Here is a 56,986-nt window from a genome sequence, read left to right as displayed (position 1 = left end):
AGTCCGGCGAGCCCTTCCACGTCCAGCAGCGCAAGCAGATCGAGATCTTCCACGAGGCGTGGCGCGAAGCTGGCCACGAGCGCACCCCGCGCGTCTCGGTCAGCCGCTCGATCATGCCGATCGTCGACGAGATCGACGACATGTACTTCGGCCGCGAGGGTGAGAGCCGCGACCAGGTCGGCCAGCTCGAGGACTTCCGCGCGATCTTCGGTCGTACGTACGCCGCCGCGCCCGACGTCCTCGTCAAGCAGCTCGCCGAGGACGAGGCCATCGCTGCCGCGGACACCCTGCTGCTCACCGTGCCCAACCAGCTCGGTGTCGACTACAACGCCAAGCTGCTCAGCAACATCCTCGAGCACGTAGCCCCGGCGCTCGGCTGGCGCTGACCCCTAGTCTGGCGCGATGGTGACGATCAGCGCGCTGCAGCCGGAGGACCGCGCAGAGTGGGAGCCGCTGTGGGCCGGCTACCTCACGTACTACAAGACCGACCTGGCGCCGGAGATCAGCGAGGCGACGCACAAGCGCCTCGTCACCGAGGGGTCGGGGCTGCACGGCGCGATCGCGCGCGACGAGAGCGGGAAGGCCGTCGGCATCGTGCACTGGCTGACACACCTGTCGACGTGGGCGACGACGGACTACACCTACCTCGAGGACCTCTTCGTCCACCCTGACGCGAGGTCAGGTGGCGTGGGCCGGGCGCTGATCGAGCACGTCCGCACGTGGGCGATTGAGCACGGATCGACGAAGGTGTACTGGCTGACGGAGTACGAGAACCACACCGCGCAGGCGCTCTATAACCAGCTCGCCCGCACCGAGTTCATCCAGTACGAGATGGACCTCTGAGAGGCGCTTTCGGCAGGAGTCAGCCGCCCTGGTGCCACAGGGTGGCGACGCCAAGGTTGATCACGGTGAGCCCGATCAGCCCGAAGTAGAGACCCTGGGGGATCGAGGGCTTGCGGAGGTTGGCCATCACGAGACCGAGGATCACGAGCCCGACGATCAGCTTCACCGAGAGCCAGCCGTGGAACTCGCCGCCGGGGTGGTACTTCCCCTCGACGATCCCGGTGAGCACCAGGCCGGCGACGACGGCGGTGCCGATGCCGTCGCGCATCGCGCCGTTGACCTTCTTCACCGGCTCCTTCACCTGCACCAAGAGGCCGCCGAACAGGGCGCCATAACCGAGCAGGTGGATCAGGAGGAAGAGATGCAGCAGGAAGGTCATGGGCTCACCCTAGGACGTCACAGCAGCCGGCGGTCGGTGGCCCAGCGGGTCAGCTCGTGCCGACTGGAGAGCTGGAGCTTCCGGAGGACCGAGGACATGTGGGTCTCGACGGTCTTGATGGAGATGAAGAGCTCCTTGGCCACCTCCTTGTAGGCGTAGCCACGGGCGATCAGTCGCATCACCTCGCGCTCGCGCTCGGAGAGCCGGTCGAGGTCCTCGTCGACGTCCGCGACAGCGATCGTGCCCGCGAAGGCGTCGAGCACGAAGCCCGCCAGTCGCGGCGAGAAGACGGCATCGCCGGTCGCCACCCGCTCGATCGCGTCGACCAGCTCCGGCCCGGTGATCGTCTTGGTGACGTAGCCACGCGCCCCTCCACGGATCGTGCCGATGACGTCCTCGGCGGCATCCGACACGGACAGCGCCAGATACAGGGGCCGCCCGTCGATGCTCGGCGCCCGCCGCATCACCTCGACGCCTCCCCCGCCGGGCAGGTGCACGTCCAGCAGTACGACGACAGGGCCGGTCTCCTTGATGACACGGACCGCCTCGTCGACGTCGGCCGCCTCACCGACCACCTCGACCCGACCCACGCCGACGCCGACGAGCTCGGCGTGGACGCCGCGGCGGAACATGGCGTGGTCGTCGACGATGACGACGCGGACGGCCCCGGCCCCGGACGAGACGGACGCAACGGGCTCAGCGGACTCAGCGGACTCAGCAGACTCAGTCATGGGTGGTCTCCTTCAGTGGCATGGCCAGATGGACGTTGGTGCCCTCGCCGGGGGTCGAGGTGACGCTGGCGCTCCCGCCGTGACGCCGCATCCGGTCGATGATCGAGCCGGCCACGCCGTGGCGATCCTCAGCGACGCCGTCGACGTCGAAGCCGACGCCGCGGTCGCGCACGAAGACCTCCGCCTGACCGGGCGTGACCTCGGCGTAGACCGAGACCTGCGCGACACCGGCATGCTTCGCAGCGTTCGTCAGTGCCTCGCGGGTGGCCGCCACCAAGGGGCGGACCTCCTCGGAGAACGGCCCGTCACCGACGGCCACGACATCGACGGCGATGCCGTGGGCGTCCTCGATCTCTGCCGCGGCACCGCGCAACGCACCGGCCAGGGTGTCGGGGACGACCGACTCGTCGGCGTACAGCCAGGACCGCAGGTCGCGCTCCTGGGCGCGCGCGAGACGCGAGACGGCGGCTGGGTCGGCGGAGTTCTTCTGGATGAGCGCGAGCGTCTGGAGGACGGAGTCGTGCAGATGCGCGGCCACGTCCGCGCGTTCCTGGGTGCGGATGCGCTCGTCGCGTTCGGCCGAGAGGTCGCGGGCGAGGCGGGCGAGCAACGGCCCGACGACGATCGCGATCGCGGCCAGCACCAACCCTGAGGTGATGAGCAGGCCGACGAGGGTGGCGTTGAGGGCGGCGACGTACGCCGCTGCCAGGAGGAGGAGAAGCAGGCCGGCGCCGACGCGGAGCCACGACTGCCAGCCCTGCCCGAAGAGGGCGCGGAGCGGATCGATCCGTCCGGCGCTGTTGAGCCAGCGCTCGCGCTGGGCCTCATCGGCCTGCCGCCAGATCAGCGCGATACCGCCGCCCGCGAGGAGGAGCGGCCAGAAGACCTGGCTGATCCCGAAGGTCACCTCGACGACGAAGATGACGCCGATACCCAACGCAGCAAGGGCAAACGCGGGACCGGCATCGGTGAGACGGCGGATCGGGCCCGGGCGGCGTCCGCCGCGGGAGGCACTCTCCGCCCCCGGCGTCGAGACCTCGAACCGATCCCGCGAGGGCAGGCTCGCCCAGAGCGCCGCATAGAGCGCGACCCCGAGGCCGCCGAGAGCGGTCAGCACCACGAAGCCGGCCCGCACCCACAACACCGGCGCTGCCAGGTGCTCCGCCAGGCCGGCCGCCACGCCCCCGAGGATCGACGCCGACGTGTCGCGCGTGGCGCGTCGGATCTGCCGCGGCGTGCTCGTCTCGCTCATGATGCGTCCATCGTGGCAGGGGACGCGGGACCGCGGTATCGGGGTTGACCCGGGGGCGTCCCCGATGGCTCTCGACCCGGGAAGCCGCCACTGTTGAGGCCATGAGCACCACCGACACGGAAACACCTGAGGGACCACGGGTCACACGCGACGAGGCGCGTGACCTGAGCCGGCTCGTCCGCACCTCCTCCGCCAGACCGGAGAACCGCTACCTGGCCGGCGTCGCAGGCGGCATCGCCCGCCACCTCGACATCGATCCGATCATCGTGCGGATCGTCCTCATCGTCACCGTCTTCTTCGGCGGCGCAGGCGTCCTCGTGTACGCCGCCGGCTGGCTCTTCATGCCCGACGAGCGTGACGGCAGGGCGGTCATCACGCTCGACGCGCGCAACCGTGCCATCGCCCTGTGGATCGCCCTGGCGCTCGCCGCGAGCGCGTTGATCAGCGACGTCGCCGGCGGCTTCCACTTCCCCTGGTGGATCATCCCGGTGCTCGTCATCGTCGCCCTCGCCACGAAGTCATGGCAGTACGGACGCGGCGGCGCCCCCGAGGAGAACGAGGCGGTCGTCGTCGAGGTGCTCGAGAAGGCCCGAGCGAAGACCGAGGCCGCCCTGGCCCAGGCCCGCAACAGGTCCGACACCGCCGCGGCCGTCGCGCTGGAGAAGGCGAAGATCAAGACCGACGCCGCGCTCGAGCGCGCCCAGCAACGGGCCGAACGCGCCCAGCAGCGCTGGGAGACCAAGCGTGGCCCGCTCTTCTTCGGTTTCGCGCTGGCGCTGATCGTCCTCGCCGAGGGTGTGCTCGGCGTCATCGACGGTGCCGGCGCCTCCATCGCGGGACCGGCCTACCCGGCGCTCGCACTCGGCATCATCGGCCTGTTCCTCGTGCTCGGTGCCTTCTGGGGTCGTGCCGGCGGGCTGATCCTGCTCGGCCTCATCACCGCCGTCATCCTCGGCCTCACCACCGCTGCCGACCAGTGGGACGTGGACGGAGGCCGCTTCCGCGACCTCAACAACGTCCCGTCGACGGGCTCCGCGGTCGAGGACGACTACACGTTCCGCAACGGCGACTTCCTGCTCGACCTGACCCAGGTCGACGACGCCAGCTCGCTGGCCGGACGCAGCATCCACATCGACGGCCGTGCCGGACGGATCCGGGTGAAGCTGCCCGCCGGCCTCAACACGCAGGCGAGTGCCCACATCAGCGGGCCGGGGTACGTCCAGGCGCTCGGTGAGGAGGGCGCCGGATTCAGCCAGACCATCACCGGCCAGGACGGCAACGGTCAGGGCGCGACCGTGCACATCGACGCCGACCTCCGGTTCGGCGCCATCGAGATCGACGAGGAGTGAGGACCATGACCGAGACACCCAACCCCGATGAGGAAACGGTCGCCATCACGCCGGCACACCCGGACCTGACGAAGCAGGACCCGACGGTTGCGGCCACAGCTGAGCCCCGCTCCGGCTGGCATCCGGTCAACATCGGCCAGCTCGTGATGGGCCTGGGGTTCCTCTGCATCGTCGGCGCCTGGGCGCTCGTCCAGGCCGACGTCGTCCAGGGAAGCGACATCCGCTGGCTGCTGCCGATCCCGTGGCTGGTCGCCGGAGCCGTCGGCCTCGCCGCCGCCGCGTTCTCGTCAGCCCGCCGCCACGGCGTCCGCCGCTGACCGGCACCAAAAGGTCACCGTGACCCTTCGCGCTGTGAGTGACCGTTCGGAACCGTCACCCACAGCGCAAGAGGTCACGGTGACCTTTTGGTGCGGCGGCGCGTCAGGCGGGGGTGAGGAGGTCGCGGGCCGCGAGCGCCACGGCGGCGTCGTCACTGAAGACCCCGTCGACACCGGCGTCGAGGAAGCGGCGCGCCTGGCGGGCGTCACCGCGCAGCGTCCAGACGAAGACGACGAGGCCCGCGCGGTGCGCCTCAGCCACCAGGCCGGTCTCGAACCGGTCGCTGCTGAGCACCAGCTGACGGTCGGGACCGATCGCGTCGGCGTACGACGCCACCGACGCGCACGTGAACGGCTGGTCGGTCTCGAGCAGCTGGACGAGCGGCAGTTCCGTCATCGGCGAGAGCGCCCGGAGGAACTGCTCGTCGAACGACTGGATCCAGACCCGCTTGCCGCGGCGGTCCAAGCCGTGGTCGCGCAGGGTCTCGAGCACGGGCCGGGCCATCGGCAGGCCGGCGGCGGCGAAGTAGGAGGGGTGCTTGACCTCGGCGTGGAGCCCGATCCGACGGCCGGCACGCTGGGACTCCTCGGCGAGGAGCAGGAGGAGCTCGTCGAAGGTCGGGATCCGGGTGTCGGCCGTGTTGAGCGTCCGCAGCTCAGCGAGCGTGAAGTCGTCCACGAACCAGCCCTCGACAAGCTCGCGGTCGATCACACGCGAGCTGCGGCGCGAGGCGAACTCCCCGTGCAGGGCGATGTCGGTCGTACGTGAGAGCTCGGTGTCGTGGATCAGCACGAGCACGCCGTCACGGCTCATCTGCAGGTCGGTCTCCAGGGAGTCCGCCCCGAGCCGGCACGCCCGACGGAAGGAGGGAAGGGTGTTCTCCGGCAGGTGGGAGGGAGCACCGCGATGTCCGATGACGAGGCCCAGGCCGCGCGAGGTCATGCCTCCACGATCGGCGGAGGAGGTGTCGACTTCACTCCTTCGACATGAACGGCGTCCGACAGGACAGCGTGCGTTGCCACACACCCCCTAGGGACGGTCGTCCTCGCTCCACGTGACGCCCTCACGGATCACCCTCGCCGGGACGCCGGCCACAGCCACCTGGTCACCGACCTTCTGGTTGCGCACCATCGCCCGCGCGCCCACGACCGAACCGGAGCCGATCTCGACGTCACCGGAGACGATGACGTCACGGCAGAGCCACACGTGTCGGCCGAGACGGATGCGGCCGCCGTAGGGATTGAGTCGCGCGCCCGTCGCCACGTCCTCGAGGCGGTGCATGTCGTCGGTGGCGATGTAGACGTCGGCCGCCCAGAGCTGGTCGGCGTCGCAGAAGATCGAGCCGCCGTTGCGGGCGTCGAGGATCGCGCAGCGCGTCGCGATGACGTCGCCGATCAGCACGATCGACGACCCGGGACCGCAGTAGATGTCGGTCGCCGTGAGCCGGCAGTCCGAGCCGAGGAAGATCAGCGCGTCGTCTCCGCCGACGAGGAGGGAGACGACGTTCGGGATGTCGCTCGCGATCACGATCACGACGTTCTGGAACGGGTACGGCGTCAAGGTCTCGATGAGGCCCTCGGGAAGGAGGACGCCGGGACGCAGATAGATGGACGAGCCGCTCCCCTCCCACCACGACGGCAGGTCGGAGGAGGGGATCTCGATGAGGTCCAGCGTGTCGATCAGCTCGGCCGGCACCTCGGCGTCGATCAGGCGCGAGCGATGGGCCGGATCGAGCATGGGAGCTAACTTAGCGTCGTGAAGATCTCGATGGCCCTGCAATACGCCGGCAATCCTCGTGAAGCCGCGGACCAGCTCACCGAGCTCGAGGCCGCCGGCCTCGACCAGGTCTGGGTCGCCGAGGCCTACGGCTTCGACGCGGTCTCCCTGATGGGCTACATCGCCGCCAGGACCGAGCGCCTGGAGATCGCCGCCGGGATCCTGAACGTCTTCTCCCGTACGCCGGGCGCACTCCTCCAGACGGCAGCCGGCCTGGACAACGTCAGCGGCGGACGCGCCGTCCTCGGCCTCGGCGCCAGCGGTCCGCAGGTCATCGAGGGCTTCCACGGCATGCCCTACGACCGTCCACTCGGCCGCACCCGCGAGGTCGTCGAGATCCTCCGGATGGGCCTACGGCGCGAGCCGCTCGTCTACGAGGGCAAGCACTTCACCCTTCCGCTCCCGGCCGACCAGGGTGTCGGGCTGGGCAAGCCGCTCAAGCTCCTCACCAGGCCCGAGCGGGCGGACCTGCCGATCTGGATCGCCGCCCTCGGCGACGCCAACGTGGCGCTCACCGCCGAGATCGCCGACGGCTGGTTGCCGATCTTCTTCTCCCCCGAGAAGGCTCGGTCCGTCTGGGGCGAGACGCTGGCGAAGGGCGCGGCCAAGCGCTCCCCCGACCTGGGCACACTCGAGATCAGCGCCGGTGGGCTCGTCGCGATCGGTGAGGACGTCAAGGGGATGCTCGACTTCGTCCGCCCGTACGCCGCCCTCTACATCGGTGGGATGGGGGCGAAGGGCCGCAACTTCTACAACCAGCTCTTCACCCACTACGGCTATGAGAAGGAGGCTCATGCGATCCAGGAGCTCTACCTGGCAGGCAAGAAGAAGGAGGCCGAGGCGCTCGTCCCGGTCGAATTCCTCGAGGAGATCAGCCTCGTCGGGCCGGCGTCCTACGTGAAGGAGCGGATCGAGGCCTTCCGCGCCGCAGGGGTGACGAGCCTGCAGGTCGTCCCCGGCAGCGACGACCCGGTCGGACTGATCGGCCAGCTGAAGGAATGGACCTCCGCTTAACTTCAGGGAGTGATCGCTGACGGCGGGCGTCCCGGCAACGCGGCCACGTTTGTCGTCATAGCTTGACGACAAACGTGGCGCACCACACAGTGTCCCTTGTGTCGCACTCGCGCCGGCGTTCGCACGCCCCGGGATCGCACGCGTCGCTGCGCAATGCGAACCAGCGGCGCGTGCTCGACGTCCTGCGCGCAGGCAAGGCCGACTACACCCAGGCCGAGCTGGCCCGGCTGACTGGCCTCGCGCCGGCGACGATCTCCAACATCGTGCGCGACCTGACCGCCCTGCGGCTCGTGCAGGCGGACGCCGGCAGTGGCAGGCGAGGCTCGTCAGTCCGCCTCTCGCACGAATCGGGCCTGGTCGCCGGCGTCGACTTCGGCCACTCCCACCTCGGCGTCGCGATCGGCACCCTGACCGGTGAGATCGTCGCCGAGGAGCGCCACCTCCTCCGTCCTGCCCACGCGTACGACGGCTCCCTGGCGCTCGCCGCCTCGCTCATCGCGGAGCTCGCGCCCGATCACGCCCCGGTCATGCGGGTGGCCATGGGCCTGCCCGCCCCGATCGCGGGCGGCGTGGTGCGCGGTCCGCACATCCTGCCCGGCTGGCACGGAACCGAGGCCCGTGATCGCGCCGCGGAGATCTTCGGGATCCCTGTGGAGCTCGAGAACGACGCGAACCTGGGCGCCCTCGCCGAGCACCGGCGGGGCGCGGCCCAAGGGCGCCGCAGCTCGTTCTTCATCAAGATCTCCTCCGGCGTCGGTGCCGGGATCGTGCACGACGACCAGCTCTTCCACGGTGCCATCGGGACGGCCGGCGAGCTCGGGCACATCACGCTCAACGAGACGGGGCCGCTGTGCCGCTGCGGCGGCCGTGGCTGCCTGGAGGCCTACACCTCGATCAACTCGATCATGGCCCGGACGGAGGGGCGCGTCAGCGCTACCACCTTCGACGAGCTCATCGCCGCGGCACGCGCGGGTGAGGTGGTGCCGCGCGGCGCCATCGAGGACGCTGGCCTCCACCTCGGTTGGGGCCTGGCCGGCGTCGTGAACCTGATCAACCCGGAGGTGCTCGTGATCGGCGGCGACATCGCCCGCGCCGGCGACCTGCTCCTCGAGTCCGTCGCGATGGGCGTACGCCGACATGCCCTCGACGTGGTTGCGCAGACCCCGGTCGTGATCGGAGCACTGGCCGATCGGGCCAGCCTCGTCGGCGCCGTACTGCTGGCCGCGGAGCGCACCGAGCTCAGCCTCGACCCGCCCGTCTGAGTCGGCGGCCCGAGGGCGATGACACATTTCTGTAACAACGCTGAGATTCCCGGCGCCATTCACTGGACGTGACCCAGTTCACTTTATATGTTGTGCCGAACAACAAACACGGCCCCGCAGCTGTCCCCCCGAATGACAGTTCGCATGGGCCACGGCACCGCAAGGAGGCGGTTCGCTTGAAGCGAAAGCACAGTTTGGTCCTCGCCGGAATCCTGGGTGCCTCGCTGGCGCTCACCGCGTGTGGGAGTAGCGACGACAGCAACGCGTCGGACAGCAAGGACTCCAAGGGCAAGATCGGCGTCATCCTCCCCGACACGAAGTCCTCGGTCCGCTGGGAGACGGCCGACCGGCCGGCCCTCGAGTCGGCCTTCAAGACCGCCGGCGTCGACTACGACATCCAGAACGCCGAGGGCGACGCGGACAACATGACGAAGATCGCCGACAGCATGATCGCCTCCGGCGTCACCGTGCTCGCGATCGTCAACCTCGATTCCGACTCCGGTGCCGCGATCGAGGAGAAGGCGGCCTCGCAGGGCGTCAAGACCATCGACTACGACCGCCTCACCCTCGGCGGCTCGGCCGACTACTACGTCTCGTTCGACAACACCAAGGTCGGCGAGCTCCAGGGCCAGGGTCTGGCCACCTGCCTCGGCGACAAGCCGGCGAACATCGTCTACCTCAACGGCTCGCCCACCGACAACAACGCGACGCTCTTCTCCGCAGGCGCCCACAGCGTCCTGGACAAGATGAGCAACTACAAGGTCGTCGGCGAGCAGGCAGTCCCGGACTGGGACAACGACCAGGCCGTCACGATCTTCGAGCAGCTCTACACCGCTGCGCACGGCAAGGTTGACGGCGTCCTCGCCGCCAACGACGGTCTCGGCGGCGCCGCGATCTCGATCCTCGAGAAGAACGGTGTCGCGGGCAAGGTCCCGGTCACCGGCCAGGACGCCACGGTCGAGGGCCTGCAGAACGTTCTCGTGGGCAAGCAGTGCATGACCATCTACAAGTCCGCCAAGCTCGAGGCCGGCGCCCTCGCCGACGCGGCCATCGCGCTGGTCAAGGGCGACAAGGCCGAGACCACGGGCACGACCAAGGACGCCACCGGCAACCGCGACGTCCCGTCCATCCTGCTGAGCCCGCAGGCCGTCACGAAGGACACCGTCAAGGACGTCATCACCGACGGCGGCCAGAAGGCCTCCGACGTGTGCACCGGCGCCTTCGCCGACGCCTGCAAGGCAGCCGGCATCAGCTGAGCACGAGCTCATCAGGTCCGGGCCGTGTGGGCACCCCACACGGCCCGGACCCCCTGGCGCGCGGGTCTCATCCGGCCTTCAGCGTTGTCTCGAACAACAAATTCCTGACCTCCAGCGAAAGAGGGATCACCATGACGCAGCCGCTACTCGAGCTCCGCGGCGTCAACAAGAGCTTCGGCAACGTCCACGTCCTGCACGATGTGGACTTCGCCGTCTATCCCGGCCAGGTGACCGCCCTGGTCGGCGACAACGGCGCCGGAAAGTCGACGCTGGTCAAGGTCATCGCCGGCATCTACGGTCGTGACACCGGCGACTACCTCTTCGACGGCAAGCAGGTCAACGTGCACAGCCCTCGTGACGTCGCGGGCCTCGGCGTCGAGGTCGTCTACCAGGACCTCGCGCTCTGCGACAACCTCGACATCGTCCAGAACATGTTCCTCGGCCGGGAGGAGCGCACCGGGCCCCTCGGCCTCGCCCTCGACGAGGTCGACATGGAGTCCCGCGCCCGCGAGACCCTCGCGTCCCTCTCGGTCCGCACCGTGAAGTCGGTCCGCCAGAGCGTGGCCAGCCTCTCCGGCGGTCAGCGCCAGACCGTCGCCATCGCGAAGGCGGTCCTCTGGAACTCCAAGATCGTGCTCCTCGACGAGCCCACCGCCGCCCTCGGTGTGGCCCAGACCCGCCAGGTCCTCGACCTCGTCCGCCGACTGGCCGACCGTGGCCTCGGCGTCGTGCTGATCTCGCACAACATGACCGACGTCTTCGAGGTGGCCGACCGGATCGTGCCGCTGTACCTCGGCCAGGTCGCGGCTGACGTCGCCACCAAGGACGTCACTCACTCCCAGGTCGTCGAGCTGATCACGGCCGGCCGCTCCGGACACCTTGGCATCGCCGAGACCGCGACCATCTGACCTCGGACAAGGACTCCTCCCCATGACCACTGCACCCTCCAGCGCCCCCAAGAGCGGGGCCCCCAGCGACTTCGCGATCGACTCGCACCAGGCCGGCAGTCTCCGCGACGCCGTCCGCGACTACCTCGGCCGCGTACGTGGCGGGGACATGGGCTCGCTGCCCGCCATCTTCGGCCTCGTCATCCTCTTCATCGTCTTCGCCCTGGCCAACGACACGTTCCTGTCGACGCTCAACCTGGCCAACCTCATCACCCAGTCGGGCTCGATCTGCGTGCTGGCGATGGGCCTCGTCTTCGTCCTGCTTCTCGGCGAGATCGACCTCTCGGCCGGTGTGACCGGCGGCACTGCAGCAGCAGCGACCGGCCTGATGATGGTCAACCACGGCCAGTCCTGGTGGATCGGTGTCCTCGTCGGCCTCGCGGTCGGCGCGGTCATCGGCCTCCTGATCGGCCTGCTCGTCTCCGAGCTGGGCATCCCCTCCTTCGTCGTGACGCTGGCCTTCTTCCTCGCCCTCCAGGGCGTGATCCTCAAGATGATCGGCGCCGGCGGTTCAATCCGTATCGACGACGACGTCATCCGTGGGCTCACGATCAAGAACGTCCCGGTCACCGCAGGTTGGATCGCTGCCGTCGTGATCGTCGTCGGCTTCGCCGTCCTCTCGGTGCTCCGGCACCGCACGCAGGTCGCCAAGCAGCTCGCGCACGCGCCGTTCTCTGTCCTGATCGTCCGAATCGTCGCTTTCGCCGCGGTCGTCCTCGGCGTCACGGCCCTGCTCAACACGAACCGCAGCCTGAACCCGGTCTTCCCGATCCATGGCATCCCGTGGGTGTTGCCCGTGGTGGTCGCCCTGCTCGGCTTCTGGACCTTCGTGCTGATGCGCACCCCGTTCGGCCGCCACCTGTACGCCGTCGGAGGCAACGCCGAGGCGGCTCGCCGCGCGGGCATCAACGTGCGTCGGATCAAGATCATGGCCTTCATGATCAGCTCGTCGATGGCGGCCGTCAGCGGGATGCTCGCCGCGTCGTACGCCGGGAAGGTCTCCACCAGCTCCGGTGGCGGCAACACGCTCCTCTACGCCGTCGGGGCGGCCGTCATCGGCGGCACCAGCCTCTTCGGCGGGCGCGGTCGGGCGATCGACGCCGTCATCGGTGGTGTCGTGATCGCCACGATCGCCAACGGCCTCGGCCTGCTCAACCAGGCGAGCTACATCAACTACCTGGTGACCGGTGGCGTCCTGCTCCTGGCCGCGAGCGTCGACGCGATCTCACGTCGCCGCCGCTCGGCCTCGGGCGTCTAAGGCGCACCATGGCGGCACCACGGCGGACAGGACGGGGAACCAACCAGGAAGCCGTCCGCCGCCACAATCTCGGGACACTGCTCCGGCATGTCCATGCGGCCGGTCAGATCTCACGCGCTGACCTGACCAGCCGCATGGGGCTCAACCGCTCCACCATCGCCGGCCTCGCGGCCGAGCTCGGGGCCGCGGGCATCGTCGAGCACACGGGCCCCGCCGCCGTGAGTCGACAGGGCGCAGGCAGGCCCTCGGCCGAGGTCCGCCTCGCCGTCGAGGGCCCCTACGTCGTCGCCGTCGATCTCGGCGTCGCCCATGTGGCCGTCGCACGGGTCGGCCTCGGCGGCCGCGTCCTCGAGCGCACCGAGGCCGAGCTGCCCGCCGATCCCGAGGCATGGAAGGTCGGCGCAGCGGTGGCGGCGCAGATCCGCACGGTCCTCCGCGAGGCACCGCGGGGCGCTCCTCTCGTCGGCATCGGCGTCGGCGTACCGGGTCTGGTGCGCAGTGGCGACGGTCTCGTCCGCCTTGCACCGAACCTCAACTGGCACGACGTGGCCTTCACCTCCGTCGTCCTGGCCGCCCTCGGCCTCGACATCCCGATCACGGTCGCCAACGACGCCGACCTCGGCGCCCTGGCCGAGCACCAGCGCGGTGCCGGAGTGGACGTCGACGACCTCATCTATGTCACCGGCAACGTCGGTGTCGGCGCGGGCATCATCGCCGGTGGCCACCCCCTCCGCGGCGTCGCGGGGTACGCGGGCGAGGTCGGGCACCTCCGGTTCGACCCGGCCGGCGCCCCCTGTCACTGCGGCAACGTCGGGTGCTGGGAGACCGTCGTCGGCGGCCCGGCGCTCGCCAAGGCGCTCGGCCTCGCGACCACCGACATGACCGGCATCGTGGGCGCCCTCGACGCCCTGGAGCGCCCGACGGAGGAGCTCTGCGCCATCGGCGGCGACCTCGGCCGCGGCCTCGCCGGGATCGTCAACGCCTTCAACCCCCAGCGGGTGATCCTCGGTGGCTACTACACGGCCCTCTACCAGCTCGTGAGGGACGAGGTCGATCGCGGCCTGAGTGCCGCCTCCCTGGCGGCGCCCCGCACGTCGGTCCGGTTGGCGCTTCCGGGCCTGGGCTCCGATTCCGTGCTTCTCGGCGCAGCGGAGATGGCCTTCGAACCGCTCCTCACCGATCCCGTCGAAGGCCTGGCCTCCTCGATCGTCGACGTCAACTCAGCGCTCTCGGACGCACTACCCCTCGGCTAGTGTTCGCCGTCCTCGATGGGCGCGAGCAGCTGGTCGTCGTCCACCGCGACGCCGGCCTGCGCGAGGACGTCGGTCAGGATGGCGACGACGTACCTGCTGAGCCGGTCGACGAGCGCCTCGGTGCTCTCGTCGGCATGGTCGAGCCACCAGATGATGCCGGCGTCGACGAGACCCACCAGCGAGGCCATGGCCCCGTCGGGCGGCTCCGCGTTCACGGCCAGGTGGGCGTTGACCTGCTGCGCCAGGTCACTGAGGAAGCGCTCGCGCCCCAGCCGGGTGCGATGCAGCGCGCGGGTCTGCGGACGCGAGGCGAGGAAGCGGTAGAGGTTGGGATGCTCCGCGGCCCAGGCGACGGAGACGTCGACGAGGCGGTGCACGATCTCGGGCGGCGTACCGGGCTCGGCGAACGCCGCACGGACCTGGCCAACCAGGTCGCCCGAGGCCACGATCGCCACCGCGACGTCGAGCTCCTCCTTGCCCCTGAAGAGGCGGTACATGTTCGGCCGTTGGACGCCGGCGCGCTCGGCGATCGAGGCCATACCGACGTCGGGGCCGTCCTCCTCGATCGCGACCAGGGCCGCGGCAATGACCTGCTCCCGTCGGCGCCCGTCGTCCCCCGTACGCCTGACCGGCGAGAGGCTCGCCACGCGATCCAGCCATCGGGACACATCCACCACGCGGGCACCGTACACTCCGATACAGCCTGTATCGTCCACTCTCGACCCTCCGACCCGAAAGGGGCACCCATGCCTCCTCGCCGCTCGCCCTGGATGGACAGCGACCTCGACGACTTCCGCGACCTCGCGCGCACCTTCATGGAGAAGGAGGTCAAGCCGAACATCGAGAAGTACATCGAGCAGAAGCACGTCGACCGTGAGCTCTGGAACAGGGCCGGCGAGATGGGCCTCCTGTGCGCCTCGATCCCCGAGGAGTACGGCGGCGGCGGGGGCACCTGGGCGCACGAGACCATCCTCATCGAGGAGCAGGCCTACGCCGGCGACTCCTCCTGGGGAGCCAGCCTGCACAGCGGCATCGTCGCCCACTACCTCCTCGCCTACGGCACCGAGGAGCAGAAGCGGGAGTGGCTTCCGAAGATGGCCTCCGGTGAGGTGGTCGGCGCGATCGCGATGACCGAGCCGGGCACCGGCTCGGACCTTCAGAGCGTGCGCACCAAGGCGCTCAAGGACGGTGACGACTACGTCATCAACGGATCGAAGACCTTCATCACGAACGGTGCCCAGGCCGACGTCGTACTCGTCGTCGTGAAGACGAACCCCGAGGAGAAGGCCGCTGGCATCTCGTTGGTCATCGTCCCGACCGACACCCCCGGCTTCTCCAGGGGACGCGTGCTCGACAAGATCGGCATGAAGGGGCAGGACACCTCCGAGCTCTCCTTCGAGGACGTCCGCGTCCCGCAGTCCAACCTGCTCGGGGCCGAGGAGGGCCAGGGCTTCGTGCAGCTGATGCTGCAGCTCCCCCAGGAGAGACTCATCGTCGCGGTCTCCTGCCTCGCCGCGGCCGAGGCCGTCGTCGACCTGACCCACACCTACGTCACGGACCGGCAGGCCTTCGGCCGCCCGATCTTCGGCTTCCAGAACACGAAGTTCGTCATGGCCGAGGTCTTCACCGACATCCGCGTGACCCGCTCCTTCCTCGACGAGTGCATCGAACTCCACCTCGAGGGCAAGCTCGACATCCCGACCGCCGCGATGGCCAAGCTCTGGGCTTCCGAGCACGCCCAGCAGGTCGTCGACAAGTGCCTCCAGCTCCACGGCGGCTACGGCTACATGAACGAGTACCCGGTCGCGCGGGCATGGGCGGATCTTCGCGTTTCCCAGATCTACGGAGGTACCTCCGAGATCATGAAGGAGATCATCGCTCGCTCGCTTCCGGCGCCGAGCTGACACTCAACGGGGAGAAGCGATCATGACCACGTTGCACACCCGCCCGCAGGGCCGGCAGGAGTACTACGAGACGCTGCGCACCCTGTCGCAGGCCTCGGTCGACATGCACTTCGAGGCGTTCCGCGACATCGCCTGGGACGAGCCGGAGATGTCGATCGAGTACGACGACCCCCGGTTCATCCTCAACGACGCCGACGAGATCGGACGCCACCCCTGGTACAAGACGCTGCCGCGTGAGCGCCAGATCGAGATCGGGATGTACCGCTTCGCCCAGATCGCCAAGGTCGGTCGCCAGTTCGAGCAGGTCCTCATCGCCGGCGTCATGCACCACCTCATCGGCATGGAGGACCGCAACCCCGAGTTCCGCTACGCCATGCACGAGGTCACCGAGGAGACCCACCACGTCCAGATGTTCCAGGAGGCCGTCAACCGGTTCGGCACGGACATCGCGGGCGCCCCGGCGTGGTTCACCAAGCTGGCCCCGCTCATCACGTCGGCCGGATCATGGTTCCCCGAGCTCTTCTTCGTCGGCATCCTCGCCGGCGAGGAGCCGATCGACCACCTGCAGAAGTCGATCATGCGCGCCGGCGGTTCGCACCCGCTGATCGACCGGATCATGCAGATCCACATCGCCGAGGAGGCCCGCCACATCGGCTTCGCCCATCAGTACCTCGAGCACCACTGGCCCGACCTGGGCCTGATCAAGCGCCAGCTCCTCACCGTGATGTTCCCGGTCACGATGCGGGCACTGTGCGACGTCATCATGATCCCGAGCGCCAAGGCGCGAGCGGACATGGGCATCCCCAGCGAGGTCGCCAAGGAGATCTGGTGGAGCTCCGACGACTCGGAGAAGCTGCTGCGCGACCTCTTCTCCGACGTGCGGATGCTCGCGGACAACCTCGGCATCCGGAAGGGCCCGGCGCGTCTGCTGTGGAAGGCACTCGGGATCGACGGCCAGCCGGCCCGCTATCGCAGCGAGGTCAGCGCCGCCGCCGACTGACGTCCCTCAGCCGAGCTTGAGCGGCGTGCTCTCACCGCTCTGACGCACCATGATCGCGTCGACCACGAAGAGCGCGATGAAGCCCGCCAGCATCTTGTCGCACAGCGAGTTGAGCAGGTTGGTGGAGAAGACGCTCACCACCATCGACTGGCCGCGCTGCAGCATGGTGTCGACCAGCCCGTCGCTGCCATGACCGGTGTGGCCGTCGTAGAAGCTGACGATGATGACGGTGGCCAGGCACGTGACGAAGAGGGCGACCAAGGCGTTGAGTCCGACGAACCGTGGGATCGAGCGGCCCAGGCCGCGCCGTACGCCGTAACCCCAGATCAGGGCACCGCCGCCGTTGCAGAGTCCGAACCACAGTGCGTTCCAGTTGTGCGAGGAGTGCGCCTCCCCCACGTTGGTGAGGACGCCGACGAGCGCGCCGTGCCACGGGCCGAGGACGATCGCCGCGATCGCGGTGCCGATCATGTCGAGGTAGAGGTCGAAGGGGACCACCTTGTTGAAGGCGTCGCCGGCGAGGTTCAGGGCGAGGCACCCGATCATGAGAGCGACCGCCAGCGGTGCCCGCAGGCGCTGCAGGGTCTGGCGACCGGCGCTGAGGGGCGGGAGCTCGAGTCGCTCGTCGACGACAGGGACAGCCTGGTCGTTCGCGGGGCGTGCCGCCTCCGCGCACCGGGCCCGCCATGCGGCGACCTCCGCCTCGTCAGCTCCCAGGCTCCGCACGACCTCGGCGACGAGGTCGGCGTCGATCCGTTTCCGACCGACGCGGAAGAGGTCGTAGACCGTCGTGCGGGCGATCCGCGCCTCGTACTCCGGGATCCCGCGTGCCTGGCGGTCCGCCATCACGCGGGCGGCGATGTCGGCGTACGACGGCGTCCCGGCCTCCGCGCGGCGCTCGCGCAGGCTCAGGATCAACCCGTCCAACGGCGTCACGGTCGATGCCGCGGCTGACGCCTCCAGCGGATCTCCAGCGGTGATGACGGCTCCCCGGAAGTGGCAGTGGACATACACGGCGCCCGAAACGCCGGGGCCAAAGGTAACGGATCATGCCCCTGACGACATGGTCAGCACAGAGGCCCCGTTCGGAAGATTTTCCGATCGCGCGAGGAATGAGCCGGATTAGCCCGGGTATCTCAAGGTCACGTCTATTCGGGAGGTAAACATGGCGCTTCTGCTGTGGATTATTGCTGTGGTTCTGGTTGTCTCTGGGATCGTCGCGTTGGTGCGCGGCCAGTTGCTCTGGGGCATCGTGTTGATCGTTGTCGGACTGCTCGTCGGTCCGGGTGGCGTGAGCATCTTCACCTGACCGACCGGAGACCTGTCGGGGCCAGCTGGGTTCACACCCGCTGGCCCCGTCGTCGTAGGAGCCCCTGCGCGATGCAGACGCCGAGGATCACCCCGGCGCCGCCGACCAGCTCGGCGGCGTTCGGCGTCTCCCCCAGGCAGAGCCACGCGGTGAGGATGCCGACGACCGGCACGATGAGGATCCACGGCACCACGCTGCTGGAGGGGTAGCGGGCCAGGAGTCCGTTGAAGATCGCGAAGCCCAGCATGGTGGAGACGAGGACGGTGTACGCCGTCGAGACGCCGGCCTTCCAGCCGAAGGCCTCAAGGCCGTCGGCCACCCCGTGCGGCCCCTCGACCACCACCGCCAGCAGGATCATCGGCAGGGGCACCACGAGCGAGGACCAGATCGTGAGGTTGAAGCCGCCGCTGACCCGGAGCGCCCGGGTCAGTGCGTTGCCGATCGCCCAAGAGAGGCCCGCCGCGAGGCAGAGCACCAGCGCGACGGCCGTGATGTGGCCGCCCCTGCCGGCGCCGACGACGACCATGCCGATCGCGCCGATGGTGACGCCGACGATCTGAGCCGTGGTGGGCGTCTCGCGCAGGACGGTGGCCGCGAGGACGATCGTCAGCGGCACCTGCACCTGGAGGACCAGCGAGGCGAGGCCCGCCGGCATGCCGAGCGCCATCGACGTGTAAAGCAGGCCGTACTGCCCGCCCAGCGTGAACGAGCCGATCAGCAGCAGCTTCGACAGAGGCACATCGGGCTTGCGCACGAAGAGGATCGCCGGGAAGACGACGAAGAGGAAGCGGATCGCCACGAAGAGCAGCGGCGGGATCCGCTCGGACTGTGGGTCGCTCTCCGACCCCAGCCCCCACTCCAGGACGACGAAGTTGAACCCCCAGATCGTCGGCAGCAGAACAGCGAGCAGGCGATCGCGCAGGGTCACAGGTGTCACCCTGTCGGGGTCAGCGATCGAGCGGCAACTCGTTTGTTCGGCTCCGCTTGGCCTCGTACATCCGCAGGTCGGCGAGACGCAGGAGCTCCTCGGCTTCGACGCCGTCGCGCCCCACGATCGCGAGTCCGACGCTCACGCCGACCGCCACCGCATGTGAGGCGGGATGGTGATCGATGGCCTCCTGCAGGCGGTGGTGCAGCTGCTCGGCGACGGCGCCGGCCGTGGTCCCGTCGTCGAGTCGGAGGAGAGCGACGAACTCGTCGCCTCCGACCCGAGCGACGACGTCGCGGGCGGGGAGAGCCTCGGTCATGGCGGCCGCCACGGTCCGGAGCAGGTCGTCACCGACGGCATGCCCGAGGGTGTCGTTGACCGCCTTGAATCCGTCGAGGTCCACCATCAGCAGCGCCGACTCATCACCGCCGGTGACCGCCGTAGCGAGAGCCTCGTAGACGACCATCCGGTTACCCACGCCCGTGAGCGGGTCCAACCTTCCCTCGGCGCGCAGGCGCTCCTGCTCGGCCTCGTGCGGCGTGACGTCGGCGATGGCATGGAGGACGAGGTCGCGCCCGCGCTGGTCGCGGAGCGGTCGCGTCCGCGTCTCCACGGAGCGGACCCCGCCACCGGACCGGACGACGGTCGCGCGGGTGACACCGTCGGCCGAGGGCAGCAGGTCGTTGGGCGCCACCCAGCTGCTCAGTTGCTGGCCACGGAGGACGGCAAGCTCCAGGCCGATCAGCTCGGCGAAGGCCGGGTTGGCGAGCTCGATCCGCCCCTGTGCGTCACACAGGGCGAGCGGAGCGGGCGCCTCGGTCATGAGCGTGGTGGCCCACGCGCGGGCCTCGCGGAGGTCGGACTCGAGCCGTCGTCGACGTACGTCGGTGCGGAGCCAGAGCAGGAGGAGCAAGAACGCGACGACCGCCACCCCGACCGGGACGGCGACGAGGCGACCGACGACCAGGCCGACGACCGTCAGGACCGCGAGCGTCCCGAGAGCGACGAGCACCCGTGCGAGCGGGGCGGAGCCGGCCAGCCCTCCGGATTCCGCGGAGACGTCGGGCATCACCGGGGCTGGGCGGGTCGGGTGGTCGGCGAGCACCGACACCGTCCCCTGGCCGTCGGTACGGAGGAGCGTGTCGATCTGGTCCGCCTCGACGGCGTGGCTCATCAGGTAGCCCTGCCCGAAGGGACAGCCGAGACGGCGGAGTGCCTCGACCTGCCGGACGTTCTCGATGCCCTCGGCCACGACGTGGACGCCCAGGGAGAGACAGAACCGCACGAGCGACTCGACCACGCGCTGGTTCGGCCCGCCGGTGCCGAGCAGCTGTACGAAGCTTCGATCGATCTTGATGCCCTGGACGTCGAACCGCTGGAGGTAGGCGAAGCTCGAGTTGCCGGTGCCGAAGTCGTCGAGCGTGACGTTGCATCCCATCGCGGACAGCTGGGCGAGCATCTGCTCGTGGCCGCGACCGACCGAGGAGAGCATCGTCTCGGTGAGCTCGAGGATCAGCGCGTCGGTCGGCACGCCCGCCTCGGAGGCGAGCGTCGCCACCCGGTCCGGGAGCAGAGGGTCGACGAGATCGGCCACGGCGATGTTGACCGCGACGCAGAGATGGGCGCCGGCGGGGGTGGAGCGCCATCGCGCGAGGTCGGTGAGCGCCTGGCGCATGACCAGGTCGTCGATCCTGCACACGAGCCCGTTGGCCTCGGCATCGGCGAGGAACCGGTCGGGGAGGATGAGGCCCCGACCGTCACGGTCGCGGATCCGGACCAGTGCCTCGAGCGCGACGAGCTGGCCGGTGCGTAGGTCGTAGCAGGGCTGATAGGCCACGACGAGACGTCCCTCATCGAGCGCGCCCTCGAGCTCGTCGCGCGTGAGCCCGCCCGCCTCGGCCTCCACCGCGGCCCTCCCTCTTGCTCTCCCCAGCTCTTGCTCTCCCCAACCGGCGTGCGACCGGCGCCTGACGATACCTCCGCGTCCCGCCCGCCCGCACTGGCTGCGCGCTCACGGCCTCCAGGCCGGGTCCCGGCCGATGAAGCCGGCGAGGCGCTCCTGGGCGGGTGCCTCGTCGGAGACGGGCACGATCCGGCCGTACTGGCCGCTCCCCCGCAACATCTCGGGATCGACCGTCGCGAGGCCGGCGAGCAGCGCCTCGCTCCGGGCCTCGTCCAGCTGCGGGTCGAGCTCCTGGGAGCGCGCGAGGTCCCACGTGTGCATGAAGACGTCGTTCGTGTAGAACTGGTCGATCGCCGCCTCCACCGGCTTCTCGCCGAGGAAGTCGCTCCGATAGAGACGCCCTCGCGGGTCCTCGAGCAGGGCCTGTACGGCGGCGGTGTGCTGCCTCCACGCCTGGGCGGGGTCCGCGAGGTCGACCGCCGGCAGCTCGATGCCGGCACCGTGCTGCAGGAAGCCCGGGAGCCACGTCACCAGATGCCCGACCACGTCCCGGGCCTTCCAGCCGGCCACGGGTGTGGGTGCGTCCCAGTCGGTGACCTGGTCGACGATCTCGCTGAAGTGACCTGCGACGGACTGGTGCTCCTGGGCTTCGCTCATGGCTCCATCATGGGTGGCGCAGGGATCTCCCGCCTAGGCTCGGTGCATGAGCGATGCCGCCGTCACCGTGACCCAGTTCCTGGACCTGCTTGCCACCGGCCAGGCCGCCGAGGCCGTCCTGATGGTCTCCGACGACATCGAGTGGCGCAACACCGGCCTGCCGACGCTCCGCGGACGTCGCGTGGTCGATGCCCTGCTCGCGATGGAGAAGCGCGGCATCGCCTTCTCAGCCGACATGCACCACATCGCCAGCAACGGCAACGTCGTGCTGACCGACCGGACCGATCACCTCGGCTACAGGAGGTTCACCGCATCCTTCTGGGTATGTGGCACCTTCGCGCTCGATGAGTCCGGGAAGATCGTGCTCTGGGACGACCACTTCGCCAACGGCAACGTCCTGATCGGCACGCTCAAGGGCCTCGCCGGCCTCTTCCGCCGCCGCTGAGCAGGCCTACCGTTCAGCCCGCGAGCTGTGCGGCGACCGCCTTCAGGTCGGTCACCAGGCCGTCGTACGCCGCCTCCCGGTCGTCGCGCGCACGGAGCACGGCCGAGGGGTGGATCGTGGTGAGAACCCACGGACTCGTCCCTCCGGAGGCGGCCGGCAGCGGCCACTCCTTGAGCTCGCCGCGGGACTCACCGACGCGGAAGTCGGCGCCGTAGAGGGCCTTTCCCGCCGTGCCGCCGAGCAGGACGACTCCCTCGGGCTGCACCATCTGGAGCTCGGCCTCGAGCCACGGCAGGCAGGCGCGCACGTGCTTGCTCGCCGGTGACATGTGGATCCTGCGCTTGCCCTGCTCACGGAAGCGGAAATGCTTCACGACATTGGTGACGTAGGCGTCCGCCCGCTCGATGCCGGCCTCGGCGAGCGCACGGTCGAGCAGCTCCCCGGCGGGGCCGACGAACGGCTCGCCCTCCCGGTCCTCGCTGTCGCCCGGCTGCTCCCCGATGAGCATCAGACGCGCCGGAGCGCGGCCCTCGCCCATCACCACCTGCGTGGCCGGGGCATAGAGCTCGCAGCCGCGACACTCCTGCGCCGCTTCGTGCAGGCTGTGCGGCGTCGGGTCCGACGGGACCCACGGACTGGCATCACTCATACGAGCGGGGTACCCCTGCGCCGCGAAGTCATCAGCGACGCGTGGCCCGCTGGTGCGAGAACTGCTCCTGGCGCCTCGCTCACTCCCACTCAATCGTGCCCGGGGGCTTCGAGGTGATGTCGACGGTGACGCGGTTGATCTCCCGGACCTCGTTGGTGATGCGGGTGGAGATGCGCTCGAGGACGTCGTACGGGAGACGCGCCCAGTCGGCGGTCATGGCGTCCTCCGAGGTGACCGGGCGCAGGACGACGGGGTGACCGTAGGTGCGGCCATCGCCCTGGACGCCGACGGAGCGCACGTCGGCCAGCAGGACGACCGGCATCTGCCAGATGTCGTTGTCGAGCCCGGCCTTGGTCATCTCCTCACGCGCGATGGCATCGGCGTCGCGGAGGATGTCGAGGCGCTCGCGGGTGACCTCGCCGATGATCCGGATGCCGAGGCCCGGGCCGGGGAACGGCTGGCGCTGGACGATCACGTTGGGCAGGCCGAGCTGGGCACCCACGGCGCGCACCTCATCCTTGAAGAGCGTGCGCAGCGGCTCGACGAGCTCGAACTCGAGGTCCTCCGGGAGGCCACCCACGTTGTGGTGGCTCTTGATGGTCGACGTGCCGGCGCCGTGACCGGACTCGACGACGTCGGGGTAGAGGGTCCCTTGGACGAGGAACCCGACGGTGGAGCCCTCCGGCGCCGAGGACATGATGTCGGCCTCGGCACCCTCGAAGGCCCGGATGAACTCGCGGCCGATGATCTTCCGCTTCGCCTCCGGCTCGCTGACACCGGCGAGGGCGTCGAGGAACTGCTTCTCGGCATCGACGACGACGAGCTTGGCACCGGTGGCGGCGACGAAGTCACGCTCGACCTGCTCCGACTCGCCCTTGCGCATCAGTCCGTGGTCGACGTACACGCAGGTGAGGCGGTCGCCGATGGCCCTCTGCACGATGGCAGCGGCCACCGCAGAGTCGACTCCGCCGGAGAGGCCGCAGATGGCGCGGCCGTTCTCGCCGATCTGCTCGCGGATCCGCTCGATCTGCTCCTCGGCGATGTTGCCGATCGTCCAGGTGCGGTCGCACTTGGCGATGTCCCAGAGGAAGTGCTCGAGGATCTGCTGGCCGTGCTCGGAGTGGAGCACCTCGGGATGCCACTGGACGCCTGCGAAACCGGCGTCGACGTTCTCGAAGGCCGCGACCGGCGTGCCCTCGGTGGAGGCGAGGACGGTGAAGCCCTCGGGGGCCTGGGAGACAGAGTCGCCGTGGGACATCCAGACGTTGTGCTCCGCCGGGATGCCGGCGAGCAGCGTGCCACCCAGGCCGACCGTGACCGGCGTGCGGCCGTACTCCCGGTAGCCGTTGTTGTCGACGGTGCCGCCGAGGCCCTGGGCCATCAGCTGGAAGCCGTAGCACATGCCGAAGACGGGGGTGTCGGCCTCGAAGATCGCAGTGTCGAGCGTCGGGGCGCCGGGCTCGTAGACCGAGCTCGGGCCGCCGGACAGGATGATCGCCTTGGGGTTGCGCGCGAGCATCTCGGCTACGGGCATCGTGTGAGGCACGATCTCGGAGTAGACCTGCGCCTCGCGGACGCGCCGCGCGATCAGCTGGGCGTACTGCGCCCCGAAGTCGACGACAAGAACAAGATCGTGCTCCGGCTCAGGCATGCGGCGAATTCTATCCATCCCCGCCCCGCCGTCGGTCATATGGCAAGGCGCGCGAGCGAAGCCGGCCTCCAGGCCGGCGAAGCGAGCAGCAACGCAGCCAGATGGCCGGCGCCGGGAGCGGGGATGAAATGTCTGAAGCCCGGCCGGGGAGGGAGGGATGGCCGGGCTTCAGCGGGGTCTTGTGACCGCCTAAGACCCGGAAATCTAAGGGAGGGAGCAAGTCCCGGGTCTGATCACTTCAACGAAGCCCTCCCGAGGCGGTTACGCGGGTGACGAAGAAATATCCGAAGTTTTTTCGAGACTCTCCCGAGCGACCGTGACCGGGTCGATCGGCCCTGCCGCGTGCTTGCCCACAGTGACCTCGACGATGGGCAGTCGAAGCGCTCCCGGAGCCGTCGGCGGGACCGCGGGACGGACCGGAGCGACAGGTGCGATCGGGATGTAGCGCTCCCCCATCGCGGGCCGCGGGTCGGCTTGGCCCTTGTTCGGCCAGAAGCTCATCGCGCGCTCCGCCTGGGCGGTGATGGTGAGGGACGGGTTCACACCGAGATTCGCCGAGATCGCCGAGCCGTCGACCACGTGGAGGCCGTCGTACCCGTAGAGACGCTGGTAGGGGTCGAGCACGCCGGTCTCGGGCGAGTCACCGATGGCGCACCCTCCGATGAAGTGGGCGGTCATCGGGACGTCGAACGGCTCACCGATCGTGCCGCCGGGGAATCCCGCCTCGCCACCGGACGACATGTGGGCCGCCATCAGGCGCGCGCCCTCGTTGGCCGCCGGGATCCAGGTCGGGTTCGGCGCGCCGTGGCCCTGCTTGGAGGAGAGCTTCCAGCCGAGCGCCGTCTTCTTGGGGAAGACGGTGATCGAGTTGTCGAGCGCCTGCATGACGAGCAGCACCACCATTCGCTCCGACCAGTGCTTGAAGTCGTAGAGCTTCGTGAGGTCGGTCTTGTGTCGCCACATCTCCTTGAGCCAGCGACGCTTGCGGCCGGGGCCACCGTCGGTGAGGACGGTCTGGAGCAGCGACATCGAGTTGGAGCCGTGGCCGTAGCGGACCGGCTCGAAGTGGGTGGTCGCATCGGGGTGGATCGACGACGTGATCGCGACACCCTCGGTGTAGTCGACGGCGAGGTCGGGCGCGATCGCGCCAAGGATCGCCTCGGAGTTGGTGCGGGTGAGCTCGCCGAGACGGTCGGAGACCTTCGGGAGGTCACCGGTGACCTTGAGCGTGTGCAGCAGCTTCTGGGTGCCGATCGCAGCGGCGGAGAAGATCACCTGGTCGGCCGTGAAGGTCTTCGTCGCGGCGCCGCCACGACGGAGCTTCGCCTTGGTCCAGCGAGCGCGCACCTCATAGCCGCCGCCCTCCGACTCCGGGCGCGGGATCACGCGGGTGACGGTGGTGAGCGGGTGGACCACCGCGCCGTTCTTCTCGGCGAGGTGGAGGTAGTTCTTCACCAGGGTGTTCTTGGCGTTGTGGCGGCAGCCGACCATGCACTCGCCGCACTGCAGGCAGGCGTTGCGGTCGGGGCCCTCGCCACCGAAGAACGGGTCGGCGACCCGCTCACCGGGCGCGACGCCGTCCTGCCCGAAGAAGACGCCCACCGGCGCCTGGTGGTACGTGTCGGCCACGCCCATGTCGGCGGCGACCTTCTGCATGATCGTGTCCGCCGGAGTGACGAAGGGGTTCTCCACGACGCCGAGCATCCGCTTGGCCTGGTCGTAGTGGGGCGCGAGCTCGGACTTCCAGTCCGTGATGTGGCTCCATGCAGGGTCGTTGTAGAACGGGTCGAGGGGCTCGTAGAGCGTGTTGGCGAAGACCAGCGAACCGCCGCCTACGCCCGCGCCGGCGAGGATGAGGGCATCCTTCACCATGTCGATCCGCTGGATGCCGTAGCAGCCGAGGGCGGGATTGAAGAGGAACCTCTTCAGGTCCCAGGACGTGTCCGCGAAGTCGGAGTCGTCCAACCGCGCCCCCGCCTCCAGTACGCCGACCTTGTACCCCTTCTCCGTCAGGCGGAGTGCCGACACGGAGCCGCCGAAGCCGGAGCCGATGATGAGGACGTCGAAATGCTGTGCCGCGGGTGTCGTCATGACTAGGCGCGTCCCGTCTTCTTGAGGGCCTTGAGGCTCACGGTGAGGACCTTCGCCCACGTCTCGTCGCTCATGCCGAACTGCGGAGTGATGTTCATCAGTCGCTCGGTGGCGACCGTCTGGGTCTCGGTGTAGCGGAGGATGCCCTCGCGGCCCTGGCGCCGGCCCATGCCGGACTCGCGCACGCCGCCCATGGGCGCCTCGAGGCTGCCGAAGCTGGCCGCGAAGCCCTCGTTGACGTTGACCGTGCCGGCCTTGATCTGCGCGGCGACGCGACGACCACGTGAGCTGTCGCGGGTCCAGACGCTGGCGTTGAGGCCGTACTCCCCCTCGTTGGCGCGGGCGATGGCGTCGGCCTCGTCGGTGAAGCGGTAGACGCTGACGATCGGCCCGAAGGTCTCGTGCGCGAAGCACTCGGCCGCAGGCGTGACGCCCTCGAGGATGGTCGGCTCGAAGTAGAACGGCGCGAGCTCGGGCCGCGCCCTGCCGCCGGTGCGGACGTGTGCGCCGTGGGCGACCGCGTCCTCGACGTGGCGCACCGCGGTGTCGAGCTGGTCCTGGCTTATCAGGGAGCCCATGTCGATCTCCCAGTCGAGACCGGCACCGAGCGTCATGGCCTCGACCCGGGCGGTGAAGCGCTCCATGAAGCGGTCATAGATCGCGTCGGCGACGTACATCCGCTCGATGGAGACGCAGAGCTGGCCGGTGTTGGAGTAGACCGCGCGCACGGCGCCCTCGGCGGCCCGCTCGATGTCGGCGTCGGCGAGGACGAGCATGGGGTTCTTCCCGCCGAGCTCGAGCGAACAGCCGATCAGTCGCTCGGCGCAGCCGGCGGCGACGCGCTTGCCGGTCGCGGTCGAGCCCGTGAAGCAGATGTAGTCGGCCTTCGCGATGATGCTCGTGCCGACGACCGAGCCGGGTCCGGCGACGACCTGCCAGAGGTCACGCGGCAGGCCGGCCTCCTCGAGCAGCTCGGCGCCGAGGAGCGCCGACAGCATCGTCTGGGCGTCGGGCTTGGCCACGACCGCGTTGCCGGCGGCGATCGCGGCGAGGCCGTCGCAGAGCGCCATCGTGAACGGGTAGTTCCACGGCGAGATGATGCCGACGACGCCCTTGGGGAGGTGGTTGAGGTCGATCCGGGTGAGGAGCGGGAAGACGCCGGGCTTGCGCTCCGCGGCGAGGTGCTTGTCGAGGGTGCGGCCGTAGTAGCGCGCGGTGAGCGCGATGTGGACCGGCTCGTCGAAGGCATGCTTCCGCGCCTTGCCGGACTCGAGCACGATCAGGTCGAGGATCTCGGCCTGGCGCTCGAGGACGAGGTCGTGGAGCTTGAGCAGCATCGCCTTCCGCACCGCGAACGGCGTCCGCGCCCACTGCTCCTGCGCCGTGCGCGCACGGGCGAACGCCTCGACGACGTCCGCCTCCGAGGACTGCGGGATGTGCGCCAGTGGAGCGCCGCTGATCGGCGACGTCACCTCCTTGGACTCCCCGGAGGTGGCGAGGATGCGCGACGTCAACCGCTCGACGTACTCGGGCTCGAGGGCGAGGACCGCCGCCGGGTCGTGCTCAGGGTCCCGCGGGCCGTCGGTCAGGTGCGTCGTTGCATGCTGGTCGGACATATACCCAGAGTATGTGACCGCCGCCACGCGTGCCAGAGAAAACCGTGACACGAGTCCCGGTTATTCGAGACCGAATCAGACGAGGTCGTTGACCATCAGCCGGGCGCGGTCGGCGTCCTCGTCGGTCAGCATCGTCTGGCTGAGCCGCTCGGCCTCGACGCGGCGCATCCACCACGTGACCTGCTTGTCGATCTCGGCCTGGTCCCAGCCGAGCTCGGCGCCCATCAGGCGAGCGACACCCGGCACGGCGGAGACGCCGCGGTCGAAGGTCTCGATCGAGATGCGGGTACGTCGGGTGAGGACGTCGTCGACGTGGCGGGCGCCCTCGTGCGTGACCGCGTAGACCACCTCGGCGGCGAGGTAGTCCTCGGCGCCCTCGAGGGGCAGCGCGAGCTGGCGCCGGGTCGAGATCAGGTCGAGGATCTCGTCGACCATGCCGCCGTAACGGCCGAGCAGATGGTCGATGCGGGCGACGTGCAGCCCGCTTCGGCGTGCGAGCAGGACGCGCTGGTTCTCACGCGTCTCGTAGCCGTCGGCACCGAGCAGGCGCACCTTGTCGGTGATCGACTCGCGCGGCTCCGGACCGAGCGTGCGCAGGGTGTGCGCGGCTGCGTCGACTGCGTCCTTCGCCATCAGGCGGTACGTCGTCAGCTTGCCGCCCGCGATCATGACGAGGCCCGGCACGGGAGTGACCACCGTGTGCTCACGCGAGAGCTTCGCCGTCTGGTCGCTCTCCCCCACCAGCAGGGGTCGGAGGCCGGCGTACACGCCCTCGACGTCCTCGTGGTCGAGCGGCTCCTTGAGGATCGCGTTGACGTGCGCGAGGACGTAGTCGATGTCGGCCTTGGTCGCGGCCGGATGGGCCAGGTCGAGCGCCCAGGACGTGTCGGTCGTGCCGATGATCCAGTGACGACCCCAGGGGATGACGAAGAGGACGGACTTCTCGGTGCGCACGATGAAACCGGAGTCGGAGCGGATCCGGTCGCGCGGCACGACGAGGTGGATGCCCTTGCTTGCCTGGACATGGAGGGCACCGCGACCGCCGACCATCTCCTGGATCTCGTCGGTCCAGACTCCCGCAGCGTTGACGACCACGCGGGCGCGGATCTCGAACTCGGGTGCGTCTGGGCGCTCGAGGTCCTTCGCCCGTACGCCGACGACCCGGTCACCCTCGCGGAGGAAACCGACCACGCGTGTCCGTGTGGCGATGTGCGCGCCGTGTCGTGACGCCGTGCGGGCGAGCGTCATGACCAGGCGGGCGTCGTCGACCTGCGCGTCGTAGTACTGGATCGCGCCGGCGATCGTGTCGGTCCGGAAGTCGGGGGCGATCCGCTGGACCCCCTTACGGGTCAGGTGGCGATGGCGGGGCAGGCCCATCGAGCCGTGGCCGCTGACCGCGGCGCTGGCCATCGCCATGCCGTCGTACATCATCAGGCCGGAGCCGACGTAGGGCCGCTCCCAGACCCGGTGCGTGAGCGGGTAGAGGAACGGCACCGGCCGGACGAGGTGCGGGGCGAGGCGGGTGAGGAGGAGACCGCGCTCCTCGAGCGCCTCCTTGACCAGCCCGAAGTCGAACATCTCGAGGTAGCGCAGGCCGCCGTGCACCAGCTTGCTGGACCGCGAGGAGGTGCCGGAGGCGAGGTCGCGCTGCTCGAGCAGGCCGGTCGACAGTCCGCGCGTGACGGCGTCGATTGCGACCCCTGCACCGACCACTCCCCCGCCCACGACGAGGACGTCGAGCTCGTCGCCGCCGATGCCGACCATGGTCGACAGTGCGGCGTCACGCGCCTCAGGGCTGAGCACTCCCGCAGTGGTCATGCCTCCAGTCTGTCAGTGGGCATGTCACGCGGGCGTGAAATCACATCGGGGGTGAGCTGAGGTAGATCGACTTGAGCTCGGTGTACTGGGCCAGTCCCTCGGGTCCGAACTCCCGCCCGGCGCCCGACGCCTTGTAGCCGCCGAACGGCGCGGCGAAGTCCATCGTGTACGTGTTGATCCCGAACGTGCCGGTGCGGATCTGCCGGGCGACGTCCAGGCCGGCGGCGTCGTCGGAGGTCCAGACCGTGCCTGCCAGTCCGTAGTCGGAGTCGTTGGCCAGGCGTACGGCGTCCTCGACCGTCTCGTAGGGGATCACCGACAGCACCGGACCGAAGATCTCCTCCTGGGCGATCCGCATCCGGTTGTCGACGTTCGCGAAGACGGTGGGACGGATGAACCAGCCCGCGTCGACCCCGCTCGGCATACCGGTGCCGCCGGTGAGGAGGGTGGCGCCCTCCTCCTGACCGATCCTGATGTAGCCCTCGACGCGCTCCTGCTGACGCCTGGCCACCATCGGCCCGATCTCGGTCGCCTCGTCGAACGGGTCGCCCACCTTCATGCCCGACACGGCGTCGGCGAGTGCCTGTGCGAAGGCGTCGTGCCGCTCGCGCGAGACGAGGACACGGGTCTGCGCGACACAGGCCTGGCCGGAGTTCATCAGGCCGATGAATTTGAGGCCCTCCAGCGTCGCGTCGAGGTCGGCGTCGTCGAGGACGATCGCGGCGGACTTGCCGCCGAGCTCGAGTGAGACCCGCTTCAGCCGCTCGCCGGCGAGGGAAGCGATCCGACGACCGGCCGCGGTCGATCCGGTGAAGGCGATCTTGTCGATGCCGGGGTGGGTGACGAGATGCTCACCGACCTCGCGTCCGCCGGCGACGATGCTCACGACCCCTTCGGGGACGCCCGCCTCGGTCAGCAGCTCGGCCAGGAGGTAGGCGTCGAGCGGGCTCTCGGGCGCGGGCTTCGCGACGACGGTGCAACCGGCGAGGAGGGCGGGGATCACCTTGGAGATGAGGGTGAACTGCGGGACGTTCCACGGCGGGATGGCCGCGACGACGCCGACCGGCTCGTGCCGGACCATGACGTCTGCGCCGAGCGCACCCGGGCGGGTGGACTCCCACGGGAACTCGCGGGCGATGGCGAGGAAGGCCTCGATCTGCATCCATGGCGCCGGCGACTGGGCCAGGTTGGAGAAGGAGATCGGAGAGCCGATCTCGGTGGTGATCAGCTCGGCCATGTCGCCCAGGCGGGCGGCGTAGAGGCCGGAGAGGTTCTGGACGATCTCGATCCGCTCGGCAGGCGCCATCCGGGGCCATGGTCCCTCGTCGAAGGCCTTCCGCGCCGCGGCGACGGCGGCGTCCATGTCGGCGGTGGTGCCCTCAGGCACCCGCGCGACGACCTGCTCGGTCGACGGCGAGATCACCTCGAGGACCTCGTCGGTGGCGGGCTTGACCCACCGGCCGCCGATGTAGAGGGCGTCGCGGTCGAGCGAGCCGGCGCGGGTGTCGTCAGTCGTGAGAGTCATGCGAGATCGAACCAATCCTTGAATCCGCTGGGATCGTGCCTGCCGAGGGCGCCGTGCTCGAAGAGCCCCCAGCCCTCGATGCCGTCGGCGCCGGTGCCGGTGGCCGTCGCGCGTCCGACGTGGTCGATCACGCCGAACGTCACCTTGCCCTTGTGCTCGTCGGAGGTGACGTCGTACGTCCTCCGCTCGGTGAAACCGGGGCCGTTCCACACCCCGTGTGCCCAGTCGCTGTCGCCGCCGTACCCGCCGCCGAGATGGAGGGGTACGCCGAGCAGGGACTCGACCTCGAGCACGAACGGCTTCCCGTCCGGCGTTGTGGCCGTGATCGTGGCACCTGTGGGCACGCGGGTGCCGGGCGTGTAGTGGATGGCGACGTGCGGCCAGCCGAGCTGCTCGACGCGGCCGTCACGGAAGACGCGGGTGCAGTCGTTGACCGTGCGGAAACCGTCCGGAGTCTCCTGGATGATCAGGCAGACGTTGAAGTCGTCGAAGCGGATCGGCACGTAGAGCCACCACATGCCCTGCCACTCCGGGTCGGCGGGCCGTCCGGCGGGCACGGCCTCACCGACCGGGCGGATGCCCCATGAGCGGTCACGGCTGCCCATCCACTGGTCGGGCGTCACGGCGATCTCGTCACCGTCGACGACGATCGTGCCCTCCCATGAGCCGAGCTGCGCGAAGCGCTGGGCGTTGAGGGTGGTGCCGGTGCCCTGGCGCATCACGTGGGGCAGCTCCTGGATGACCGGGCCGGAGCCCTCCCAGGTGAGGTCCATCGCCATGCCCTCGGTCTCCTCGAGGACCAGCCGCAGCTTCCGCAGCGGCTCGATCACCTCGATCCGGTAGCCGCCGACCTGCTGGGCCATCCGATCCGCGCCGTTGGGGTCGGCGGCGTCGGAGAGGTGCACCGCGGTCTGGACGTCACCCCGGCGGACCAGCATGAAGGCGTCCTTGGTGCCGAGGTTGGGATAGAAGCCGAGGCTGGAGATCAGCATGACATCGCCGGAGCGGTCGAAGGCGTTCCAGTAGCACCGGTCGTAGAAGTTGCGGTCCGACGACCCCGCCCACGCCATCGGCTGCGGGAGCTGGTGGATCGGGAACTCGTCGAGCGGGCCGATGCCGTAGTACTCGGAGTGCAGGCCCGGCTGGCGATTCGACTGGGAGGCGGACATCAGGCGCCGACCTCGTCGAGGAGGCGCTCGAAGAGCGGCCGGTGGTGGAAGACGGCCTCGGGGTCGTCGGGCCGCTCGATCTCGCCGAAGTGGATCTGGCGGGCGCTGGTGCGCAGGAAGACGCAGGCCCACTGGACGGCACAGAGCACGCGGTACCAGGTGAGGTCACCGAGCTCGACGCCGGAGAACTCGAGGTAGTCGGCGCGGACGGTCTCCTCGCTGAGGAAGTCGGGCAGGCCGGGCAGCTCGAGGACGCCCGCGATCTCCTGGAAGACCGTGTGGGCGAACATCATCCAGGCGATGTCCATCTCGCGCGGACCGACCGTGGCCATCTCCCAGTCGAGCACGGCGACCGGTTTGAAGTCCTGGTACATGGCGTTGCCGATCCGGGCGTCACCCCAGACGAGCACCGACTCCTCGGTCGCGGGCAGATGGGTGACCAGCCAGGCGAAGCCACGCTCGACGAGCGGCGAGCGGCGGCCGCCCGGCTCGTTGACGGCGAACTCGTACCAGGCGCGGATGTGGGCGAGGTTGCGGGCCAACACGGTCTCGCCGCCGTGGCCCTGAGCGCCGGGGTCGAGGAAGTCGAAGGTCGAGGCCGCGTCGGGGATGGCATGGAGCTTGGCGACGACCTCGAGGGTCGAACGCTGGAGCTCGCGCTGCTTCTCCGGCCCGGCGTCGTAGAACCAGTTGTCGCCGAAGGTGTAGGGCAGCACGTCGGGCGGCACCTGGCCCTCGATGCGCTCCATGAGGAAGAACGGTGTGCCGAGCACGTTGCCCGTCTCCTCGAGGTGGCTCACCGGTGGCACCGGCACGTCGGTGAGGGTCCCGGCGAGGTGCATCGCACGGAACTGGGCGCCGAGGTCGTACGTCGGGAAGACGGGCAGGTCCTCGGCGCGGGGCGCCACGCGGGCGACGTACGGCCGGCTGACGCGCTGGCCCTCCTCCGTCGTGATCACGTCCAGGAGGACGGTCTCGCTGGACATGCCGTTGGTCTCGATGCCCGCATGGAGCACGACCTCAGGCTGCGCACCGGACGGCAGGGTCTCGGTGAGCCATGCGGTGAGCGCGTCACCGACTGCGTTGCTGTCTCTCGTGGAGCGGTGCAGGCTGGTGACGTCCAGTGACACTGCAGGAAGTTCGGATTGCGACACGCTCACACGGTGGTAGAACGTGTTCTATTTGTCAACGGTCCCGATCTGAACCAGCCACCCGCGCCATCCACCGCATGACGTGATGTCGCGCGCGGGATCGACCGCGTCGGCGGTGGTGAGGAAGCCGGTCGTCCACCGGCCGTCGGCCAGCTCCACCTGGCCGAGACCGAGCGGCGGAGCGATCGTGGCGAGGAAACCGGCCACCGCCTCGTCGGGAAGTGACCAGAGCTCGACCTCGATACCGTCGCCAGCCGTCGGGCTCCCGGGGAGCTTGGTGAGGCCCGGGCGCGGCAGCGGGCCGTCGACGAGGAACATCCGGTACGCCGACGAGGTCCGTGTCGTCTCCAGGAAGACTCCGCCGCGGGCGACCAGGTCGGCGTTGAGCGGTTGACCGCTCAGGTGGGCGCCGGCGACGGCGATCGTCGTCCGTCCCTCCGCTGTGAGGACCTCCGGCTCGCCGAGCCAGCGGGCGGCCAGGTCGAGGAGCATCCGGTCACCACCCGCCGGGGCGAGCAGCTGCACGCCGAAGGGCAACCCGTCGGAGCGGCCGGCCGCCGGGAAGGCCACGGCACAGAGGTCGAGGAGATTGGTCATGTTGGTGAACCGCCCCAGCCCGCTGTTGACACCGACCGGGTCGGCAGCGACGGCTGCGTGGGTCGGGTGGGTCTCGGTGGTCGGCAGCAGCAGCGCGTCGGCGCTCTCCCACACCTGCTGGGTGCGTCGATCCAGGGCGGCGAGCTGGTGGAAGGCGGCGAAGGCGTCCTGGGCGGTGAGCCGAGCAGCCGCCCCGACGATGCCGCGCACCGTGGGGTCGACCGCCGGGTCGTCGTCCATCGCTGCACCGAAGGCCAGCGCCCGCTCGGCCACCCACGGCCCGCCGTAGAGCAGCTCTGCGGTCTCCAAGAAGGCCGACACGTCCACCTCGGTCACGTCATAGGTCGTCGCCGCCTGCTGCTTGGCGGCCTCCCAGGCCCCCGCATGGAGCGGGTCGAGGCCGAGGTCGCCCGCCGGGATGGCGACGCGCGCACGTCGCGGGGTCGGGCGTTGGAGGAGCCGGCGGCTGAACGGGTCGGTGTCGTCGTACGCACCGACGACGGCCAGCACGCGGCGGGCGACGTCGACGGTGCGGGCGAAGACGCTGACGCAGTCCAGCGACGCGCAGGCCGGCACGACTCCGGTCGTCGAGACGAGGCCGCGGCTGGGCTTGAGACCGACGAGGGCGTTGAAGGCGGCCGGGACGCGGCCGCTGCCGGCGGTGTCCGTGCCGAGGGCGAAGTCGACCTCGCCCGAGGCCACGGCCACCGCGCTCCCGGACGACGAGCCGCCGCTGATGTGGGCGGGTGAGAAGACCGAATGGCAAGCGCCGTACGGGGATCGAGTGCCGACCAGGCCGGTGGCGTACTGGTCCATATTGGCCTTGCCGAGCGGCACGGCGCCCGCCTGGAGGAGGAGGTCGACGGCGGTCGCGGAGCTCGGCGCCGGCGTCGTACGACGGGGATCGGCGGCGGTGGTGGGCACACCGACGAGGTCGATGTTGTCCTTGATCGCGAAGGTCAGCCCGGCCAGCGGGCCGGTCGTCGCGGCGAGAGTCGCGGACTCCTCGTCCTCGAGCCGGGTGATCCACATCGGCTGGTCGCTCATGAGACCCACCTCGTCTTCTCTGCGTCGAAGGCCGCCCGGCGGGTCGCACGGACGGCCGCAATCTCGTCGGAGGCGGCGAGCTCGATGGCGCGCACCTCGCTGATCGAGAAGGTCGCGGGCCTGGTCACGAGGTCGGCCTTCCCGGAGCGGATGTCGGCACGCTGGTCGGCCAGCTCCTCGGCGGTCACCGGCACGAACCGAAGCCGGTCGAACTGGCGCAGCAGCCAGGGCTGCGGGTCCCGGTGCGGGTCGTCGGCCAGGAGGCGCCAGACCGGCACCGTGCGACCGACGAGCTGGTAGCCGCCCGGGCCCTCCATCCCGTAGACGCAGAGGTAGATGCCTCCGATGCCGACGGCGTTCTGCGGGGTCCAGGTGCGGGCGGGGTTGTACTTGGTGGTGACGAGCCGGTCGCGCGGGTCGATCGGCACTGCCACCGGGGCGCCGAGGTAGACGTCGCCCAGGCCGACCACGAGATAGGTCGCCCGGGCGACGACGTCGAAGACGTCGGCCCGGTCGGTGAGGTCGTTGACCCGGCGGATGAACTCGACGTTGTCCGGGCTCCACGGCGCCGTCGGGTTGACGCTCTGGTAGCGCCGCATCGCCTCGTGCGCCTCCGGGTGGTCGAAGGCGATCGGCAGCTCGACCTCGCGCACCGGCAGATCGACGGTCGCCGGGTCGTCTAGGTCCGCCGCCAGGTCGGCGAGGTGGGCGGCCAACCCGGCGGGTATGAGCCGGTCGTCGTCGAGCGCGATCAGCAGCGAGCGCACGCCCTCGACGATCTCGACGACGCCGACGGGCCGGTGGGCACGGAGCCGCTCGGCGAGGAGGTGGATCCAGACGCGCACGGTGAGGTCGAGCTCGGCCGGGCCGGCCTCGACCAGGACGTGCCGGTCACCTGAGGCGCGGATCGTGAACGCCGGGGCGCTGCCCATCGTCCCCGCGGCCGCGAGCAGCGGCGGGCGCTCGGCCGTCGTCGGTACGTCGGCGGCCGGCTCGCGACGACGAGGCGACGGTGCCGTCACGCCGGCCGCCGGGTGCAGACCCTCGACGAGGTCGCGCTGCGCGGCGATCGCGTTTGCCGCCGCCGCCGGGGAGACGGGGGTCAGCCGCACCGTGTCACCCGGACGGAGCTGGCCGAGCTTCCAGCGGTCGGCGCCGATGACGACGGCCGGCACGACGAAGCCACCGAGCGATGGGCCGTCCTTGCCGACGATCACCGGGGTGTCACCCGAGAGCATGATGCCGCCGACCGGGTAGGCCGAGTCGTGCAGGTTGGAGGGGTGGATGCCCGCCTCGCCACCGTCGCCGCGCGACCACTGTGGGGTCGGCCCGACGAGGCGCACACCCGTACGGTCGGCGCGGTGGTCGACGGACCACGTGACCGCGAAGAGCTCCTCCACACCGGCGTGGGTGAGGTAGTCGGGCGCACCGTGCGGGCCGGGGATGACGCGCAGCTCCCACTCTTGCGTGAGCGCGGGCAGCACCTCGGCGACCTCGACCGGCGCGAGCAGGTTCTCGAGTCGGCCGAGCGGCAGGACGTCGCCCGCGGCGAGCGGGCGGCCGTCGTACCCACCGAAGCCGCCGAGGATGAAGGTCGACCGGCTGCCCAGTACGCGCGGCACGTCGAGGCCACCACGGACCGCGAGATAGCCGCGCATGCCGGGGCCGTCGACCGGACCGAGGTCGAGCGTCTGGCCGGCGCGGACCCGGCGGACCTGCCCGACGGGGAGCGGCCGGTCGTCGACGGTGGCCGACGTGAGCCCGCCGCCGAGGCAGACCAGCCGGTCCTCGTCGAAGGCCAGCACTGGACCGCGAAGGACGCACTCGAGTCCGGCGAGACCGTCGGGGTTCCCCACGCCGGCGGAGACGAGGGCGAAGGTGAGCTCGTCGAAAGCCCCCGACGGAGGCACCCCAACGTCCCAGTAGCCCTGTCGGCCGCGGACGTCCTGCACGGTCGTCTGCGCCCCCGGGTCGAGCACGCGGATGCTCATGACCACCACCCCAGGAGCTGCACGGGGGTGGGGTTCCAGCCGTTGCAGGGGTTGTTGAGCTGCGGACAGTTGGAGAGCAGGACGTAGATGTCACGGCTCGCGGTCAGCTCGACGTACCGCCCGGGCGCCGACAGGCCGTCGTCGAAGTGCAGGTCGCCGTCGGGCGAGACGGGCACGTTCATGAAGAAGTTGATGTTGTGGCCGAGCTCGCGCGGGCCGATGCCCGCCCTTGCGCCGTAGGCGAGGAAGGTCTGCCGGCAGGCGTGCTGGTGGCGGGTGTGAATGCCGTAGCGGATGACGTTGCTCTCCTGGGCACACGCGCCGCCGATCGTGTCGTGCCGGCCGACGGTGTCGTCGGTGATCACGGCGAGTTCGTCGAGCCGGGTGGAGAGCAGCCGGGAGCCGGTCGTCAGGTAGACGGCGCCCTGCTCGCGGATGGTGTCGAAGGCGGAGTACTTGTTGCGCACGTCGGCCGCGTCGTAGACGAGCGTGTCAGCGGCCTGGTTGCCCTCGAGGTCGACGATCCGCAGCCGACCACCGGCCGGGACGAGGACGAGGTCGCCGTCGCCGTCGTCGACGACGCGGTCGTACGCCGGCGCGGTGTCAGTGCTGAGCGCGGTGCTGACGGCGGTGCTCATGCGAGGAGCCTCCTGCTCATCTCGAGGGCGCGGGCGCTCTCGTCGCGGAACTGCCAGGACGCGTCCGTGGCCGGGTCGACGGCCTCGGCGAGGGCGACATCGAGTCGCACCCCGGCCGGCGCGTAGCCGACCGTGTCGAGCGGACTCGTGTCGAGCGGATGGGGTGCGGTGGAGAGGACGACGAGGACGTCGAGCTCGGTGCGCAGCGTGACGGTGTCGCCGGCGTGCGCGTGGTCGGAAGCCCAGCCCAGACCGGCCTTCTCGTCGATCGCGACACGGCTGAAGAGGTTGACCGGTGCGTGCAGATCGCGCTCGTCGAGGCCGTTCTTGGTGAGCTCGCTGACCAGGCCGGTGCGCCCGCTGCGACGCCAACCGTTGCGGTCGGCGTGGTAGCTCGACGAGCCCGCGTCGAGGTGGACGTCGTGGCCGAAGCCGCCGAGGCAGTCATGCCAGTCGAGGCTGGAGGCCGTGACCGAGGCGAGCGCGAGGCCGAGGTCGGACATGAGCACCATCGGCGCCATGATGCGCGCCGACATCTGCGCCTTGAGGGTGTCCGGGACGTTCATGCGGTCGGCCCCGAAGGTTCCGGCGGCGTTGAAGAGCAGCAGCGACACGTTGGCGCCGTCGCCCAGGGCGGTGAGGGTGAGGGTCCGACCGGCCCGGAGGGGCGCCGACCAGGCCGCCCCTCCGGGAAGGTCGTGGCTGTAGAGGGTCACGCCGGCTCTCCCTCGAGGCCGTCGATGCCGTCGACGCCGACCGCGCGGGACGACGCTGCCGGCGTCAGCCCGATCGCCGCCTCGTAGGCCGGCTTCTGCGCCCGGTAGGCGACGTAGCCCACGCCGTAGGTCACGACCAGCACGAGGATCGGCAGGTAATGGACGGCCCAGCCGGCGCCGTACGGGTCGTAGACCTCAGCCCTCGGCCAGCCGAGGTTCCACGCCATGACGAGCTGGAAGAGCACCGCCACGATGTTGATCGGCACGCCGAGGCGGCCCAGGGAGAAGAGCGGCCGGCCCGTCTCATCGACGCCGCCGGTCGGGAAGCGACCGGCGAGCCGCTCCTTGAGCAGCGGCACCGTCACCAGCAGGTAGGCGATGTAGAGCAGCATGATGCAGACGCTCGACAGGGCCAGGAAGAGGCCCGCGTTGCCGATGTTGACCACCAGGAACAGCGCGGCGCCGACGCCGGGGACGACCGTGGCGAGCACCGGCACCTCGGTCTTCGGCGAGACCCTCGAGAGCTGCTTGGAGAAGGGCAGCACGTGGTCGCGGGCCATGGAGAAGAACATCCGCGCCGCGGCCGTCTGGATCGCGAGCGTGCAGACGGTGACGGCGAACGCCACGTCCAGCAGGAGCAGCTTGCCCCAGAAGGTGCCGAGCTGGCTGGTGATCACGTAGGGCAGGCCACCGAGGCCGAGGTCGTCGACGCCGAGGCTCGGCGCGGCCATCAGGGCCGCGACGATGAGGAAGGCGCCGCCGACGCCCGAGGCGAGCACAGCCCGGATGATCGTGCGCGGGGTCGTACGTCGTGGGGCGTGTGTCTCCTCGGCGAGCTCACCGGCACTGTCGAACCCGACGAGCACGTAGGCGGCCATCAGTGAGGAGACCAACAACGGGACGACGTATCCCGTCGAGCCGTCGAGATTGGTGTGGTGCACGATCACCGACGGGCCGCGCTCGGCGTGGCCGAAGAGCAGCACGACGAGGAGCGCGACGCCGATCAGCTCGCAGGTGACGCCGATGCTCGTGACCCGCGCGGTCAGCTTCACGCTGAAGGCGTTGATCAGGGTCGTCACCACGAGCAGGGCCAGGCCGAGCAGGATGGCGTTGGCGGCACCGTCACGGCTGGCGACCGAGGTGTCGGTGCCGATGATCTGGAAGCCGCTCCAGACGATCGGCAGCACCACCTGGAGGGCGATCGCCGCCGCGGCGATGGTGATGGTCTGGGCGATGACCATCGTCCAGCCGGCGAACCAGCCGACGACGGAGCCGCCCATGCGGCGCGACCACTGGTAGATCGCACCCGAGATCGGGTAGCGGGCCGCGAGCTCGGCGAAGCAGAGCGCTACCAGGAGCTGGCCGACGAGGACGGCCGGCCAGGTCCAGAAGAACGCCGTGCCGCCGAAGGAGTAGCCCAGCCCGAAGAGCTGGAAGACGGTGGTCATGATCGACACGAAGGAGAACCCGGCCGCGAAGGAGGCATAGCTGCCCACCTTGCGGACCAGCTCCTGCGGATAGCCGAACGTGGAGAGATCGCGTGCGCTGGTGTGGTCGTAGTCGACTGACATCGGTACGGCGCCTTTTCGTGAAAGGCCCGACAGCTCCCGACTGGAAACGCGGCGCGGAAGGGCCTGATGAGGCCTCCCGGGCTTTTGTCCCGCCGTGGAGCGTCGCCACGTCCTCGTGTCGGCGCCTGCCCCTCTCGGACCAGACCTCCTGCCGGAGCAGGAACGGAACCCTAGGGGCGCCCCGCCGTCTCGGGCGGGTCGGAAGAAGTTCAGCGGGCGGAGGTTTCCGTCAGCACCCCCGGCCGTAACAACCGTGTTTCGGTTGTCAGCGGTTGACGACGACCTCGATCCGCTGGAACTCCTTGAGCTCGGTGTAACCCGTCGTCGCCATCGCGCGCTTGAGGGCGCCGATGAGGTTCATCGTGCCGTCGGCCATGTAACTCGGGCCGAAGAGGATCTCCTCGAGCGAGCCGACGGTCTCGAACTCGACACGCTGGCCGCGCGGGAGCGAGGCGTGGTGGGCCTCGGAGCCCCAGTGGAAGCCCTTGCCGGGCGCCTCGGCGGCTCGCGCGAAGGGCGAGCCGACCATGACGGCGTCGGCGCCGCAGGCGATCGCCTTCGCGAGATCACCCGAGGTGCCGATGGAGCCGTCTGCGATGACGTGCACGTAGCGACCGCCCGACTCGTCGAGGTAGTCCCTCCGTGCCGCGGCCACGTCCGCCACAGCAGACGCCATCGGTACGGCGACGCCGAGCACGGTCCGCGTCGTGTGGGCCGCTCCGCCGCCGAAGCCGACGAGCACACCGGCCGCGCCGGTGCGCATGAGGTGCAGGGCCGCCTGGTGCGTGGCGCAGCCGCCGACGATCACCGGGACGTCGAGCTCGTAGATGAACTCCTTGAGGTTGAGCGGCTCGGCCTGGCTGCTCACGTGCTCGGCGGAGACGGTGGTGCCGCGGATGACGAACATGTCGACGCCGGCGTCGACGACCGCCTTGGCGAACTCCTTGGTGTGCTGCGGCGAGAGCGCGCCGGCGACGGTGACGCCGGCGTCGCGGATCTCCTTGAGGCGCTGGCTGATCAGCTCGGCCTTGATCGGCTCGGTGTAGATCTCCTGCATCCGCTTGGTGGCGTCGGCACCGCGCAGGTCGGCGAGCTCCTCGAGGAGCGGCTCGGGTGACTCGTAGCGCGTCCAGATGCCCTCGAGGTTGAGTACGCCGAGGCCGCCGAACTTGCCGAGCGCGATCGCGGTGGCCGGCGACATCACGGAGTCCATCGGCGCGGCGAGGATCGGCAGCTCGAAGCGGTAGGCGTCGATCTGCCAGTCGACGCTGACCTCCTCGGTGTCCCGCGTGCGACGGCTGGGCACGATCGCCACGTCGTCGAACCCGTACGCGCGACGCCCGCGCTTGGCCCTGCCGATCTCGATGTCAGTCACCCCGTGATTCTAGGGGCGAAGGTTCGTCAGTCGAACTCGCCGGAGCGGAGCCGATCCAGAAGTCGCCGGTCACGCTTCGTCGGGCGGCCCATGCCGCGCTCACGCTCGAAGGGGGTGAGCACGCGCTCGGGCTTCGGCGGGAGGGCGGGGGTGCGGTCGTCGTACGCCAGGACGGCGATCGGAGCGCCGACCCTCTTGGCGAGGAGCTCACGCACGATCACGATGTGCTCGCGCTTCTCGTGGACGTTGTAGACCCGGACCTCGTCGCCGACCTTGACCGTCTGGGAGGGCTTGGCGCGCTCGCCGTTGATCCGGATGTGACCGGCCTTGGCGCCCGCAGTGGCCTGCGACCGTGACGGCGCGAGCCGCACGGCCCACACCCACTGGTCGACGCGCGTCATGGACTACGAGTGGTAGTTGGGCGCCTCGACGGTCACCTGGACGTCGTGCGGGTGCGATTCCTTGAGCGAGGCGGAGGTGATCCGCATGAAGCGGCCCTTCTCCTGCAGCTCGGGCACCGTGCGCGCGCCCACGTAGAACATCGTCTGGTGCAGGCCGCCGACGAGCTGGTGCACGACCGTGGCGAGGTTGCCCTTGAACGGCACCTGGCCCTCCACGCCCTCGGGAACGATCATGTCGTCGCTCGTGACCTCGGCCTGGAAGTAGCGGTCCTTGGAGTAGGACTTCTTGCCGCGCGAGCTCATGGCGCCCATGGAGCCCATGCCGCGATAGGCCTTGTACTGCTTGCCGTTGATCAGGATCGTGTCGCCGGGCGTCTCCTCGGTGCCGGCGAGCATCGAGCCGAGCATGACGGTGTCGGCGCCCGCGACGATGGCCTTGCCGATCTCGCCGGAGTAGCGCAGTCCGCCGTCGGCGATGACCGGGATGCCGGCAGGGCGGGCGGCGAGGCTGGCCTCGTAGACGGCGCTGATCTGCGGCACGCCGACACCGGTCACGACACGGGTGGTGCAGATCGAGCCCGGGCCCACGCCGACCTTGATCGCGTCGGCGCCTGCGTCGACGAACGACTGAGCACCCTCACGGGTGGCGACGTTGCCGCCGATCACCTGCACGTGCTTGGTCGCGGGGTCGGTCTTGAGCCGGTGGACCATGTCGATGAGCATCCGGACGTTGCCGTGCGCCGTGTCCGCGACGAGTACGTCGACACCCGCCTCGATCAGGGTGGTGGCGCGCTCCCACGCGTCACCGAAGTAGCCGATCGCGGCGCCGACCATCAGGCGGCCGTCGGCGTCCTTGGAGGCGAGCGGAAACTGCTCGGACTTCACGAAGTCCTTGACCGTGATCAGGCCGGCGAGCTTGCCGTCGGTGTCGACGAGCGGAAGGCGCTCGAGCTTGTGCTGGCGCAGCAGGGCGGTGGCGTCCTCGCGGCTGATGCCGGCGTGGCCGGTGATCAGCGGGGCGTGGGTCATGACCTCGTCGACCTTGGTGGTGGCCCACTCGGCGACCGGCGTGAAGCGCAGGTCGCGGTTGGTGATCATGCCGATCAGCGTGTTGTCGGCGTCGACGACCGGGAAGCCGGAGATGCGGTACTCCCCCGCGAGCTGGTCGAGCTGCTCGAGGGTGCGGTCGGCTGTGATGGTGACGGGGTTGGAGATGATGCCCGTCTGGGTGCGCTTGACCAGGTCGACCTGGCGGGCCTGGTCCTCGATGGAGAGGTTGCGGTGGAGGACGCCGATGCCGCCCTGGCGGGCCATCGCGATCGCGAGGCGGGCCTCGGTGACGGTGTCCATCGCCGCGCTCACGAGCGGCACCTTGAGGGAGATCTCGCGCGTGAGGCGCGAGGTCGTGTCGATCTCGTCAGGGGCGAGATCCGAGTACCCCGGCAGGAGGAGGACGTCGTCGTAGGTCAAACCCAAAGTGGCGAACTTCGCTGGGACGTCGTTGATCTCCATGGCGAGATTCTACGGCGACCCTCCGGGCCGCTCCGAATTCAGCGGTCGAGCGGTTTCAGATCCCGGACCGGCACCCGGACGGTGAGGTCGTCACCGGCCATCCGGATCCGGCCGCGCAGGCCCGCGGCGAGCACCATCGGCAGCACAGCCTGGTTGTCCGCCCGGGTGGTCAGCAGGATCTCGTCGGCGCCGAGGCCGTGCGCCAGCCGCGAGGAGTCCGTCAGCAGCCGGGTGCCGATGCCGCGGCGCTGCCACGCCGGGTCGACGTGCAGGTCCACGGCCCGTACGACGTCACCGTCCTCGTTCGTCGTGGCGGCGAGGATCTGCGCCTGGCCCACGATCGTGTCGTCGACGACCGCCGCGACGCCGGACTCCTCGACGACGTACTCCGGCGTCATCCCGCCGCCGATCCGGCGACCACCGGAGCCGCCGAGCATGGCGGCCGTCGCCTTCGTGCGCGCCATCACGTCGCTCACCAGACCGGCGATGGCCTCACCGCGCGCCTGCTCGGTGTCGGTGAACGGCGCGGTGCGGTGCACCGAGACCTGGACGTCCCCGACGGTGAACTCGGCGAACTCCTGGATCTTCCCGTCGACCGGGTCGGGCTCGGCGTCGAAGAGCCGAGCGACCACCTCGGGGAACGAGGTCGGCCGCTGCAGGATCGTGCGCGCGGCCTCGACGTAGAGCGTCGGCTGGTCGGTCAGCGCCGCCTCGGTGCAGGCCTGGATGACGACGTCGGTCGCACCCGCGGTGGCCATGATGCCCTCGATGTCGGCACCGTCGGGCGCACGCACGACGATCTCGTCGGTGACCTCGTCCAGCCCCGGGAAGACTTGCAGGGCAAGGATGTTGACCCCCGCCGCACCGAAGGCGTTCGCCAGCGCAGCCAGCGTTCCCGGCTGGTCGGGAAGCGTCCCACGCACTCTCCACAGCGACATGCCCGCATCCTCGCACCGGGAGGTTGCGGGCATGTTGCGTCGAAGGGAGCCTCAGGCGCGCGACTTCTCCACCTCCGCGGCCGCGTCGGCCACCGTTCGCCCGTAGGCCGCGGGGCGGCCGCCGTACGGGTCCTCGTCGGTCCACAGCGTCGTGGGCGCGGCCTGGCGGACGACCGGGATCACCTCCGAGGCGAGCCGCTCGAGCATGTGCAGCTGCTGCTCGTGCGGCAGCACGGTCGGGAGGCTGAACGACTGGAGGTCGTGGCCGAAGGCCTCGTGGAACCACAGGATCTTCTCCGTCACCTGGGCGGGCGAGCCGACGAGGACCGGCCCCCGCTCGATGGCGTCCTCGATGGAGCCGAAGGTGAACTCGTTGCCGGGCGTGTGGTTGCCGGGCTGGTTGAAGAACTCCACGATCCGCTCGTACGTCGGCCCGAAGGCCTCCTTGGCCTCCTGCGTCGTGTCGGCGACGTAGAGGAAGCCGGCCCCGGCGCCGACGTACGCGAACCGCGGGTCGTGCCCGTGCTCGAGGTACTCGCGGCGGTACTGGTCGACGAGGACCGTGTAGTTGTCCCGAGGCTGGATGGCATTGGCGCTGAAGAGCGGATCACCCCACCGTGCGGCCAGGCTCGCGGAGGTCGTCGTGGTGGCTGAGCCGTGCCAGACGCGGGGAGCGCCGGCGTACGGCCGCGGCTGGGAGGTGACACCGTCGAGCGGCGGGCGGAAGGAGCCCGACCAGGAGACGGCCTCTTCGCGCCACAACCGGCGGAGCAGCTCGTACTTTTCCGCCAACGCGTCCCACTGGGTGCCCGCCTCGATGCCGAACATCGGCAGCTGCTTGAGCTCGTTCCCCTTGCCGATCACCACCTCGACCCGGCCGCGTGAGAGCTGGTCGACGGTGGCGTAGTCCTCCGCGACCCGGAGCGGGTCGAGGATGGAGAGCACCGCGACACCGGACTGGATCCGGACCCGGCTCGTCGTCGCCGCGATGGCACCGAGCAGGACCGTCACGCCGCTGGAGATGACGTGGCCCGCATGCCGCTCACCGATCGCCACCGCGTCGAGCCCGAACTGCTCGGCGTAGCGGGCCGCCGTCAGGGCCTGGTTGAGTCGCTCATCGGTGCTGACCTCGCGCCCCGTCACCGGGTTCACGAAGTGCGGCAGGATGTCGAGGAGCTGGAACCTCACCGTCGGACCCCGGCCTCAGAACGCCGGCTTGGGGTTGAACTCGGACTTCGCGAGCTTGATGTCGCCCACGCTCCACTTGTCGAAGATCTTGTCGTAGTCGCCGGTCTCGATGAGCTCGTTGACGGCGTCAACGAGGATCGGGGCCAACGGACTGCCCTTGGCGACGACGAAGCCGACGTCGGTGAGGCTGAGCTCGCCGAGGTACTTCAGGTTCGACTGGTGGTCGACGAGATACTTCAGGCTCAGGGTCGGGCCGAAGTAGAGGTCGGCCTTGCCGTTCTGCAGGCTGAGCAGGATGGTCGCGCCGTCCTTGTAGTAGGAGACCTTGTAGGGCTCCTTGCCCGCTGCGGCGCACGTGGACGCGTTGGACTCGAGGATCTGCTGGAAGCTCGAGCCGGGGCTGGTGGCGATGGACTTCCCGCAGACGTCGGTGATGTCGGAGACCTTCGTGAGGTCCGAGCTCGCCGGAGCGACGAAGGACTGGCCGTCCTTGAGGTAGGTCGCGTAGTCGACGACCTTGAGCCGCTCCGAGGTGACGGCGAAGTTGCCCTCACCCACGTTGTACTTGCCGTTCTGCGTGCCCGGCACGATCGTCTCGAAGCTGCCGAACTGCACGTCGAGCTTCACGCCGAGGAGTTTCGCGACGGCGTCGCGGATGTCGACGTCGAGGCCGATCTGCTTGCCGGCGTCGTCGGTGCCGCCGTGTGGGAGGAAGGAGGTGCCGGTCGCCTCGGTCGTGCCGAGGGACAGCGTGCCCGAGGACTTGATCTCGGCGGGCAGGCGGTCGTGCAGGGCCTTGTCGGTCTGGATCGAGGAGACGACGTCCTGGGTCGGGATCGCGTCCTGCTTGGTGGTCGTCGTACCTCCGACCTCCTTGTCCGCGGCGGAGAGCGCGTCGGTGCTGTTGCCGCATCCGCTGAGGGCGAGGGTGGCGGCGAGGGCCAGCCCGAGGAGCGGCGCGACCGGCGTGGTGATCTTCACGGTGTTCCTTTCGATTCCATGGATGACCGGGTCACAGGACCGCGGACAGGAACGCGCGAGCGCGCTCGTTCTGGGGGGCCGCGAGGACCGCGGCCGGCGGTCCTGACTCGACGATGCGGCCGCCGTCGAGGAAGACGACCTGGTCGGCTACCTCCCGGGCGAAGCCGATCTCGTGGGTGACGACGATCATCGTGAGGCCGTCGCGGGCGAGGTCCTTGATGACCGCGAGCACCTCGCCGACCATCTCGGGATCCAACGCGCTGGTCGGCTCGTCGAAGAGGATGAGGTCCGGCGACACCGCGACCGCACGGGCGATCGCCACGCGCTGCTGCTGTCCGCCCGACAGCTGACGCGGGTAGGCGCCCTCACGGCCGGCGAGGCCGACCCGCGCGAGCAGCTCGCTCCCCCGGGCCTCCGCCTCCTTGCGCCGTACGCCGGCAGCCAGCTGTCCCTCGACGATGTTCTCCAACGCGGTGCGGTGCGGGAAGAGGTTGAACTGCTGGAAGACCATGCCGATCCGGGCGCGCTGCCGGGTGATCTCACGCTCGGGCAGCTCGCGCAGGTGCCGACCGTCGCGCCGGAAGCCGATCAGCTTCCCGCCGACCTCGATGAAGCCGTGGTCCGGGCGCTCGAGGTGGTTGATGCAGCGCAGCAGCGTGGACTTGCCCGAGCCCGACGGACCCAGCAGGACGGTGACCGAGCCGCGCGCCACGTCCAGGTCGATGCCCTCCAGGACGCGATGCACCCCGAAGTGCTTGCCCAGGTTGCGGATGCGGACCAGTGGTGGCGGCTTACTCATGCAAGGCCCCCGAGCTCGGTGCGGCCGAGGGGCGAGAGCCGCCGCCAGGTCGAGCGCCAGAGGCCGGAGCCGGCGTCGCCGCCCTTGCCGCGGGCGAAGTGGCGCTCGATGTAGTACTGCCCGATCGACAGGACGGTGGTGATGACGATGTACCAGATCGTCGCGACGATCAGGAGCGGGATGATCAGGTAGTTCTGGTTGTAGATCAGCTGGACGGAGTAGAGCAGGTCCTGCACCGCGATGACGCTGACGATCGAGGTCGCCTTGGCGATGCCGATGATCATGTTGCCGCTCGCCGGGATGATCGCCGGCATGGCCTGCGGGAAGACGATCCGCCAGAAGATCCGCCGGCGACCGAGGCCCAGGGACTTCGCCGCCTCGGTCTGGCCGTGGTCGACCGAGATCAGGCCGCCGCGGATGATCTCGGCGGAGAAGGCGGCGATGTCGAAGGTCAGTCCGACGAAGGCGGCGGTGAGCCCGGTGAAGAGGTGCGCGGTGTCGACGCTCGCGAAGGTCTTCACCCCGGGGATGCTGAGCGAGAGCGTCGGGTAGAGCGACGCGAGCTGGAACCAGAAGAGCAGCTGGACCAGCGGCGGGACGGAGCGGAAGAGCCAGACGTAGCCGAAGCTCACGGTGGCCAGGACCGGGTTCCCGACAGCCGCATGGCGGCCAGCCCGACGCCGAGGATGTAGCCGACGACCACGGTGGCGGCCGTCAGCCACAACGTCAGCCACAGCCCGTCGAGGATCGAGGGGCGGAGCAGGAAGTGGCCGACGACGTCCCACTGGAAACGTGGGTTGGTCACGACCGACCAGAGCGCCCCGCCCACGAGGAGCAGGACCACGGCGGCGGAGATCCACTGGCCGGGGCGGCGCCTGCTGACCAGACGCGCGGCGATGAGGTCGTCATCACCCGGGCTGACGTGCAGGGCTGTCGGCTCGCCTGTCGTGGTCGACATGCGTCCTCCTTCCGAGATTGTCCAGTAATCCTATGGACTTCATCCGGAACCTGACGTGCATGTCCGCATCGCGAGACCGAACCGGTCGGGCGCCGAAATGCCGGATGCCGGCCCCGAGGGGCCGGCATCCGGTTCGTTCTGTCGAGCAGGTCGATCAGTGGCCGTGGCCGTGACCGTGCCCACCGGCGGGGGCGGGCTCCTCCTCCTCGGGCTTGTCCACCACGAGGGTCTCGGTGGTGAGCAGCAGGCCGGCGATCGAGACGGCGTTGATCAGCGCGGAGCGCGTGACCTTGACCGGGTCGATGACGCCCTGGGCGATGAGGTCGCCGTACTCGCCGGTCGCGGCGTTGTAGCCGAAGCCGGCGGTGTCGGAACCCTCGGCGACCTTGCTCGTCACGACGTAGCCGTTCTCGCCACCGTTCTCGGCGATCCAGCGCAGCGGCTCGACGGCGGCCTTCTTGACGATGCGGACGCCGATGGCCTCCTCACCGGTCAGGCCGAGGTCGTCGTCGAGGACGGAGACGGCCTGGATGAGCGCGGAGCCACCACCCTGGACGATGCCCTCCTCGATCGCGGCGCGAGTCGCGGAGACGGCGTCCTCGATGCGGTGCTTCTTCTCCTTGAGCTCCACCTCGGTGTGCGCACCGACCTTGATCACGCAGACACCACCGGCGAGCTTCGCGAGGCGCTCCTGGAGCTTCTCGCGGTCCCAGTCGGAGTCGGTGTTGGCGATCTCGCCCTGGATCTGGGCGACACGGCCGTTGACCGCGGCGGCGTCACCGGCACCGTCGACGATCGTCGTGTTGTCCTTCGACACGACGATGCGGCGGGCAGAGCCGAGGACCTCGAGGCCGACCTGGTCGAGCTTGAGGCCGACCTCGGGGGCGACGACCTGGGCGCCGGTGAGGATCGCGATGTCCTCGAGGATCGCCTTGCGGCGGTCACCGAACGCCGGAGCCTTGACCGCCACCGCGTTGAACGTGCCCTTGATCTTGTTGACCACGAGCGTGGAGAGCGCCTCGCCCTCGACGTCCTCGGCGATGATGAAGAGCGGCTTGCCGGCCTGGATGACCTTCTCCAGCAGCGGCAGGAGCTCCTGGATCGAGGAGACCTTGCCCTGGACGAGCAGGATGTACGGGTCGTCGAGGACGGCCTCCATCCGCTCGGGGTCGGAGACGAAGTACGCCGAGATGTAGCCCTTGTCGAACTGCATGCCCTCGGTGAACTCGAGCTCCGTCGTCGGGGTCGAGGACTCCTCGACCGTGATGACGCCGTCCTTGCCGACCTTGTCGAACGCCTCGGCGAGGAGCTCGCCGATGTGCTCGTCGCGCGACGAGATCGTGGCGACCGACGCCATCTCGGACTTCTCGTTGACCGGCTTGGCGGCCTTGAGCAGCGCCTCGGAGACCGCCTCGGCGGCCTTGTCCATGCCGCGCTTGAGGCCCATCGGGTTGGTGCCGGCCGCGACAGCGCGGAGGCCCTCGTGGACCAGCGCCTGCGCCAGGACGGTCGCGGTCGTCGTACCGTCGCCGGCGACGTCGTTGGTCTTGGTCGCGACCTCCTTGGTGAGCTGCGCACCGAGGTTCTCGAACGGGTCGTCGAGCTCGACCTCACGGGCGACGGTCACACCGTCGTTCGTGATGGTCGGGGCGCCCCACTTCTTGTCGAGGACGACGTAGCGGCCCTTCGGGCCGAGCGTCACCTTGACGGCGTTGGCGAGGGCGTCGACGCCGCGCTCGAGAGAGCGGCGGGCGCTCTCGTCGAACTCGAGGATCTTCGGCATCAGCCGATCACCGCGAGGATGTCGCGGGCGGAGAGGATGAGGTACTCCTCGCCGGAGTACTTGACCTCGGTGCCGCCGTACTTGCTGTAGATGACCTTGTCACCGACCGCGACGTCGAGCGGGACGCGGTTGCCGTTGTCGTCGATGCGACCGGGGCCGACAGCGAGGACCTCGCCCTCCTGCGGCTTCTCCTTGGCGGTGTCGGGGATCACGAGACCCGACGCAGTGGTCTGCTCAGCCTCGACCTGCTTGATGATGATGCGGTCCTCGAGAGGCTTGATGTTGATCGACATGAGTCGACTCCTTCGTGCGCGTGTTTCACGTCCGGGATTGGCACACTCATGGCGAGAGTGCCAATCCGACGTTAGCACTCGGTCAAGAGGAGTGCTAGGCGAGGGAGCGAGGTCAAGCGCCGAGCTTGCTCGAGCGCTTGCGCCGAGCGACTGAGCCACCGCCGCGCAGCGGCGGTCGCAGGGTCTCCGCCGGTAGGTTCGGTCCGTGGATCTGGATGCCTTCGGCTGGCTGCTGACTCCTTCTGGGCAGGCGCTGCTGGACCGGGCTTCGTCGCTGTCGGGGATGGATCCGCTGCAGGCGCAGACGCTCCTGCGCAAGGACTGTGAGCCGGCGTACGTCGCCGCGGCGATGTCGCAGGTGGAGCTGCGCTCCCGTGGTCGCGCCAAGTTCGGGGCTCTCGCGGACTCGATGTACTTCACGTCCGACGGACTCGAACAGGCGACGCGGCTCTCGGTCGCGACGCACCGCGCGGCGCGACTGCAGGCCTTCGGCGCCGCGTCGGTCATCGACCTGGGCTGCGGCATCGGCGGTGACCTGATCGCCCTGTCGCACGCCGGCACCACGGCGGCCGGTGTCGACTTGGATCCCGAACGCGTGGCGGTGGCCTCCGCCAACCTCACCGCGCTCGGGCTCGGTGGTGCCGTCCAGCAGGCGGACGCCACCACGGTCGACCACTCCCCCTTCGACGTCGCCTTCGCCGACCCGGCGCGGCGTCGGAACAACGCAGCGCGCGGGCGCGAACTCGCCACGGAAGGCTGGACGCCGCCATGGGACTGGGTGTCGACGCTCTTCAACCGCGACGCGTGCGTGAAGGTCGCGCCCGGGATCGACCACTCCCTGATCCCTGCCGGGGTCGAGGGCGAGTGGGTCTCCGACCACGGTGACGTGAAGGAGGCCGCGCTCTGGTCCGGACGTCTCGCCACCGTACGCCGACGGGCGACCGTGATCGGTGACGGCGGCCTGGCGACGATCACCGAGGAGGACTCGCCGATCGACCCCGAGGACGTGGAGGGGCGGGCTGACGCCGTACGACCTCTGGGGGACTTCCTCTATGAGCCCGACGGGGCGGTGATCCGGGCCGGTCTGGTGACGGCGGTGGCGGCCGGCGTGGACGGCGGGCTGCTCGACGAGCACATCGCCTACGTCACCTCCGACGCCTCGTTCCACACGCCGTTCGCGACGGGTTACCAGGTGCTGGAGGAGCTGCCGTATCGCGAGCGTGCACTGAAGGCGGCCCTGCGTGAGCGTGGGATCGGGCGACTGACGATCAAGAAGCGCGGCGTCTCGATCGTGCCGGAGGCGCTGCGGCGCTCCCTCTCGCTCACCGGTCCCAACGAGGGCACGATCGTGATGACGCGGATCGCCGGCGAAGGTCGCTGCCTGTTGGTGAAGCCCTTCTCAGGGATGACCCTGATTTCGTCCTGAGTCGTGCCCGGCCATGCCGAATGTCACGGCTTGTGGTCGGTGGGGCCCGGTAGTTTCAGGGTCATGTTCGCTGCACTTGGCCGTCTGGCCAGCCGTCGCCCCTGGTACATCATCGCTGCCTGGGTGGTGCTCACCGTTCTCGTCACGGCCTTCCACCCGTCCATCAAGGCCACGACCGACCAGGCCGACTTCCTGCCCGACAAGTACGACTCGATCCGCGCCTACTCGCTGATCGCCGACGCCTTCGGCGACGAGGCCAACGCCTCGGGCGGTGCGACGATCCTCTTCGACCACGAGGACGGCAGCGCGCTGAGCGCCGCCGACCTCGCCAAGGTCCAGCAGATCGCCGCGGGCCTCAAGCCCGGCTCTGCGTTCGGCGCGGCGGAGAAGAACGGGAGCGGCGCCACGCCGCTCGTCCAGCTTCCCGGTGACGGGAAGCAGCGTGCGGGCCTGGTCACCCTGGATCTCGCGCCGGGTGTGACGGGCCAGGACCAGTCCGACATGGATCAGGTCAAGACGCTGCGCAGCGACCTCGACGACGCGACCGAGGGCACCGGACTGCGGGCACAGGTCGGCGGCACGCTGGCGCAGAACTACGACCAGTCGCAGTCCGGCGGCAATGCCGAGAAGCTCGTCGTCCTGGCGACCGTCCTGCTCCTCATCATCCTGCTCGGCGTGATCTTCCGCAGTGTGCTGGTCACCCTGCTCCCGCTGATCACCGTGATCTTCTTCCTCGCACCACTCTCGGCGGGGCTCGACAACTACGCCGCCAAGCTGTTCGGGCTGCAGAAGGACGACTCCACCGCCGTCATCATCGACATCGTCCTCTTCGGCATCGGCACCGACTACATCCTGTTCTTCCTCTTCCGCTACCGCGAGCGGATGCGGAGCCACCGGGTCGCGGCGACCGACCGCGCGGCACGCGTGGCCGAGCACCGGTCCGCCGTCGAGTACGCCGTCACCCGTGCCGGCGAGGCGACCGCGTCCGCCGGTGGCGCCGTCTTCATCGCGTTCATGACCCTCGCGCTCTCGACCCTCGGCATGTTCAAGTCGATGGGGCCGAACCTCGCGATCGCGGTGGCCGTCACCGTGCTCGCGGCCCTGACGCTCGTCCCTGCCCTCACCAGCGTCTTCGGTCGAGCGCTGTTCTGGCCGTCGAAGAAGTGGCGAAACGAGCCCAAGGAGGCCGGCTTCGGCCGTGTCGGTGATGCCCTCGGCAAGCACCCGGCCCGTTTCGCGCTGGTCAGCGGCGGCGTCCTCGTCGTCCTGGCCGTCTTCGCTCTGGGGTTCAACCCGACCTTCGACCTCACCAGCGCCAACGCGTCGCAGAGCACCGAGTCCGCGAAGGTCGACACGCTCAAGGTCGACCGGGGCTTCTCGGCGGGCGCCGGGACGCCGACCATCCTCGTGCTGCACTCGAAGGACGACAAGCCGCTGACTCCTGCGGAGATCACGTCGTTCTACGGCGCCATCTCGAAGATCAAGGGCATCTCCCTCGGCGGCGCCGCAGCGGCGACCGGCGGCGATGCGGCAGCTGCCCTCAGCCAGATCCCGTCGACGCCCACGCTGCCGGTCACCGTGAACCTCGACAACGACCCCGCCTCCGATGCCGCGCTGGCGTTCGTCAAGGACACGCTGCGACCGGAGGTCGACGCCGCCGCCCCGGAGGGCACGGAGGCGCTGGTCACCGGCATCACCGCCGTGTTCGTCGACTTCAAGTCCGCGATGAACCGGGACTACCTCGTGGTCTTCCCGGTCGCCGCTGCCATCACCATCCTGATCCTGATGCTGGTGCTGCGCTCGCTGGTGGCGCCCTGGTACCTGATGGTCTCGGTCGCCCTCGGCTTCGCTGCGACCCTCGGTGCCGCGACGCTCACCTTCCAGGACATCGGCGGTCAGAGCGGGTTGATCTTCATGCTGCCGCTGCTCGTCTACCTCTTCGTCGTCGCCCTCGGCACGGACTACAACATCCTCATGGTGACCCGCCTGCGGGAGGAGGCGCAGGAGGGGAAGGGGCCTCGGGAGGCCGCCGCCTGGGCCGTGCGTCACGCCGGCCCGACCGTCGCCGCGGCCGGCCTCATCCTCGCCGGGACGTTCGCCTCGCTGATGTTCGGTGGCAACTCGTTCCTGGTGACGCTGGGTTTCGCGATCTCGTTCGGCATCGCGCTGGCCGCCTTCGTGATGGCTCTCTTCTTCACCCCTGCGATCACGGCTCTCGTCGGGCACGCCGCGTGGTGGCCCGGCCATGGCGATGAGGCAGCGCCTGAGAGGGACCACGCCACTCACTGACGCGGCACCAGCTCAGACGGGGACCGGATGCAACCATCCGGTCCCCGTCCGCGTCTAGGGTGTGTGAACGTTTCGACCACCGCAGGAGTGCGAAGAGTGGGGCAGACACGCGATGCCGCCTTCACCGACTTCCTGCACGCCCGCCAGCCCGCCCTGCTGCGGATCGCCTGGCTGCTGACCGGCGACCTGACTGAGGCCGAGGACATCCTGCAGACCTCGCTCGCGAAGCTCTACCTGGCCTGGGACCGGGTCGACGACCCGCACGCCTTCCTCCGCCGGGTGTTGACCAACGAGACCACCTCGCTGTGGCGGCGGGCGTGGCGGCGGCGCGAGGTCTCCGCGTCCGAACTGCCCGACGGCACGATCTCGTCACCCCTGTACGACGACACGCAGCGCCTCGTCTGGGAGCTCGTCGAGGGGCTTGCTCCCCGGGCCCGCGCGGTGGTGGTGCTCCGCTACTACGAAGGGCTCTCCGAGTCCGAGATCGCCGACACCCTCGGGATCGCCGTCGGGACCGTGAAGTCCCAAGCGTCCCGTGCGCTCGCGTCCTTGCGCGCGCGCGTTCCCGCTGACCTGTTGGAGGAGCTGTCATGAGCGCCGAGAAGCTGCTGCAGGAGACGCTCGCGCTGCGCGGTTCGTCCTTGAACGAGGCACCGCTGTCCCTGTCCGACGTGCAGTCCCGTGCTCGATCCATCCGGCGGCGGCGTACGGCCTGTGCGGGGGTCGGCGCGCTGGCCGTCGTCGCGGCTGTCGCGGCCGTGGCGGTGCCGGTGACGCTGTCGGGGACGTCGACGAAGTCGGTCGCCCCTGCCACGACCGGCCCTTCACCCACAGCCAAGGCGACGCTGAACATGCAGGAAGAGGCGACGATCCCGTACGTCGAGTCCGGCACGCTGCACATGCCCGACGGGTTCTCGTACACGTCGAAGGGGTCTCCGATCACCGGCGTCGTACTCGTCGGCGGGCATCCGGTCGTGACGACGACGAAGGATGGCCAGAACACCGTCGCAACGACGATCGGAGACCTCTCCTCTCCGGCCACCGCTCCAGCGGTCGCTTCGGCCGACGGAAAGGTCGCAGCGTGGGTCGACCCCGACAACGACGCCGTCATGATGTCGACGGCCTCAGCGACCGCCCCGCTCCGGTTCGGAACTGTGAAGTCGGGAACCACTGATGACCGGGCTCAGGTCGTGGCGGTCACCGGCGAGGACTGCCCCCGGGTGTGCACGGTCTTCGTCAACGTCACCGGAACGGCGTCCGGCGGCGACACAGTGAGCCTCGTCGGCACTCTCGCCTCGGTTGCGGGAAGCGACTCGCCTCCGAGGTGGACCCCTCTCGTGCCGGGTGACGCCCACCTCGAGTCCGTCGACGACGTGACGGGCACCGTCGCCGCGGGAACCCTGTCCGTGGATGAGTTCCCTGCGTCCGATGCCGATCCGCTGTGCGTGGCCGACGGGATCGTCCGCTGGTCGGGCGTCGTCGACCTCCAGGCCGGCTCGGAGCTGTGGCGGACATGCTCGGCGCGCAACCTCGACGTCTCCCCGTCCGGCGCCTACGCGGTGGGCACGCCCGTGGAGAGCGACGGTCTCGGACCCCGACGACTGCTGCTCTTCGACGGCCAAGGCAGCGACCTCGGTGGCCTCGGCGACGACGGCTCGACGATCATGGACAGCGCGTGGGAGGACGACACGCACCTGCTCCTCGCGATGCTTTACGACGACGGCGTGACCTGGAAGCTGATGCGCTACGACGTGGTCTCCCAGGAGATGGTCCCGTTGCGGGTGCTGACCGGGAAGCCGGAGGACTACAAGACGCTCGTCCTCCCCTGAGCTCCCGTGGCCCTCGCCGGGCTGGGCGGTGCTCACGCCGGCGGGCGGCGTGCCCTAGGAGGACTACGTCATCGGTTGCGACCGTGACCCACTGCGGAGGCTGGGAGCCACCGCCGATCGTGGGTGATCCGGGCCGACTGACGCATCGGTGACAACCGTGACCGACTGCAGGCCGAGTGGGTCACGGTTGAGACCGATGACGTAGTCGGGTCAGCGGAGGCGAGCCTGCCCGACGGCCCGCCGCCGAGCCACCCGCCAGCCGGCTGACGCGCGAGCGCAGCTGACCCCTGCCACTGGTTGGCGTGGAGGGCCTGCCGAACGCCGCTGGTTGAGGCGCGAGCGAAGCGAGCCTCGAAGCCAAGGCCTCAGACGAGCACGGACTCGATCGGCTGGCTGGAGTCGGCGGGTAGGTCGAGCGGCGACGGCGTCCGGCCGCGGGCGACCATCTCGGATCCGAGGGCGGCGACCATGGCGCCGTTGTCGGTGCAGAGGCCGGGGCGGGGGACGCGTACGCGGACGCCGAGCTTGGCGGCGCGCTCCTCGGCAACGACCCGAAGGCGCGAATTGGCCGCGACCCCACCGCCGATGACGAGGTCCTCGACGCCTTGGCTCTGGCAGGCGTCGAGCGCCTTGCGGACGAGGATGTCGACGACCGCCTCCTGGAAGGACGCCGCCACATCGGGGATGTTGATCTCGGCACCGGCGCGCTGCTGGGCCTCGACCCAACGTGCGACCGCGGTCTTCAGGCCGGAGAAGGAGAAGTCGAAGCGGTGTCGCTCGAGGTCCTTCCGGGTCGACAGGCCGCGGGGGAAGTCGATGGCGATGGACGACCCGGAGGTCGCCGTACGGTCGATGATCGGGCCACCGGGGAAGCCCAGTCCCAACAGGCGTGCCACCTTGTCGAAGGCCTCGCCGGCAGCGTCGTCGATCGTGGCGCCCATCGGCTCGACCCCGGTCGTGAGGTCGGTGACCTTGAGCAGGGACGAGTGCCCGCCGGAGACGAGCATGGCGATCGACGGCTCGGGCAACGCCCCGTGCTCGAGCTGGTCGACCGCGACGTGCGCGGCGAGGTGGTTGACGCCGTAGATCGGCTTGTCGAGGGCCAGTGCCAGCGACTTGGCGGCCGCGACGCCGACGAGGAGGGCGCCGGCCAGGCCGGGTCCGGACGTCACGGCGATCGCGTCGACGTCACGCAGTGCG

Annotated in this window: 53 protein-coding genes and 1 riboswitch (2 of these 54 cut by a window edge); of the genes, 18 read left to right on the top strand and 35 right to left on the bottom strand. The window is 69.7% G+C overall.

What is annotated here, in order from left to right; all coding sequences use genetic code 11:
• Positions 1-386, top strand: the 3' end of a protein-coding gene (locus LH076_RS03425) for an LLM class flavin-dependent oxidoreductase (protein ID WP_227782602.1). It extends 643 nt beyond the left edge of the window; only the last 386 of its 1,029 coding nucleotides appear in the window; the start codon falls outside the window, past its left edge; it ends in the stop codon at positions 384-386.
• Positions 387-402: 16 nt separating this feature from the next.
• Positions 403-843 carry a GNAT family N-acetyltransferase gene (locus LH076_RS03420; protein WP_227782601.1) on the top strand — a complete coding sequence of 147 codons (441 nt, stop codon included), beginning with the start codon at positions 403-405 and terminating at the stop codon, positions 841-843.
• Between the two features lie 19 nt (positions 844-862).
• Here LH076_RS03420 and LH076_RS03415 read toward each other — a convergent pair whose 3' ends face one another.
• From LH076_RS03415 to LH076_RS03405, 3 genes are read right to left on the bottom strand one after another with little or no spacing between them, the layout of a single operon-like run.
• Entirely contained in the window at positions 863-1,222 is a 360-nt protein-coding gene (locus LH076_RS03415; protein ID WP_227782600.1) for a hypothetical protein, read from the bottom strand.
• 17 nt (positions 1,223-1,239) lie between these two features.
• On the bottom strand, positions 1,240-1,953 hold the full coding sequence (locus tag LH076_RS03410) for a LuxR C-terminal-related transcriptional regulator (protein ID WP_227782599.1): 714 nt from the start codon (positions 1,951-1,953) through the stop codon (positions 1,240-1,242).
• Positions 1,946-3,205, bottom strand: coding sequence for an ATP-binding protein (locus tag LH076_RS03405; protein ID WP_227782598.1), 1,260 nt, complete (start codon positions 3,203-3,205; stop codon positions 1,946-1,948). The genes LH076_RS03410 and LH076_RS03405 overlap by 8 nt, the downstream gene beginning before the upstream one ends.
• Before the next feature lie 101 nt (positions 3,206-3,306).
• Between LH076_RS03405 and LH076_RS03400 the strand changes: the two genes are divergently transcribed.
• On the top strand, positions 3,307-4,554 hold the full coding sequence (locus LH076_RS03400) for a PspC domain-containing protein (RefSeq protein WP_227782597.1): 1,248 nt from the start codon (positions 3,307-3,309) through the stop codon (positions 4,552-4,554).
• Between the two features lie 5 nt (positions 4,555-4,559).
• Complete coding sequence (locus LH076_RS03395) at positions 4,560-4,871, top strand: hypothetical protein (RefSeq protein ID WP_227782596.1); 312 nt, start codon at positions 4,560-4,562, stop codon at positions 4,869-4,871.
• Between the two features lie 103 nt (positions 4,872-4,974).
• Here LH076_RS03395 and LH076_RS03390 read toward each other — a convergent pair whose 3' ends face one another.
• Both LH076_RS03390 and LH076_RS03385 read right to left on the bottom strand, forming a co-directional pair.
• Positions 4,975-5,814, bottom strand: a complete 840-nt coding sequence (locus LH076_RS03390) for a glycerophosphodiester phosphodiesterase family protein (protein WP_227782595.1) — start codon at positions 5,812-5,814, stop codon at positions 4,975-4,977.
• Positions 5,815-5,901: 87 nt separating this feature from the next.
• Positions 5,902-6,609, bottom strand: coding sequence for an acyltransferase (locus tag LH076_RS03385; protein WP_227782594.1), 708 nt, complete (start codon positions 6,607-6,609; stop codon positions 5,902-5,904).
• 18 nt (positions 6,610-6,627) lie between these two features.
• Between LH076_RS03385 and LH076_RS03380 the strand changes: the two genes are divergently transcribed.
• From LH076_RS03380 to LH076_RS03355, 6 genes are all read left to right on the top strand, one after another.
• Positions 6,628-7,662 (top strand): LLM class F420-dependent oxidoreductase, encoded by a 1,035-nt coding sequence (locus LH076_RS03380; RefSeq protein WP_227782593.1) that lies wholly within the window; start codon positions 6,628-6,630, stop codon positions 7,660-7,662.
• Positions 7,663-7,760: 98 nt separating this feature from the next.
• Positions 7,761-8,924, top strand: a complete 1,164-nt coding sequence (locus tag LH076_RS03375) for an ROK family protein (RefSeq protein ID WP_227782592.1) — start codon at positions 7,761-7,763, stop codon at positions 8,922-8,924.
• 176 nt (positions 8,925-9,100) lie between these two features.
• Positions 9,101-10,180, top strand: coding sequence for a sugar ABC transporter substrate-binding protein (locus LH076_RS03370; protein ID WP_227782591.1), 1,080 nt, complete (start codon positions 9,101-9,103; stop codon positions 10,178-10,180).
• Between the two features lie 131 nt (positions 10,181-10,311).
• Entirely contained in the window at positions 10,312-11,088 is a 777-nt protein-coding gene (locus LH076_RS03365; protein WP_227782590.1) for an ATP-binding cassette domain-containing protein, read from the top strand.
• A 22-nt stretch (positions 11,089-11,110) separates the two neighbouring features.
• Positions 11,111-12,385, top strand: a complete 1,275-nt coding sequence (locus LH076_RS03360) for a sugar ABC transporter permease (protein WP_227782589.1) — start codon at positions 11,111-11,113, stop codon at positions 12,383-12,385.
• A 134-nt stretch (positions 12,386-12,519) separates the two neighbouring features.
• Positions 12,520-13,638: an ROK family protein gene (locus tag LH076_RS03355; protein WP_227782588.1), complete on the top strand. Its 1,119-nt coding sequence runs from the start codon at positions 12,520-12,522 to the stop codon at positions 13,636-13,638.
• Here the strand turns inward: LH076_RS03355 and LH076_RS03350 are convergent.
• Positions 13,635-14,315 (bottom strand): TetR/AcrR family transcriptional regulator, encoded by a 681-nt coding sequence (locus LH076_RS03350; RefSeq protein WP_227782587.1) that lies wholly within the window; start codon positions 14,313-14,315, stop codon positions 13,635-13,637. The two genes, LH076_RS03355 and LH076_RS03350, sit on opposite strands and share 4 nt — an antisense overlap.
• Before the next feature lie 69 nt (positions 14,316-14,384).
• On the opposite strand from LH076_RS03350, the gene LH076_RS03345 reads away from it, so the two are divergent.
• Together LH076_RS03345 and LH076_RS03340 are read left to right on the top strand one after the other, a co-directional pair.
• Positions 14,385-15,542: an acyl-CoA dehydrogenase family protein gene (locus tag LH076_RS03345; protein ID WP_227782586.1), complete on the top strand. Its 1,158-nt coding sequence runs from the start codon at positions 14,385-14,387 to the stop codon at positions 15,540-15,542.
• Positions 15,543-15,564: 22 nt separating this feature from the next.
• The gene (locus tag LH076_RS03340) at positions 15,565-16,542 is read left to right on the top strand and encodes an AurF N-oxygenase family protein (protein WP_227782585.1); all 978 of its coding nucleotides are present in this window, start codon (positions 15,565-15,567) and stop codon (positions 16,540-16,542) included.
• Between the two features lie 6 nt (positions 16,543-16,548).
• Here LH076_RS03340 and LH076_RS03335 read toward each other — a convergent pair whose 3' ends face one another.
• Positions 16,549-17,469 carry a hypothetical protein gene (locus LH076_RS03335; protein ID WP_227782584.1) on the bottom strand — a complete coding sequence of 307 codons (921 nt, stop codon included), beginning with the start codon at positions 17,467-17,469 and terminating at the stop codon, positions 16,549-16,551.
• Positions 17,470-17,707: 238 nt separating this feature from the next.
• Here LH076_RS03335 and LH076_RS03330 point away from each other — a divergent pair, with 238 nt between their 5' ends.
• The gene (locus LH076_RS03330) at positions 17,708-17,851 is read left to right on the top strand and encodes a GPGG-motif small membrane protein (RefSeq protein ID WP_227782583.1); all 144 of its coding nucleotides are present in this window, start codon (positions 17,708-17,710) and stop codon (positions 17,849-17,851) included.
• A gap of 31 nt (positions 17,852-17,882) precedes the next feature.
• Here LH076_RS03330 and LH076_RS03325 read toward each other — a convergent pair whose 3' ends face one another.
• The 3 genes from LH076_RS03325 to LH076_RS03315 all read right to left on the bottom strand — a co-directional run bounded on the left by LH076_RS03325 (position 17,883) and on the right by LH076_RS03315 (position 21,339).
• The gene (locus LH076_RS03325) at positions 17,883-18,779 is read right to left on the bottom strand and encodes an EamA family transporter (protein WP_227782582.1); all 897 of its coding nucleotides are present in this window, start codon (positions 18,777-18,779) and stop codon (positions 17,883-17,885) included.
• A gap of 19 nt (positions 18,780-18,798) precedes the next feature.
• The gene (locus LH076_RS03320; RefSeq protein ID WP_227782581.1) at positions 18,799-20,685 is read right to left on the bottom strand and encodes an EAL domain-containing protein; all 1,887 of its coding nucleotides are present in this window, start codon (positions 20,683-20,685) and stop codon (positions 18,799-18,801) included.
• 105 nt (positions 20,686-20,790) lie between these two features.
• Complete coding sequence (locus tag LH076_RS03315) at positions 20,791-21,339, bottom strand: maleylpyruvate isomerase N-terminal domain-containing protein (protein WP_227782580.1); 549 nt, start codon at positions 21,337-21,339, stop codon at positions 20,791-20,793.
• Positions 21,340-21,385: 46 nt separating this feature from the next.
• On the opposite strand from LH076_RS03315, the gene LH076_RS03310 reads away from it, so the two are divergent.
• Positions 21,386-21,784, top strand: coding sequence for a limonene-1,2-epoxide hydrolase family protein (locus LH076_RS03310; RefSeq protein ID WP_227782579.1), 399 nt, complete (start codon positions 21,386-21,388; stop codon positions 21,782-21,784).
• A gap of 13 nt (positions 21,785-21,797) precedes the next feature.
• Here the strand turns inward: LH076_RS03310 and LH076_RS03305 are convergent, their stop codons facing one another.
• The 24 genes from LH076_RS03305 to groES form a co-directional block, all read right to left on the bottom strand.
• Positions 21,798-22,433 (bottom strand): UdgX family uracil-DNA binding protein, encoded by a 636-nt coding sequence (locus LH076_RS03305; RefSeq protein WP_227782578.1) that lies wholly within the window; start codon positions 22,431-22,433, stop codon positions 21,798-21,800.
• Between the two features lie 79 nt (positions 22,434-22,512).
• Complete coding sequence (gene guaA, locus LH076_RS03300) at positions 22,513-24,084, bottom strand: glutamine-hydrolyzing GMP synthase (RefSeq protein ID WP_227782577.1); 1,572 nt, start codon at positions 24,082-24,084, stop codon at positions 22,513-22,515.
• Positions 24,085-24,345: 261 nt separating this feature from the next.
• Positions 24,346-26,175, bottom strand: a complete 1,830-nt coding sequence (locus tag LH076_RS03295) for a GMC oxidoreductase (protein WP_227782576.1) — start codon at positions 26,173-26,175, stop codon at positions 24,346-24,348.
• A gap of 2 nt (positions 26,176-26,177) precedes the next feature.
• Positions 26,178-27,791 carry a succinic semialdehyde dehydrogenase gene (locus tag LH076_RS03290; RefSeq protein WP_227782575.1) on the bottom strand — a complete coding sequence of 538 codons (1,614 nt, stop codon included), beginning with the start codon at positions 27,789-27,791 and terminating at the stop codon, positions 26,178-26,180.
• Positions 27,792-27,866: 75 nt separating this feature from the next.
• Positions 27,867-29,609 carry a glycerol-3-phosphate dehydrogenase/oxidase gene (locus LH076_RS03285; protein WP_227782574.1) on the bottom strand — a complete coding sequence of 581 codons (1,743 nt, stop codon included), beginning with the start codon at positions 29,607-29,609 and terminating at the stop codon, positions 27,867-27,869.
• 40 nt (positions 29,610-29,649) lie between these two features.
• Positions 29,650-31,134 carry an aldehyde dehydrogenase gene (locus LH076_RS03280; protein ID WP_227782573.1) on the bottom strand — a complete coding sequence of 495 codons (1,485 nt, stop codon included), beginning with the start codon at positions 31,132-31,134 and terminating at the stop codon, positions 29,650-29,652.
• Positions 31,131-32,303 (bottom strand): hypothetical protein, encoded by a 1,173-nt coding sequence (locus LH076_RS03275; RefSeq protein ID WP_227782572.1) that lies wholly within the window; start codon positions 32,301-32,303, stop codon positions 31,131-31,133. The genes LH076_RS03280 and LH076_RS03275 overlap by 4 nt, the downstream gene beginning before the upstream one ends.
• Positions 32,303-33,433 carry a phosphotransferase family protein gene (locus LH076_RS03270; protein ID WP_227782571.1) on the bottom strand — a complete coding sequence of 377 codons (1,131 nt, stop codon included), beginning with the start codon at positions 33,431-33,433 and terminating at the stop codon, positions 32,303-32,305. The genes LH076_RS03275 and LH076_RS03270 overlap by 1 nt, the downstream gene beginning before the upstream one ends.
• 48 nt (positions 33,434-33,481) lie before the next feature.
• Positions 33,482-35,098 (bottom strand): allophanate hydrolase, encoded by a 1,617-nt coding sequence (gene atzF, locus LH076_RS03265; protein ID WP_227782570.1) that lies wholly within the window; start codon positions 35,096-35,098, stop codon positions 33,482-33,484.
• The gene (locus tag LH076_RS03260) at positions 35,095-37,089 is read right to left on the bottom strand and encodes a 5-oxoprolinase/urea amidolyase family protein (RefSeq protein ID WP_227782569.1); all 1,995 of its coding nucleotides are present in this window, start codon (positions 37,087-37,089) and stop codon (positions 35,095-35,097) included. Before LH076_RS03260 ends, atzF begins: the two co-directional genes overlap by 4 nt.
• Positions 37,086-37,727, bottom strand: coding sequence for an urea amidolyase associated protein UAAP2 (locus tag LH076_RS03255; RefSeq protein WP_227782568.1), 642 nt, complete (start codon positions 37,725-37,727; stop codon positions 37,086-37,088). The genes LH076_RS03260 and LH076_RS03255 overlap by 4 nt, the downstream gene beginning before the upstream one ends.
• Entirely contained in the window at positions 37,724-38,443 is a 720-nt protein-coding gene (locus LH076_RS03250) for a DUF1989 domain-containing protein (protein WP_227782567.1), read from the bottom strand. The genes LH076_RS03255 and LH076_RS03250 overlap by 4 nt, the downstream gene beginning before the upstream one ends.
• Positions 38,440-40,014 carry an amino acid permease gene (locus LH076_RS03245; protein WP_227782566.1) on the bottom strand — a complete coding sequence of 525 codons (1,575 nt, stop codon included), beginning with the start codon at positions 40,012-40,014 and terminating at the stop codon, positions 38,440-38,442. The genes LH076_RS03250 and LH076_RS03245 overlap by 4 nt, the downstream gene beginning before the upstream one ends.
• Positions 40,015-40,085: 71 nt before the next feature.
• A riboswitch (guanidine-I (ykkC/yxkD leader) is annotated at positions 40,086-40,199 on the bottom strand.
• Between the two features lie 80 nt (positions 40,200-40,279).
• A complete protein-coding gene (locus LH076_RS03240; RefSeq protein WP_227782565.1) occupies positions 40,280-41,389 on the bottom strand; it encodes a GuaB3 family IMP dehydrogenase-related protein in 1,110 nt (369 codons plus the stop codon).
• 26 nt (positions 41,390-41,415) lie between these two features.
• A complete protein-coding gene (locus LH076_RS03235; RefSeq protein WP_227782564.1) occupies positions 41,416-41,790 on the bottom strand; it encodes an RNA-binding S4 domain-containing protein in 375 nt (124 codons plus the stop codon).
• A 3-nt stretch (positions 41,791-41,793) separates the two neighbouring features.
• Positions 41,794-43,302, bottom strand: a complete 1,509-nt coding sequence (guaB, locus tag LH076_RS03230; protein WP_227782563.1) for an IMP dehydrogenase — start codon at positions 43,300-43,302, stop codon at positions 41,794-41,796.
• Between the two features lie 38 nt (positions 43,303-43,340).
• Positions 43,341-44,240, bottom strand: a complete 900-nt coding sequence (locus LH076_RS03225; RefSeq protein WP_227782562.1) for a GNAT family N-acetyltransferase — start codon at positions 44,238-44,240, stop codon at positions 43,341-43,343.
• A 51-nt stretch (positions 44,241-44,291) separates the two neighbouring features.
• On the bottom strand, positions 44,292-45,428 hold the full coding sequence (locus tag LH076_RS03220; protein WP_227782561.1) for an LLM class flavin-dependent oxidoreductase: 1,137 nt from the start codon (positions 45,426-45,428) through the stop codon (positions 44,292-44,294).
• Between the two features lie 15 nt (positions 45,429-45,443).
• Positions 45,444-46,409, bottom strand: coding sequence for a transporter substrate-binding domain-containing protein (locus LH076_RS03215; protein ID WP_227782560.1), 966 nt, complete (start codon positions 46,407-46,409; stop codon positions 45,444-45,446).
• Between the two features lie 31 nt (positions 46,410-46,440).
• The gene (locus LH076_RS03210) at positions 46,441-47,208 is read right to left on the bottom strand and encodes an amino acid ABC transporter ATP-binding protein (RefSeq protein ID WP_227782559.1); all 768 of its coding nucleotides are present in this window, start codon (positions 47,206-47,208) and stop codon (positions 46,441-46,443) included.
• On the bottom strand, positions 47,205-47,840 hold the full coding sequence (locus tag LH076_RS03205) for an amino acid ABC transporter permease (protein WP_265333835.1): 636 nt from the start codon (positions 47,838-47,840) through the stop codon (positions 47,205-47,207). The genes LH076_RS03210 and LH076_RS03205 overlap by 4 nt, the downstream gene beginning before the upstream one ends.
• Positions 47,837-48,166: a hypothetical protein gene (locus LH076_RS03200; RefSeq protein ID WP_227782557.1), complete on the bottom strand. Its 330-nt coding sequence runs from the start codon at positions 48,164-48,166 to the stop codon at positions 47,837-47,839. Before LH076_RS03200 ends, LH076_RS03205 begins: the two co-directional genes overlap by 4 nt.
• 154 nt (positions 48,167-48,320) lie before the next feature.
• Positions 48,321-49,949 (bottom strand): chaperonin GroEL, encoded by a 1,629-nt coding sequence (gene groL, locus LH076_RS03195; RefSeq protein ID WP_227782556.1) that lies wholly within the window; start codon positions 49,947-49,949, stop codon positions 48,321-48,323.
• Complete coding sequence (groES, locus tag LH076_RS03190; protein ID WP_227782555.1) at positions 49,949-50,242, bottom strand: co-chaperone GroES; 294 nt, start codon at positions 50,240-50,242, stop codon at positions 49,949-49,951. Before groES ends, groL begins: the two co-directional genes overlap by 1 nt.
• Positions 50,243-50,447: 205 nt before the next feature.
• On the opposite strand from groES, the gene LH076_RS03185 reads away from it, so the two are divergent.
• From LH076_RS03185 to LH076_RS03170, 4 genes are all read left to right on the top strand, one after another.
• Positions 50,448-51,668, top strand: a complete 1,221-nt coding sequence (locus LH076_RS03185; protein ID WP_227782554.1) for a class I SAM-dependent methyltransferase — start codon at positions 50,448-50,450, stop codon at positions 51,666-51,668.
• Positions 51,669-51,731: 63 nt separating this feature from the next.
• Positions 51,732-53,957 carry an MMPL family transporter gene (locus tag LH076_RS03180; RefSeq protein WP_227782553.1) on the top strand — a complete coding sequence of 742 codons (2,226 nt, stop codon included), beginning with the start codon at positions 51,732-51,734 and terminating at the stop codon, positions 53,955-53,957.
• Between the two features lie 96 nt (positions 53,958-54,053).
• Entirely contained in the window at positions 54,054-54,551 is a 498-nt protein-coding gene (locus tag LH076_RS03175; RefSeq protein ID WP_227782552.1) for a SigE family RNA polymerase sigma factor, read from the top strand.
• Positions 54,548-55,786, top strand: coding sequence for a hypothetical protein (locus LH076_RS03170; RefSeq protein ID WP_227782551.1), 1,239 nt, complete (start codon positions 54,548-54,550; stop codon positions 55,784-55,786). Before LH076_RS03175 ends, LH076_RS03170 begins: the two co-directional genes overlap by 4 nt.
• Positions 55,787-56,151: 365 nt before the next feature.
• On the opposite strand, the gene tsaD is transcribed toward LH076_RS03170, so the two are convergent.
• On the bottom strand, positions 56,152-56,986 hold the 3' portion of the coding sequence (tsaD, locus tag LH076_RS03165; protein ID WP_227782550.1) for a tRNA (adenosine(37)-N6)-threonylcarbamoyltransferase complex transferase subunit TsaD. It continues 209 nt past the right edge of the window; 835 of the gene's 1,044 nt are visible here — the last part of the coding sequence; its start codon lies beyond the right edge, outside the window — the gene reads right to left on this strand; the stop codon is at positions 56,152-56,154.

The sequence above is a fragment of the Nocardioides sp. Kera G14 genome (genome assembly GCF_020715565.1).
Classification (GTDB): Bacteria; Actinomycetota; Actinomycetes; order Propionibacteriales; family Nocardioidaceae; genus Nocardioides.
This window is presented reverse-complemented; position numbering and strand designations above follow the sequence as displayed.

Bases quoted from the DNA above. Each gene is read 5' to 3' on its own strand.
- LH076_RS03360 (WP_227782589.1), top strand. From the start codon at position 11,111: ATGACCACTGCACCCTCCAGCGCCCCCAAGAGCGGGGCCCCCAGCGAC.
- LH076_RS03315 (WP_227782580.1), bottom strand. From the start codon at position 21,339: ATGAGCGAAGCCCAGGAGCACCAGTCCGTCGCAGGTCACTTCAGCGAG.
- LH076_RS03385 (WP_227782594.1), bottom strand. From the start codon at position 6,609: ATGCTCGATCCGGCCCATCGCTCGCGCCTGATCGACGCCGAGGTGCCG.
- LH076_RS03355 (WP_227782588.1), top strand. From the start codon at position 12,520: ATGGGGCTCAACCGCTCCACCATCGCCGGCCTCGCGGCCGAGCTCGGG.
- LH076_RS03285 (WP_227782574.1), bottom strand. From the start codon at position 29,609: ATGACCACTGCGGGAGTGCTCAGCCCTGAGGCGCGTGACGCCGCACTG.
- LH076_RS03390 (WP_227782595.1), bottom strand. From the start codon at position 5,814: ATGACCTCGCGCGGCCTGGGCCTCGTCATCGGACATCGCGGTGCTCCC.
- LH076_RS03290 (WP_227782575.1), bottom strand. From the start codon at position 27,791: ATGTCCGACCAGCATGCAACGACGCACCTGACCGACGGCCCGCGGGAC.
- LH076_RS03410 (WP_227782599.1), bottom strand. From the start codon at position 1,953: ATGACTGAGTCTGCTGAGTCCGCTGAGTCCGCTGAGCCCGTTGCGTCC.
- LH076_RS03405 (WP_227782598.1), bottom strand. From the start codon at position 3,205: ATGAGCGAGACGAGCACGCCGCGGCAGATCCGACGCGCCACGCGCGAC.
- LH076_RS03345 (WP_227782586.1), top strand. From the start codon at position 14,385: ATGCCTCCTCGCCGCTCGCCCTGGATGGACAGCGACCTCGACGACTTC.
- groES (WP_227782555.1), bottom strand. From the start codon at position 50,242: ATGTCGATCAACATCAAGCCTCTCGAGGACCGCATCATCATCAAGCAG.
- LH076_RS03255 (WP_227782568.1), bottom strand. From the start codon at position 37,727: ATGAGCACCGCCGTCAGCACCGCGCTCAGCACTGACACCGCGCCGGCG.
- LH076_RS03235 (WP_227782564.1), bottom strand. From the start codon at position 41,790: ATGACGCGCGTCGACCAGTGGGTGTGGGCCGTGCGGCTCGCGCCGTCA.
- LH076_RS03330 (WP_227782583.1), top strand. From the start codon at position 17,708: ATGGCGCTTCTGCTGTGGATTATTGCTGTGGTTCTGGTTGTCTCTGGG.
- LH076_RS03305 (WP_227782578.1), bottom strand. From the start codon at position 22,433: ATGAGTGATGCCAGTCCGTGGGTCCCGTCGGACCCGACGCCGCACAGC.
- LH076_RS03310 (WP_227782579.1), top strand. From the start codon at position 21,386: ATGAGCGATGCCGCCGTCACCGTGACCCAGTTCCTGGACCTGCTTGCC.
- LH076_RS03225 (WP_227782562.1), bottom strand. From the start codon at position 44,240: ATGTCGCTGTGGAGAGTGCGTGGGACGCTTCCCGACCAGCCGGGAACG.
- LH076_RS03180 (WP_227782553.1), top strand. From the start codon at position 51,732: ATGTTCGCTGCACTTGGCCGTCTGGCCAGCCGTCGCCCCTGGTACATC.
- guaA (WP_227782577.1), bottom strand. From the start codon at position 24,084: ATGCCTGAGCCGGAGCACGATCTTGTTCTTGTCGTCGACTTCGGGGCG.
- LH076_RS03420 (WP_227782601.1), top strand. From the start codon at position 403: ATGGTGACGATCAGCGCGCTGCAGCCGGAGGACCGCGCAGAGTGGGAG.
- LH076_RS03365 (WP_227782590.1), top strand. From the start codon at position 10,312: ATGACGCAGCCGCTACTCGAGCTCCGCGGCGTCAACAAGAGCTTCGGC.
- LH076_RS03260 (WP_227782569.1), bottom strand. From the start codon at position 37,089: ATGAGCATCCGCGTGCTCGACCCGGGGGCGCAGACGACCGTGCAGGAC.
- LH076_RS03280 (WP_227782573.1), bottom strand. From the start codon at position 31,134: ATGACTCTCACGACTGACGACACCCGCGCCGGCTCGCTCGACCGCGAC.
- guaB (WP_227782563.1), bottom strand. From the start codon at position 43,302: ATGGAGATCAACGACGTCCCAGCGAAGTTCGCCACTTTGGGTTTGACC.
- LH076_RS03170 (WP_227782551.1), top strand. From the start codon at position 54,548: ATGAGCGCCGAGAAGCTGCTGCAGGAGACGCTCGCGCTGCGCGGTTCG.
- LH076_RS03395 (WP_227782596.1), top strand. From the start codon at position 4,560: ATGACCGAGACACCCAACCCCGATGAGGAAACGGTCGCCATCACGCCG.
- LH076_RS03415 (WP_227782600.1), bottom strand. From the start codon at position 1,222: ATGACCTTCCTGCTGCATCTCTTCCTCCTGATCCACCTGCTCGGTTAT.
- LH076_RS03245 (WP_227782566.1), bottom strand. From the start codon at position 40,014: ATGTCAGTCGACTACGACCACACCAGCGCACGCGATCTCTCCACGTTC.
- LH076_RS03275 (WP_227782572.1), bottom strand. From the start codon at position 32,303: ATGTCCGCCTCCCAGTCGAATCGCCAGCCGGGCCTGCACTCCGAGTAC.
- LH076_RS03210 (WP_227782559.1), bottom strand. From the start codon at position 47,208: ATGAGTAAGCCGCCACCACTGGTCCGCATCCGCAACCTGGGCAAGCAC.
- groL (WP_227782556.1), bottom strand. From the start codon at position 49,949: ATGCCGAAGATCCTCGAGTTCGACGAGAGCGCCCGCCGCTCTCTCGAG.
- atzF (WP_227782570.1), bottom strand. From the start codon at position 35,098: ATGAGCGACCAGCCGATGTGGATCACCCGGCTCGAGGACGAGGAGTCC.
- LH076_RS03295 (WP_227782576.1), bottom strand. From the start codon at position 26,175: ATGACGACACCCGCGGCACAGCATTTCGACGTCCTCATCATCGGCTCC.
- LH076_RS03340 (WP_227782585.1), top strand. From the start codon at position 15,565: ATGACCACGTTGCACACCCGCCCGCAGGGCCGGCAGGAGTACTACGAG.
- LH076_RS03200 (WP_227782557.1), bottom strand. From the start codon at position 48,166: ATGTCGACCACGACAGGCGAGCCGACAGCCCTGCACGTCAGCCCGGGT.
- LH076_RS03400 (WP_227782597.1), top strand. From the start codon at position 3,307: ATGAGCACCACCGACACGGAAACACCTGAGGGACCACGGGTCACACGC.